The organism is Streptosporangium amethystogenes subsp. fukuiense (assembly GCF_042665875.1).
In the GTDB taxonomy this organism is placed as follows: Bacteria; Actinomycetota; Actinomycetes; order Streptosporangiales; family Streptosporangiaceae; genus Streptosporangium; species Streptosporangium fukuiense.
In genome coordinates this window covers 1,376,109-1,433,779 of the sequence record NZ_JBHTEE010000001.1, presented here as the reverse complement: position 1 = coordinate 1,433,779, position 57,671 = coordinate 1,376,109, and the positions used below count along the sequence as shown (strand labels likewise).

Sequence of the window (57,671 nt, the reverse complement as noted above, 5' to 3'; positions counted from 1 at the left end):
ACGGTCTTGGGGCTCAGTCCCGTACGTTCCGCGATGGCACGATCCGACCAGCGCGGGTGGGAGCCGATGATGCGCTGGGCGGCGGCCTTGCGCTCATCCAACGTCAGCGGCAGGCCGTGCCTGACATTGAGCTGTACGGAAAGAACGAACGCATCCGCCTCGCTTCCGTCAAAGAAATGAACTGTGATTTCCGTCACACCTCTCATTGCGGCGACGCGCAACCGGTGCGCGCCATCGATCACGCGCATGGTCGGGCGGTGCACAAAGATCGGGTCCGTACTGTTTTCGGTCTCCGCGAGACGGCGAATATGCGCAGGGTCTTCCGCTTGTTTGCGGGGCAAAAGCGAGGGCATGAGATCGCCTATGGAGACGACCCCTTTCGGCAGATCCCGGAGCAGATCCGATACCTCGGGAAGATGCTTCTTGTCATTCCGATCGGTGTCGGCTGCGACGTGAAGTGTCACGGTGATACCTTCCTTCATGAAGGAGTGACGGTAAGGTGAATTCTTCGCAAGAAGCACACCTAGGCACCAACCTGGTTGTCAACACCTTAATTTCAGAGAAAAGCGGTCCTTTTGGGACAGGAACAAACGAACGAAAGCGGGCCCACGCAACGGCGCACCCGGCCGGACGGCAGGCCTCTCCATTGAGGCTCAGCGGATCGGTGACAGGTGTGGCGACCAGCGCTTTCGCGGATCTATGAAGTTGACGATGAACATCGGGACGGGTCGGGCAAGGTGCTATACGAGTTGGTGGCCGGTGTCACGTCCTGGCCGGCCGGTGGCGGTCGAGCGACCGGGTCCTGCCGGCGGGAGCTCTGCGGGACGCCCCTCCACCGCGGCCTCGAACAGCTTGACGCGGTCGTGAACCCACCGGACCTCGATGGCGACGGCGCCGGTGGCGATCCGCTCGTCGCGACGCCGTCCCAGCGGCGTGTCCGACCTCATGTCGCCGCACAACCACTCGGCCTCTTCCCACGAACACCCCGTCGCAGGGCTCACGACCATCACCTCGAAGCCTCTCGGTCCGGACAACGAGACCCCCTGACGGCCGACGGATGTTCATCCAGGACCGGTAAAGTGAGCGGTGCGAGGGTGAGCGATCCAATCGATCTCGCGCCGTCCGTCTCGTCACTTTCATATGACGAAATGCGACGACGAAAGGTGACCGATGAACGATCAGGCCGTTTTGGTGGAGCACTTCAGCCGGTCTCGCGACCATCTGCGATCCGTGGCGTACCGCATGCTCGGATCGGTGGACGAGGCGGAGGACGCCGTACAGGAGGCCTGGCTGCGAGCACATCGCGTCGGGGCGGACGCCGTCGTCAACGTGACCGGATGGCTGACCACGATCGTCGGCCGCGTCTGTCTCGACATGTTGCGCTCACGCCGGCGCCGGAACGAGGAGTTCACCGAAACAACCGAGCTGGAGCTGCTGGGCGGCCACAATGAGGCCACCGATCCGGAGAGGGAGGCGGTGCTGGCCGACTCCGTCGGGCTCGCCCTGCTCGTGGTCCTCGACAGGCTCGGGCCGGCCGAGCGCATCGCCTTCGTGCTGCACGACCTGTTCGCCGTGCCGTTCGACGAGATCGCCGAGATCGTCGAGCGGTCGCCGTCGACCACGAAGAAGCTGGCGAGCCGAGCCCGCCACCGGGTGCACGGCGCCGCCTCCGTTCCGGCCGCCGACCTCGGCCTGCAGTGGAAGGTCGTGGACGCCTTCCTCGCCGCATCACGCGCCGGCGACCTGGACGCCCTCCTCGGCGTGCTGGCTCCCGACGTCATCAGGCGAGCGGACCTCACCGCGCTACGTGGAGACGGGCAGACCGAGGTACGCGGCGCCCGCGCCGTCGCCACGGAGACGCTCACCAACTCCGGCCTGGCGCGCTTCGCCCGGCCCGCTCTCGTCAACGGCGTCATCGGAGCCGTCGTCGCACCACGCGGGCAGCTGACGCTCGTCCTCGAAGTGGTGATCGACGGCGGCCAGATCACCGCGATCAACGTCGTCGGCGACCCGGCCCGGCTGCGCCGCCTCCACCTCGCCGTCGCCGAACCCACCTCCGTTCTTCTCGCACACGATTGAATTCCCGCCACCGGTTCACGCACTATCCTCCCTGCGGCTTCGACGACCGCTGAGAGGGAGACCAATGATCATCAATCCCCGGCTCACCGTGCTGTACGTCAGCGACCAGAGCAGGACCCTGGAGTTCCTCACCGAGACGCTCGGCTTCGAACTGGCGGCCGACGTTCCCTACGGTGACGATCGGCGCTGGGTCGAGGTCCGCCCACCGGGCGCGCAGACCTGCGTGGCGCTCGCCGCCGTCGAACCGGCCGTCCTGGAGACGCTCCGCGCGCAGGCCGGACGGATGACGCACGGCTGGTTCGACTGCGACGATCTCGACGCCACCTGCGCGGACCTGCGTACCCGGGGTGTCGAGATCGTCGTGGAGCCGCAGGCCGCCTCCTGGCGGGAGGGCGGCCGATGGGCACAGATCGCCGGTCACGACGGCAACCTCTACGGGCTGACCGAACACGGCCGCTGACAGCCGGACGGCGTCGGGCACCCTCGACCGCCCGGCGCGCAACTGAGCGCTTTCTTCAGTTGCACACCCGCGCGATCGGGCTCGGACGGACACCGTCCGAGCCCGTGGACTAGTGCCTCAGCGGACTGTCGTCCCCGGACTCGACGGCGGCGTGGCCATTGTGTCCCTCGTCGAGAGGCACCTTCTCTCCTCCGTACGTCGTGGACATGCGGACTCGCAGCCTGCCCAGGGGGCCGCGCATGCCCTTGGGCGGGATGCCCGCACCGTCGTGGGCCGACAGCGTCGGCACCGCCTCCTTGCCACGCAGGTGCGCCTCGGCCTCCTCCGACGGCGGCGCGTGGACCTCGATGAACCTGCCGTCCGGCAGACGCTTGATCACACCGGACGCCACGCCGTGCCCGATGATGGCCGCGTCGGAACGCTGCAGTCCCAGACAGACACGGTAGGTGATGATGTACGCGAGTACCGGCCCGACGACCACCAGGACGCGGCCGGCGTAGGTGGTGGTGTTCAGGCTGATATGGAAGGTGGAGGCGATCTCGTCGTTGGACGCCAGCAGCCACAGCACGCCGTAGAACACCACGACCGACATGCCGATCGAGGTGCGGTGGGGATTGTTACGAGGGCGGTCCACGATGTGGTGCTCGCGGTTGTCGCCGGTGATCCACCGTTCGGCGAACGGGTAGAGGATCATCCCGGTGATGATGAGGCCCAGCGGCACCAGCGCCGGGATGATCACACTCAGCGGCAGCGTGCCCGCCTGGTCGGTGCCGAAGAGGTTGACCTCCCACGCGGGCATCAGCCGCAGCGCGCCTTCCAGGAAGGCCATGTAGAAGTCGGGCTGAGAGCCGGCGGAGATGTCCGCCGGGCTGTACGGGCCGAAGAGCCAGATCGGGTTGATCTGGGCGAAGGTCCCCAGCCCGGCCAGCACCGCGAAGGTGAACAGGAAGTACGACCCGGCCTTGAGCATGAAGGCCGGGTAGAACGGCGCACCCATCACGTTCTGGTTGGTGCGCCCCCTTCCCGGCATCTGGGTGTGCTTCTGCACCCACATCAGCACCATGTGCGCCGAGACCAGCGCCAGGATGATGCCCGGAAGCAGCAGGATGTGGATGGAGTAGAAGCGCGAGATGACATCATCGCCCGGATACTCCCCGCCGAACAGGAAGAACCTCAGATACGTCCCGATCACCGGCAGCGAGATGATCGCCCCCTCGGTGACCCGCATGCCCGCGCCGGACAGCAGGTCGTCGGGGAGCGAGTAGCCGGTCAGCCCTTCGAAGAGCGCCACCGTGAGCAGCAGCACTCCGATGATCCAGTTGAGCTCGCGCGGCTTGCGGTAGGCGCCGGTGAAGAACACGCGCAACGCGTGGATCATCATGCCGGCTATGAACAGCAGGGCCGCCCAGTGGTGGACCTGCCTGATGAGCAGGCCGCCGCGTACCTCGAAGCTGATCTCCAGTGCCGAGGCGTAGGCCTCGGACATCCCCACACCCCGCAGCGGGGCGTAGACACCGTCGTAGATCACATGGCTCATGCTCGGTTTGAAGAAGAACGTCAGGAACGTTCCGGTGAGCAGCAGGATGACGAACGAGTAGAGCGCGATCTCGCCGAGCAGGAACGACCAGTGGTCGGGGAATATCTTCCGCATGTTGCGTTTGATGAAGTCGCCCGCCCCGATACGGTCGTCGAGAAAACTCGACGGGCCGGCGACGGCCTTGGGAACCGTCTTCGGTTCGGTGCTCATGCCGTACCTCCCTTCTGCCTGACCTCGGCCTCGGCGTCACCGCGCTCCCAGTAACCGGGGCCGACGGGCACCGAGAAGTCGCCCCTGGCGATGAGACAGCCCTCGGCGTCGACGGTGATCGGCAACTGCGGAAGCGGCCTGGCGGCCGGGCCGAAGACGACCTTGGCTCCGTCGGCGCCGCTCGCCTTCGCGCCCCACAAGAAGGTGTCGGCGACCTCCTTGCTGTCGGCGAAGCCGTCCCGCGAGGGGAGGTCGTCGCCCCAACCGGTCGCGAGCGCCATGTCAGCAGGCCTGCCCACCTGGGAAAACCTGCCGTGGACCGTCCCGGCCAACTTGCCTTGCAAAGACATCCGTGCCTTCACCAGCTCTCAGAAGGGGGCATCTCTCTCTAAGGAAGACGTTCGCCGCCACCGGAACGTGACATGCGCCCCCTCGCACTGCGAGCGATGTCACGTCGCCGCTCCGCGGTGCGTCTTACTTGGTAACCGAGCTTGAATCCGAGCACCGCGTCCGTATCGCATAACGGGGTGAATCCTCTTGGTCTCCGTTCCAGACGACTCCTACATCGACCCCAGTGCCTGGCGGGTTCCCATGGACGCCATCGGGGGGACACTGTCGATGAACACGTCGAAAGGTCCGCGGCTCCTTTACGAGCTGCCCTGTTTCCACGGCTCCTTCTACCTGCGACCGAGCGGAGTGCTGGCGGGATTCGCGCTGCAGCTACCGCTGCCGTCCTGCCCGGCGTGGCTGCGCGACGACGAGGCGCCGGTGCTGTTCTGGGAATCGGTGGACCTCGCGGCCGACGGGTCCTCGAACGGGGTCGACGGGCAGGCCCGGCTGCGGCTCGGCCGGCAGGAGGCCTTCACGACCGTGTCCGGTCTGTGCACCGAGATCCCCGTCGGCCGCTCGGGCCGCTCCTACCTGAAGATCATATTGGAGACGGTGTTCTCCTCCCTGCTTCTGCGCTGGCCGGCCGAGGCGCAGAAGCGGCTGCGCCCGGCGACGCTCAAGCTGTTCGGCGAGATCCGCCCCGCCCGGGTCGCGCCGGGCTCGGTTCCGGACCAGCCGCGCTGAGAAGGCGAAGCTCCGGAAGGTGTCCTCCGGTGGGTCCGCGGCGCTGCCCGCGTCCCGCACCGCGCAGCGGGCCACGGTGCCGAGCGGTACGCCCCCGTGCGGGCCCGTGCGGATTCGCCACCGGGTCCGGTCACCGCTCCCCTTCGATGCCCCCCAGCTTGTCCTGGTTGGCGATGATCCAGATCTGCGTGATGCGGTCGGTGACCGGATCCAGATCGACCACGACGACGGCGACCGTCTCACCGGCGGCGACGATGAGCGCGGCGGGACCTCCGTTGACGTCCACCACGGACCCGCCGCCGCGTTCGCCCGGCGACGCCCCGGCCGACGGCCGCAGCACCTTCTGGATGCCATGGATCAGCAGGCGGCTGACCTTCTGCGCCCCCCGTACCGAGGTCCGGGGCACACCCCGCAGGCCGTTCCCGTCGCTCCACAGCGTGACCTCGGGGGCGAGCAGGTCGAGCAGCCTGTCGATGTCGCCGCCCAGGCACGCGGCCAGGAAGCGCTCGGTGACCTGCATGCGGACCTTGCGGTCGTAGCGGAACCGGGGCTGTCGCTCACGCACGTGCGCGCGAGCGCGGCGGGCGATCTGCCGGACCGTGGGCTCGGAACGACCGAGCACGGCGCCGATGTCGGCGAAGGAGAACTCGAAAGCCTCGCGCAGCACGAAGACGACTCGCTCCAGCGGGGAGAGGGTCTCCAGCACCACCAGCATGGCCATGGAAACCGAGTCGGCCGTCTCGGCCCCCTCTCCGATCTCCGGCCCGGTCGGCAGCGGTTCGGGCAGCCACGGCCCCACGTAGGCCTCCCGGCTGGCCTTGGCCCGCCGCAACCGATCGAGAGCGAGCCGGGTCGAGACCTGGATGAGGAAGGACTGCGGATCGGTGACCCGGGAATGGTCGACGCGGTTCCAGCGCAGCCATGACTCCTGAACGACGTCCTCGGCGTCGGCCACGCTGCCCAGCACCCGGTATGCCACTTTGAACAACAGCTTCCGGTTCTTCTCGAAGTCTGCGACCGACCTGGCGTCCGCATCAGTCACTGCGGCTTTACCCTCCTCGTTGTCGGGTTCCCCTACTCATGTAGACGCCCCGGACGTTCGAGAAGTGACATCCTCCGCCGACTCCACCACCCGCTCCCGGTGGCGGCCGCCTCTGCCGCCGCACGCCAGGCGTCCGCCGTCGAACGCGCCGACCGGAATTCCGGTCAGGCCGGTACTGGGGTTTCCTCACCAAATCACGAGCGGCGGACCGCCGTACCTCGATCCGGCTACACGGTGATGACGATCTTCCCTTGGGCCCTGCCCCCGGTCAGACGGCGGATGGCCTCGGGGACCTCGCCCAGCGGGTACGTCCGGTCGATGACCGGCGTGAGCTTCCCTGTCTCCAGGAGCTCCCTCAGAACGGCCATCGAGTCCTGTCTGCTCGGCGTCGACGAACTCGGCGTCGGCAGTTGACTCCGGAACACCGAGAGCGCCATCAGCTTGAAGAAGTGCGGCAGGCTTCCCAGCCAGCGGCCACCCACATCCCCGAAGCGATCGTGCCCGATGAGCACGTAGGTCCCCTCGGGCGTGAGGGCGTGCCGGCAGTCCGAAAACGAATGGTTTCCCGGAACGTCGAATATCAGGTCGTAGCGCTCACCACTCCGGGTGAAGTCCTCCCGGGTGTGGTCGATGACACGGTCCGCGCCGAGCGAACGCACCATGTCCAGTTTCGCCTTGTCGTCGACACCGGTCACCGTCGCTCCGTACGCTTTGGCGAGCTGTACGGCGAAGGATCCCACGCCGCCGCCGGCACCGTTGACCAGCACACTTTGTCCTGGCCGCAGCCGTCCCTCCGGAAGGTTCTGCAGGGCGATGAGCCCGGAGGTGGGTACGGCCGCGGCCTGCTCGAAGGTGACGTTGCCGGGCTTCGATGCCAGGGCGTCCTGTGAGACGGACACGTACTCGGCGAAGGCGCCGCCGTTCTTCCACTGGTTGCCACGGATGGTCTCGCCGAACACCTCGTCACCCGGTCGGAACCGCGTCACGTTCTTGCCCACCGATTCCACCTGGCCGGCCACATCCGTTCCCGGAACGCGGTTCTTCGGTCTGAGCAGCCCGGCTCCCATAAGACGGAGGACGTACGGCCGGCCACTCACGACGTGCCAGACATCCGGATGGACGGAGGCCGCGCGAACGCGTACCAGCACCTCGTCTTCCTTGACCACCGGCTTGTCGATCTCTCGAAGTTCGAGAACCTCGGGTGAGCCGTACGCGTCCTGGACAACCGCCTTCATGAGGTCTCCTGCGTCGTCGCGGCACTGCGGCAATTCACGACATCATAGGCGCGGCCTCATCGAGCGGAGAGGCCGATTTCCCGGCCGATCGGGGAGGCGTGACACCCGGGATCCCGGCGGACGCGCGGTTCAGCGACCGGCTCCCGGGACGACGTGCCCCGACTCGTAGGCGAAGACGACGAGTTGCGCGCGATCACGGGCGCCAAGCTTGGTCATCGTCCTGCTGACGTGCGTCTTGACCGTGGCATGGCTGATGACCAGGTGGCCGGCGATCTCCTCGTTGGACATGCCGGCCGCCACCAGCGCCAGGACCTCGCGCTCCCGCTCGGTCAGTCGCTCCAGCCCCGGACCGGCCACCGGGCGCGGCGGTGTGGCGACGTACTCCTCGATCAGCCGCCGGGTGACGGACGGCGACAGCAGCGCGTCGCCTCGGGCGGCCACCCGCACCGACTGCAGCAGTTCGGCGGGCTCGATGTCCTTGAGCAGGAATCCACTGGCGCCCGCGCGCAGGGCGGCGAAGACGTACTCGTCGAGGGCGTAGTTGGTGAGGATCACCACCCGGACCCCGTCGAGCTCGGGATCCGCGCCGATCCTGCGGGTCGCCTGGATCCCGTCGAGCAGCGGCATCCGCACATCCAGCAGCGTGACGTCCGGCAGCAGCCGCCGGGTCAGCTCGACGGCCTCCACCCCGTTGCCCGCCTCGCCGACCACGACGATGTCGTCGGCGAGTTCGAGCAGGGCACGGAAACCGGCGCGCATCAGCGCCTGGTCGTCGGCCAGCAGCACCCTGATCACGGCTGCCCGGCCAGCGGCAGCTCGGCGCGGACGGCGAACCCTTGCCGGTCGCGCGGCCCGGCGGTGAGCGAGCCGCCGACGGCCACCGCGCGCTCGCGCATCCCGATCAGGCCCATCCCGTGCTCCACGACGCCCGTGCCGGACTCACCGTCGTCCTCGACCCGTACCACGATCATGGCGGGATGGTATTCCAGCGTCAGCGCGATCGACGCGTGCCCGGCGTGGCGCAGCACGTTGGTGAACGCCTCCTGTGTGATGCGGTAGGCCGCCCGGTCGATGTCCGGGGGAAGCCCGCGTGGCACTCCCACGGTGGTGGACCTCACCGGTAGCCCCGCCGCCTCGGCCCTGGCCACCAGCCTCGGCAGGCGTTCCAGCCCCGTCTCCGGACCGTCCGGCTCCGCCTGCCGCAGCACCCCCAGTGTGGCGCGCAGTTCCCGCATCGCCTCGTGTCCCGAATCCTTGATCGCGACGAGCGCCTCGCGGGCCCGCTCGGGCTTTCGGTCCAGCAACTCCAGGGCGACCGACGCCTGAAGGTTGATGACCGAGATGCTGTGGGTGAGCGTGTCGTGCAGTTCCTGGGCGATCCACAGCCTTTCCTCTCCCGCCCGGCGCAGCGCGGCCTCCTCTCGGGTGCGCTCGGCCTCGATCGCACGCCGCTCGACCTCCCGCACGGAGGCACGGCGGTTCCTGACGACCTCGCCGATGACCACCATCGCCACCAGCCATCCGCTGAGCAGACTGAACCCGTCGCCGGGCGCGGGGTCGGAGTCGGACAGCGCGATGAGGCCGTAGACACCCACGGCCAGCGCCACGGCGAGCGCGACGGCCAGCCTGCGACGGCCGAGGGTCGCCGCAGTGTAGATCGCCGTCAGCGCGGGCGCGGCGACGAAGACGCCCGGATACCGCCCCGCGTAGTAGGCGACGCCGCACGCGACGGCGACCACCCCGACGACCATCGGCGCCCTTCGGCGGAAGGCCAGTGCCAGCGACGACACCGTGATCAACGCCAGACCCGTGGTGTCCAGCGGCCGCTCGAACGGCCCCGACCAGGACAGTCCGCCGTAGGTGCCCGCGACGATCCCGGTAAGCGCGGCCAGCGCGATCAGCGTGTCCGTCCTGTGGTTCCTCACCTCTGCCACGGTAGGCCACCGGATCCGGCCGGTCCTCCCGCCGGCCGGGGAGGTCCGGCGTACCTCCCCGGTGGCATCCCGGGGCCTCGGATACATCCTGGGGTGTAGCGCGAAACGCCGTCTTCGGGGCGACGATCGTCAAGCCCCGAATCGGAAGCATGGCACGCATGGACTCCCCACCCTTCCCTGGCTGGGTCATCCGGTCACTGCGCCTGTTCGCCACCGCGCACCTGCTCGGAGTGCTCGGGCAGGCCGCGCTGGCCGGGCTGTTCGTCACCGGTGATGTGGACATGCTCACCTGGCACCGGAACAACGCCGGCGTGACGCACGTCCTGCTCTACCTCCAGCTCGGGGCCGCGATCGGACTGTGGCGGCCCGGCCGTGGCCCGCTCTGGCCGGCCGGGGCGAGCGCCGGGCTCGTGACCCTGGAGACGGCGCAGGTCGCCCTGGGCCAGGACCGGGTCGTCGCCCTGCACTTCCCGCTCGGCATGGCGATCTTCGGCCTCTCCGCCGTACTGTGCGCATGGACGTGGCGGGGCCTGCGGACGGCCGCGGCATGACCTCCCGCAGAGCTTTCCTCGGCCTGCTGGGCGGCGCGGGCCTCGCCGTCGCCGGATGCGGGGGTCTGACCGGCGAGACCGCCGGCGAGACCCTTGCCAGCGCGTTGCCGCTGCCCAGGCCGTTCACCGTCCCGCTGCCCGTCCCCGCACTCGCCCGGCCGACGCGGCCGGGCCACTACGAGGTGGTCCAGCGCGCGGCCCGGATGGAGATCATCCCCGGCACCACGACCGAGGTGTGGGGGTTCGACGGAACCTTCCCCGGGCCGACCTTCGACCTGCGCCGAGGCGGCCGTACCACCGTCAGGGTGCGCAACGAGTTGCCGGTGCCCACCTCCACCCACCTGCACGGCGGCGTCACCCCGCCCGACTCCGACGGTTACCCGACCGATCTCGTGGTGCCCGCGGGCCAGGGGTTCGGGCCGCCGCCGGGGGGCCACACCCGGCATGGGACGGGCGCGGACCTGTCGTCGTGGACGTTCCACTCCGGGGCCAGGGACTACCTCTACCCGCTGGACCAGCGGGCCGCCACGCTCTGGTACCACGACCACCGGATGGACTTCACCGCGCCGCAGGTGTGGCGGGGGCTGGCCGGGTTCCTGATCGTCCGCGACGACGAGGACGACGCTCTGCCGCTGCCGAAGGGCGAGCGTGACATCCCGCTGATGATCTGTGACCGGTCCTTCGAGGAGGACGGCTCGTTCCGCTACCCGTCGCTCGACCCGAGCCTGCGGGTCACACCGGGAGTCGAGGACGCCTACATGGAGGGTGTCGAAGGCGACGTGATCCTGGTCAACGGCGCCCCGTGGCCGTTCCTGGAGGTGTCGGCCACCCGCCACCGGCTGCGCCTGCTCAACGCCTCCAACGCCCGGCGATACCGGCTGGAGCTGTCCCCCGGCGGCCGCTTCACACAGGTCGGCAGCGACGCCGGGCTGCTGACCGCGCCGGTGACGCACTCCGCGGTCGTCATCGCCCCCGCCGAACGGTTCGACCTGGTCGTGGACTTCTCCGACTACCCGGTGGGCAGTGAGGTGACCCTGCTCAACACCCTGGGAAGCGGCCCCACCAGGAACGTGATGCGCTTTCTGGTCACCAGGCGGGCCGTCGACGGCAGCGCGATCCCGAAACGGCTCTCGCGGCCGGAGCCCGCCGACCGCTCCTCGGCGGTGACCACCAGGACGTTCGACTTCCGCGCCACCAGGCGGGGACCGGGTGCTCTTTGGACGATCAACGGGCAGCCGTTCCGGCCGGGCAGGCCGCTGGCCCGGCCGCGTCTCGGCACGGCCGAGATCTGGCGGTTCACCAGCGACTTCCACCACCCCGTACACGTGCACCTGGCCCACTTCCAGGTGCTCTCCCGCAACGGCAGGCCGCCCGCCGCCACCGACGCGGGCTGGAAGGACACCGTGGACGTGCGACCGTACGAGGTCGTGGAGGTGCTCGTCCGCTTCGAAGGTCACCGAGGCCGCTACATGACGCACTGCCACAACCTCGAACACGAGGACATGGCGATGATGGCCGACTTCGAAGTGGTGTGACCGCTCCCGGCCACCACCCCGGAGGGGACGACCGGCCACAGGTCGTCGTCCTCGCTCACGGAGCGGCGTGCTCGCGCCCGCGGACGATCTCCTCCGTGGTGGTCGTGGTGTCCGGCGAATCCGGTTCCTACGATCGCCCCCTGGAATCAGGTCATCGCCTTCAGCCTTCCACCGGAAAGTTGGATCGGAAGAAGCGGTGGCCTGATCCTGGAGTCGGGTTCTGCGCGGACCCCCACCGCGACCCCGCGCCTCAACATTTCACCCGCTCTCCCCTGGAAGATCACCTGATCAGCAGGTTCACCCTGGGCGAGGGAAAACGTGTGCGTTGGGTGTCCTTCCCTGTTCGAGGAGTGATGGCGGTGGCCAGGGACGGCGAGCTTTCCGGGTGGGTGGTGCGGGTGCGCGCCGAGCGCAGGACGCGGGGATGGGACGTGCCGATGATGGCACGGCGACTGCGCGCCGCCCTCGGAGACGGCGACGGCCCTTCGGCCACTTGATCGTTTCGGTGGTGGCTCGCTAGGGTTGGGCGCCTTTGCTCGGAATCCTGTCCGCTCGTGCCCGAGGGGGTTCCCGTGCGCCGCTACCGTTTCGGCAGAATCGCCACGCTGTTCGCCGCCGTCTACGTGACCGTGGTCGTCGTGGCCGGTGTCCACGCGCTGGCCACCGGCGATCCCGCGCTGCTGCGCGAGATCGTCACCGGCGGTTGGGACTCGGACTTCGTGCCCTACACCTGGTGGGTGGAGCTCCTCATGGTCGCGGGCGGAGTCCTGCAGGGATGGGCCTACTGGCAGGTGCTGCGCGGGCGTCCGGCCGGGGCGGCGGCCGTCAACGCCAGGCCGGTCCGGCTGCTGCGGGCCGCCCTGTACCTCAGCCTCGCCTGCACGCTGCTGTACCGGCTTCCGATCCCCTACCAGTGGTGGTCCGGCCTGCCTTTCGACCTGCTCCAGGTAGCCGTCGTCGGGCTGTTCTTCGTGGTCCTCGCCGGGGTCCTGCCTCGATGGCTGCGGCTGCTCGGGCTCGTGGCGGGGCTGGTGAACGCCGCCATGGGCATGGCCTACACCGTCGCCTACGGCCTCGGCCACTACTCCGTTCTGCAGTTCGTCTCTCCGTACCAGCTCGGCAACGCCGTCTACCTGCTGTGGCTGGTGCCGATCCTGGTCGGCCAGGCCAGGGACGCGCGGTGGAGCCGAGGCACCGTGCGGCTGGGCAGGGCCTCGGCCGTGCTGTCGCTGCTGTCGTCGGGAGGTGGTTCGTTCATCTCGTTCGGCGGTTCGGGCATCGACTACGACCTGCTGCTGCTCATGCTCCTGGGCGTTCTGGGCGTCTTCGGGACGGTGTGGCAGGCACGCTCCGCCCACGAGTTGGGCGCCCTGACACCCGCACCGTCTCCGGCGCCTGCGGTCCGGGGAGCACCCGCGCGGGCGTGGCCCCTGGCCGCCGTGGCCGTGCTGCTCCCGCTGATCCCCGCGGCCGTCAACCTCGCGGACGGCATGCCCGCGTGGATCGGCCCCCGGGGCGCGGTCGACGACCTCTTCCACGGGCACGTGAGCTATCCGGCGACGGTGCTCTGGGTCGCCCTGGACCTGCTCATCGGGGTCGGCGCCCCGGCCGTACTGGTCCTGGTCGCGGTCGTACGCAGGACCAGGCGGCTGCTGCGTGCCACGATGCTGACCCTGACCCTCGCCGCGGCGGCAGGCGTCGCCACCGCCCTCACGACGACGTCCGAGGCGGATTGGCGATTCGTCCCCGAGATGACCGAGCAGCGGCTGGCCCTGTACCCGGACGGGCTGTTCGACCAGAACGAGAAGGGTGAGATCCTTTTCGGGCTCTCCCCGCTGTGGTACAGCGCCGCGCTCACCGCCTCCGCTCTCGTCCTGTTCCTCCTGTACCACGTCCCGTCTGCCGCCCGCCCGCGCCACCACGTGCTCGTGGCGGTGCTGGCCACCTTCATGGCCCTGTGCCTCCTGCCGGTGGCCGACCAGGCGCGCGGTCCGGTCACCACGGCCGAGGACTGCTCGCCTCCCGAGCCTTGGGAGATGGACGGCGAGCCCGTGCAACCCCCGCCGCCGACCGGCCCGCGCGCCTTCATCTGCGCCGTACGCCAACAGCAGGTGCTCGCGTTCGCCGCCACCGCGCCCGACCAGGTGCTGCTCGACCGTGGCCGTTACCTGTGCGCCGCCTACACCCGCAACGATCCGCGCGAGCTGGCCCGCCTGAGGGAGGTGGAAGGGGTGAACGTCCGCGACCTGAGCGGGGTACTCGCCGGGATCTGCCCGGCCGCGAACGCGAAGGTCACAGCGGAAGCGGCCGCCGAGGATCGCGAGTTCAACGAGTTCATGGCCGAGGAGCAGCGCAAATGCGACGCCACCCCGCGTCACCGCCCCCTCGTCACGCCCGCCAAGGCGATCCGCCTCAAGGAGCCGGAGTGGCCCGAGGCAAGGCTGGAGCTGTACGGCCAATACACCGGTGAGGGCAAGAGCACGAGCGCCGGTCCGGTCACCGCCGGACCCGGCTACGTGACGGTGAGCACACATTCCGACTTCCACGTCTGCGTCACGCTGGAGACCTACACGCGCCGCCCACCGGTCGAGACCAAGGGCTGGGACAACGTCGTCGAGGTCGGCTACACCAACCAGGACGGCGAGATGATCTTCATGGACGGCCTGAGCGGCACCGAACTGCCGGACCTGTCGCTCAACGGCCGTAAGGGGCACTACCGCATCCGCCTGCACTTCGCCTGGTTTCCCTGGAAGGGCGAGAAGTACGGCACCCAGCGGCTGCTGATCATGGCGTACCCCGGACCGGGTGACAAGGTCGTCACCTATCGCAGACCGCCGAAGCGACGTTGACGAAGTCCTCATCACTCGTGCCGATGTCGGTCGCGGTCACGGCTCGAAGATCAGCCCTGTCGTTGACGAAGCTGACGAAAGGCACTTGAGGATCGTTATCCGTGGTCAGCGCGCTTCAGCGTTATCTAGCGAGGAACCCCGGGCGTTCACGCCCGGGAGGAATCGCTTCCCGGTCCTGGGGTTGTGAACGTCCGGTCGTTGGTCCGGGCGCTCCTGGTTTTCGATGTATTTCTTGACAAGGCGCAAAAGGGCGCCGCCGCGGGAGGCGGCGACGTAGGACGGAGACCGCAAGCGGCCGCCCCGCAGATACCTGCGGACAGCGGGATACTCCTTGCGCAGCAGGCGGGCCGAGACGCCCTTGAGGGAATCGACCAGGGCCGCAAGGACGACCCTTGGGCGGGCAGCCGACGAGCAGGCGGACATGGTCGTACTCGCCGTTGAACTCAACAAGCCGCACACCTCGATCATGATTTCTTCGCAGCGGCGCGGCGGTGCGCCGGTGAAGACCCCGCACCGATACCCGGGTGTGAAGACCGAATACGCGCAGCGTGCGGACAACGGTTCGGCCCCGGCCCCGGCACAGGTCGGATTCCTATCACGGTGACATGGGCCAAAGGATAGTTTGGGCGTTGTGAAGCTGGTGGTGCAGGTGAGACTCCTGCCGACGCCCGAGCAGGCGGCGGCGCTGGAGGCGACCTTGCGCACGGTCAACGCCGCGGCCACCTGGGTCTCAGCGCTCGCCCACCACCGGCGGGTGTTTCGCAACTACGACCTGCGCCGGCACGCCTACGGGCAGATCAAGGACGACTACCGGCTGGCGGCCCAAGCCGCGCAGCATGTCATCAAGAAGGTCACCGACGCCTACGCCACGCTGCACGCCAATATCCGCAACGGCAACCTGGGCAAACCTGGCTCCGTCCGGCGCGAGCGGGCCCTGGCCACGCCGATCGTCTTTCGCCCCGGCGCGGCCCACCCGTTCGACGACCGCTGCCTGTCCTGGCAGATGGACACGCGCACAGTGAGCATCTGGACCACGCGCGGACGAATGAAGAACGTGGCGTTCACCGCCTCTGCCGAGCAACTCCAGACGTTGGCCGCCCACCGCAAGGGCGAATCAGACCTGCTGTATCGCGACGGTATGTGGTTCCTCATCGCCACCTGCGACATTCCCGACCGGCCGGTCGCCGCCCCGGACGGATTCCTGGGGGTGGACCTGGGGATCGCCAACATCGCGACCACAAGTGGCGGAGTTCGCCACAGCGGCAAGGCCCTGAACGCGGTCCGCCACCGCCACCGCGAGCTGCGCCGCCGCCTGCAGGCCAAGCAGACCACATCCGCCAAACGGCTGCTGAAGCGGCGTCGCCGGGCCGAGGCCCGGTTCGCCGCGAACACCAACCACATCATCGCCAAACGCATCGTGACCGAGGCTGCACGCACCGGGCAAGGCATCGCCCTGGAAGACCTCCAGGGCATCCGTGACCGGGTACGGCTCCGCAAGCCCCAGCGGGTCACGCTGCACTCGTGGAGCTTCCACCAGCTCGGCTCCTTCATCGCCTACAAGGCCGCCCGCCAGGACGTCGCCGTTGTTCACGTCGATCCGGCCTACACCTCGCAGGCCTGCTCGTCCTGCGGGCACGTGGACAAGAGGAACCGGCCCGATCAGGCGACCTTCTCCTGCACGTCGTGCGGCTTCGCTGAGCACGCCGACGTCAACGCGGCCCGCAACATCGCCTCACGCGGAGTGGCGGGCTGGGCAGTGAGTCACGCTGCCGACGACGCGGCCTGAACCGTCGAACCCATCGACGGCGAGGAGCTGCAAGCTCGGTCGTTTACGGCCGAGAAGCTGACGAAAGAACCGGCATGCGGTGAGGACGTCGGGTGCGGTTGTCCGGCGGGGTCTGCACCTGGCGAAGTCGCCGGGTGGACGCGCCAGACCCACCGTGAACGGTGTCGGCCATCTTACTCGAAGAGGGACGGGTCTCCGGTGCCCCGGCGGAGGATCTCCGGCTCGCCCTGCGAGAGGTCGACGACCGTCGTCGGGGTGGCGCCGCACTCACCGGAGTCGATGACGGCGTCCACCACATGATCGAGCCTCTCCTTGATCTCCCAGCCCTGCGTCAGAGGCTCGGTCTCATCGGGCAGCAGCAGGGTGCTCGACAGCAGTGGTTCACCGAGTTCGGCCAGCAGCGCCTGCGTGACGACGTGGCCGGGGATCCGGACGCCGACCGTCTTCTTCCGCGGGTGCAGCAACCGCCGCGGCACCTCCTTGGTCGCGGGCAGGATGAACGTGTATCCGCCGGGGGTCGCCGCCTTGACCGAGCGGAACAGCGCATTGCTCACATGCACGAACTGGCCGAACTGCGCGAAGTCTCTGCAGACCAGGGTGAAGTGATGGTCGCTGCCCAGGTGGCGGATCTCTCTGATCCGGTCGACGCCCTCCTTGTTACCGAGGCGGCACCCCAGCGCGTAGCACGAGTCCGTCGGATATGCGATCAGCCCGTCCGCACGCAGAAGTTCGACCACCTGGCCGATCAGCCGAGGCTGCGGATCCTCCGGATGCACATCAAGGTATTTCGTCACACCTTGAAGCTTAGAAGCGGATATTCCATCACATGACATGCGGGCTGCCCGCAGGTGCCGATGGCCACCGGCGCCCGGTCGTACGGCGGTGGCCGTATCCGTCTCCGTGCCGGCCCCCGCCGGCTAGATCTTGATCCAGTAGCGCCGTGCGGGACCGTACCCGGTGTCCCGTACGCCTTCGAGGACGCCGCCGTTGTGCTCGATCGTCTTCACCGAGGCGAGGTTGTCGGCTTCGCAGACGATCAGCACCCGGTCCAGACCGAGCTCCCGCGCCTCGCCGAGCATCCGGCCCAGTGCCCAGGTGGCCAGCCCACGCCGACGTGAGGACGGTCGGACACCGTACCCGATGTGGCCGAACCGCAGCACATAGTCGTTGAGCCCGTGCCGCAGCGCGATCCCGCCGTGCACCCGGTCGCCCTCGACGATCCACCGATACACGCAACCCATTCGGCCGGCCTCCACCGGCTTCGCCGGATCCGACCCCTCGGCCAGTCGCGCCACCCAGGCCGCGAATCCGTCCGGCGAGTCGACCTCGTCGGACGGCCCCAGCCCGAATCCGTCCTCGTGGAGGCCGGGACCCCACTCGTGATGCGCCTCACGCCAGGCGGAGTGCAAACGCGTGGTGGGCGCGATCAGTTCAGGCATACGACGACGATACTCACCCGGACCATCACGATCTACGGCTGGAACGTCGGGAACAGGCCGATCACGGCAGGCAGCCGGAGGGTGAACGCCTGGTTCGGACGGCCGCGGCGAGGCGGGCCGCGACGGGCTGCCCAAGGAGGATTCCGAGGAAGGTCAGCACCAGCCCGCAGAACTGCTGGACGGTGAGCACCTCTCCGGCGATCGTCGTGCCGAGCAGTACCCCGGTCACCGGGTTCAGCAACCCGACGAGTCCCACCGTTCCCGCCGGCAGGTGCCGCAGTCCCGCGAACCAGGCGGCGAAGGCGAGAGCCGTCGCGACGACGCTGACATAACCGAACCCAAGGATCGCGGATCCCCCCAGGTCCGGCGGCGGACCCTCCACCGCGACGGCGAAAGGCACCAGGACGACTCCTCCGGCGATGAGCTGCCACGAGGTCGACGACAGCACGTCGACGTCCGTGCCCCATCGCTTGGCCAGTACGTAGCCGACCGACGACATCACCATGGCCGTGACGGACGCGAGTACGCCGAGAGCGTCGACGGCGGCCGCGCCGGCGAACAGCATGAGACACACGCCCGCGACGCCGATGCCGGCTCCGGCCAGGTGCGCGATCCGCGGACGTTCCGAGAGCAGCGACCAGGCGGTGAGCATCATCGCGACGGGTGACGTCGCCATGATCATCGAGGCGATGCCCGTCGGGAGCAGCTGAGCCGCCAGGTAGATCAGCGCGAAGAACGCGCCCATGTTGAGCGTCCCGAGAACCAGGGATTTCCACCACCACGACCCGTGGGGGCGCTTCCCGCCGGCGAGGAGGAGCAGCAGCCCCGCGGGCAGCGCCCTGATGACCGCCCCGTACAGCGGGTAGCCGGGCGGGAGGAACCGGTGGGTGACGAAGTAGGTCGTCCCCCAGGCGATCGGGGCCACCGCCGTGACCAGCACCCAGCGAAAATTAGCTTCCATGGAAGACAATATAACTTCCCTGGAAGCTATATTGTCCTCCATGAGCGAATCCCTGGATCACGTCGCCCGCATCCAGCAGGAATGGGCCCGCGAGCGCCCGGACCTGGACGTGAGCCCGCAGGGGGTGATCGGACGGCTCCACCGCCTCGCCGGGCACCTCACCGAACAGCTCTGTGTCGTCTACCGGCGATACGGGCTCGGGGAGGGGGAGTTCGACGTCCTCGCCACCCTCCGGCGCGCCGGCGCGCCGTTCGAGCGCGCGCCCGGGGAACTCGCCGCCTTCACCATGGTCACCACCGGCGCGATGACCAAGCGCATCGACCGGCTCGAACGCAACGGGCTTGTCGCCCGCCGCCCGAGCGAGAGCGACGGCCGCGGCCGGGTGGTCGCGCTCACCCCCGCCGGCAAGGAACTGATCGACCGGGCGTTCGCCGAGCACATGCGCAACGAACGCCGCCTCCTCGACGAGCTGACCCCCGAAGAGGCCGCGCACCTCGAATCGCTCCTCACCACCTGGCTGGCCTGCTTCGAGACACCGCTCACCGGCTCTCAGGATTCGTCGTGAGGTCGACCTCCCAGCCGAGTGCCTCGGCCCACCGGTCGGCGAGCACGTGGGGTTCTCACGCGTCGACACAGACCTGGAAGTCGTATGCCATGCCCCGGATCCCACGGATCTTCGATGGTGCTCACGCCTGGGCTCCCGGGCGGACGATCATGAGGACCACGACGGTCGCCCACAGCAGGTTGTAGATTCCGGCGAGCATGCTCAGGGTGCGCAACCGCTTGCCGTCGCCGGGGGCGGCGAGGGCCTCGCGTTGCTCCGGACAGATTCGCAGGGCGAGCAGAGCACCCGCGGCGGCGGTGAGGACCATGGAGATATTGATCCAGATCTCGCCCATCCGGCCCTGGGTGACGGCCAGAGCGATCCCCACGACGGGCACGACGATGCCGAAGACGCCGTAGCCGCGGGTGATGCGGTGCAGCGCGACAGCCACGGCCCGGTCGCGGTCTCCCGAGGTTTCCGGTTGTGGGGCGACGGGCGCGCCCGCGGCCGGGCTCGCCGCGACACTCGTGGCGACCGGGGCATAGCGGGAGAACAGGCTTGTCGCGACGGCCGAGCCTCCGATGAACACAATGCCGGCGAGTACATGGACCGACAGCAGCAAGCCTTCCACGAGTTCCCCTCTCCACATCCTTCAGGCAGCCTGAAGCTTAGCAGATGCTTCAGGCTGCCTGAAGGTAATGGCGAAGGCATGGCGCTCCCGCCGCCCGAAGCGGCTCGCGCCTCGGATCAGGACCTGAAACGCCCTTCGAACGCGGCGCGTACCGCGTCGGCGATCTGACGCTGGATCGGGTCGGCGTCCGAACCGAACAGCCGCTCGTCCACCCCGTTCACGGCCTTCATCGCCTCCCGCATGAGGCTCGCCCCCTCGGGTGTGATCTCGATGGCCGAAGCGGACCCGGCGCGAGCGGTGTTGTCACGAACGAGCCCGGCCCCAGACAGCGCCTTAACCGCCGCATGAACGCTCTGGACGGTGATTCCGGACATTCGCGCCAAGTCACTGAACGACGCGCCGGGCACGCCGGAGATGTGTCCGAGCAGGCCGAACCTGCTCACCGTCAGCCCGAGCGGCGCGAGGGCGGCGCCGAGCTCGGACTCGATCCGATGCGCCAGCGTGAGCAGCACGATGGAGGGGCTGGTCTCCGGCGGACCTGGGCGGGCGTTCTCGATTGTCACCTTCCAAGTCTCCCGCACCGCCCCTCGGCTGCGGCAATGCCGGGACGCCCCGGATCGAGCCCGAACCCGACGCCGCCTCCCAGGGGTCCAGGCCACCAAAAGAGGCACCGGCCATGCTCGCCCCGGTCTTCCTGTCCGTCACCCGCGCCCAGCCGAGGAGCGAACACGCGGACAGCGACGGGACCTCGCAGGTGACGCTCCACGGCGGGAATCTCACAAGTCGGCCCCAACGACACCCCAAGTGCCCACAAGAGCATCCCAACTTCCCCCGAAAGCATTGATCACAAGCCAAGCGGGGCGTTCTGAATTACCGCAGTATCGGGGGGAAGACGACGTGGCGACAGTCGCCAACGGTGTGATCGGGGCACTGTCCGTTACGGCCTCGAAGGATGACAAGTCGACCCAGGGCGCCGGGGGGCGTGTCCTGATGATCGTCAACCGGGGTGCCGGGAGCGAGCGCCTGGAGGACGAGTTCACCGGCCGGGGCTGGCAGGTGCGGATGACCGGTGTACCGGCTGGTGACCTTGACGCGTGCATCGGGGGGATCACGGATTTCCTGGCGGCGCCGGACAGCCCGGATCGCGCTGTGCTACTTGGCTACGGTGCGGCCGGATCTGCGGCGATGGAGGTCGCGGATCGTCATCCGGAGCGTGTGGCCGCGGTGGTGGTCGTGGGCTCACCGAGTGATGGGAGTCCGGCATCCGGAGACTCCGCCCCGGATCTGCTCTGCCCGGTCCTGGTGCTCTCCACCGCCGCCCCGGAGACGGTGATCCCGGCGCTCGTTCCCTTCCTTACCGATCTGGACCGGCAGGCGGGCGAGGCGGGCGCTCACCTGAAGGCCCCGGCAAGGCTCCCGGTACTCACCCCGGCGATCTTCAACGATCCCGACGCGCTCCGGCAGTGGCGGGAGCTGGGGCCGATCCATCGGGTCAACGCGTCCGGCATGGCGACGTCCTGGCTGCTGACCGGGCACGAGGCGACCACCACGACCCTCGCCGGCCCGGGACTGACCGGGGACGCGGAGATCACGGCGGGGTTCCGGCTCCAGTCGGCCGATCCGGCTCTCGCGCATCAAGGCGAACTGGATCTGATCACGATCGAGGGGCAGGAGCACGCCCGGCTGCGTCGGCTGATCGAGCGGCACCTCACACCGCGACGGGTGGAGGCGCTGCGTCCGCGCATACAACGTGAGACCGACGCGCTGCTGGACGCGATCCCCGCCCACGAGGTGATCGACCTCCTCCCGACGTTCGCCTACCCCCTGCCGGTCGCCGTCCTGTGCGAGCTGTTCGGCGTGCCGGAGCAGGACCGGGGCTACATACACGAGTGGATCCTGGAAAGGCTTGTCTCCCCGCCTCCCAAGGCGCACAGCGACATCGACGACTACCTGCGCGCCCTGATCGCGGCCCGGAAGAACCGCCCCTCGGATGACCTGCTCGGCTGGGTCGTCGAAGCCGAGAGAGACGGACTGTCCGAAGAGGACCTCATCTCGGCGGCCAGGTTTCTGATGGTGAACGGGCATCGGGCGCCGACGACCGTGCTGGCGAGCGGTGTCGCCGCCCTGCTACGGCGCGGGCAGTGGAAGCGGCTCGTGGACGACCCCACGCTGATCGTCACCGCGGTCGAGGAACTGCTGCGACTCATCACACCGTTCCCCGTGGGCATCGCCCGTCACGTGACGGTCCCGATCGATGTGGAGGGCACGCCGATCCCGAAGGGCGACCTCCTCAGCGCGTCACTGGTGGCGGCCAACCGGGACCCGTCGTTCTTCACCGATCCGGACCTGCTGGACATCGAGCGGGCGAGCAACCCCCATCTCTCCTTCGGGCACGGCCACCATCACTGCCTGGGAGCGGAACTGGCCAGGGCCCAGACGCAGATCGCCATCGGCACGCTCGCACGGCGCTTCCCGGACATGGAGCTCGCCCGTGACTCCCAGAGTCTGCACTACCGGCAGAGCAGCGTGCGCTACCTCCTCGGACTGCCGGTCGTTCTCGAACCGGACCGTCCCCGGCGGCCGGCGACCGGCGTGTGATGTCAGAAAACACGATCTCGTGCGAATAGTTCCCCTCGCGCCTTCAGCATCCTGGAGTTCGACCAGATGAAAGAGACACTTCCCCAGCTTGTGACCTACTGCCAGGCCGATCCGGTGTTCTTCGAACCGGTCTGGCGTATACCGGACGACGACAACCGGTTCCCCACGGCGCGCCGACCCCTCCCCAGTGGGTGGCGCATCGGCGAGAGCGACCTGTGGGTCGTGCTGCTCCCGCCCGAGATCGCGCTTCCGGAGCAGGGATGGAAGATCCACGTCTCGGGAACCGACGCCGACGCCGGCACCGTCTGCGATCTCGTGGTGGACTTCTGCGTCAGCCGGAACATCGCCGTCAAGTTCCTCAGAAGCAAGATGGCGATGCGGCTGCTCAACAACAAGTACGCCGAGCGAGGCGGCAGCGGCAAGCTCATCACGCTGTACCCGGTCGACGAGGATCAGTTGAGCGAGGTGCTGCCGGCGCTGGCCGAGCTCCTGCGGGACTTCACCGGCCCGTACATCCTCAGCGACCTGCGGTATGAGGACTCACCGGTCTACGTGCGGTATGGCGCGTTCCAGCCGATGACCTACACGAAGTCGGACGGCAGCCCGGGGTACGCGATCCGCACACCCGACGGGCAACTGGTCCCGGACAAACGGGATCCGGCGTTCACCGTGCCGGAGTGGGTCTCCATCCCCGAGGTACTGCGCGAGTCGGTCGCGAAGCACGGTTCGGGAACCGAGGAGGAGTTCCCCTGGCAGATCGAAAAGGCACTGCACTTCTCCAACGGCGGCGGGGTGTACCTCGCCCGTGACGAAGCGTCCGGAGGGTACGTGGTGCTGGTGGAGGCCCGCCCGCACGCGGGCCTGGATGCGGGCGGTGTCGACGCGGTCACCAGGCTGGCACACGAGCGCGACATCCTGGAGCGGCTGAGCGGTCTCGACTGCGTACCCCGGCTGCTCGGTTACCGCACGATCTGGGAACACCACTTCCTGGTCGAGGAGTACATCGAGGGCAAGACCCTGCTGGACGAGATGTTCGAGCGCTATCCGCTGGCCAGTCCCGACCCGAGCGCCGAGACGCTGGCGGCGTACACCCGGTGGGCGACCGACATCCTGGCCAAGGTCGACCACGCGCTCATGTCCGTCCACGCGAGGGGGGTGCGATTCGCCGACCTGCACCCGGAGAACATCATCGTCCGCCCGGACGGGCGCGTCGCGCTGATCGACTTCGAGATCGCGTCCGACCTGACGGACCCGCAGATCCCGGGCCTCGCCGCGGCGGGATTCGCCGCGCCGAAGGAGCTCTCCGGCCGCGCCGCCGACGACTATGTCATGAACTGCCTGCGGCAGTGGATCTTCCTCCCCATCGCTCCCCTGCAGGACCGGGACCCGGTCAAGCTCATCAGCCTCACCGACGTCATCACCGAGCACTTCCCGGTGCCGCCGGCGTTCGGGACGCGTCTGGTCCGGCAGTTCAGCAAGGCCAAGGGGCCTCTCGGCGAGGACAGACCGGCCCAGATGTTCAGTGTCGAGAACCCCGACTGGCCGGCCATCCGCGACTCGCTCGTGGCGGGAATCACCGCGAGCGCGACGCCCGACCGCAAGGACCGGCTTTTCCCCGGAGATCCGCAGCAGTTCGCGACCGGCGGGTTCACCGTGGCCAACGGCGCCGCCGGCGTGCTCTGGGCGCTGCGACAGGTCGGCGCCGAGGTGCCGTCCGACTATGTGGACTGGCTCGTCACGGCCACCCGCCGGGCCTCCGACCCGCTCCCCGGCCTCCTGAACGGGTTGCACGGTGTGGCGGCGACGCTGGAGTCGCTCGGACGCCGCCGAGAGGCGGCACCTGAGCGGGGGGAATCGCCTCGGCCTGGGGATCGACTGTGTCGTGGTCAGCAGCAACTTCCACCAGCTCGAAGACTTCTGCACCGTCATCGCGCCCAGGTTCCCCCAGTTGGAGTCCATCGCGTTCGGGGTGGCGATACCGGAAGGGCTCGCCAGCCGTGAGGGGTTCGCACAGCACGAACTGCTCTCCGACTCCCAGGTCGAGCTGCTGGGAGGTCACGAGTACGGAGAACATCTGCGGTCCTTGGCGCCGTCGTCCGTGCACGTGGCCACGACCGACAACCTGGCCTTGCAGATGCACCCCGACCGTGTCCGCGGCGGAACGTTCTTCCCCGTCCTGCAGATCGAGCCGGACGGAGCCGCGCGGGCGATGGCCGCCTACGAGGGAACGGTCGGCAACGTGCTCACTGACCCCCCGGAGGAGCTGTGGCGACGAGCCGTCGAACGCTGGCACGACCCGTTCGTGGTCGAGACGCTCACCCCCGTGCGCACGATGAAGCAGTGGGCGGAGGCGACCCGGAAGATCGACTATCACTTCGGGTCCGAGGCCGACCGCACGCGCATCGACCGCCGACCGGAATTCGTGCCCACCGACTCCGGGGCGTCCCCTGCCCGGCGGTGAGACACGCCCGCCATGGCGATCTGAACGGGAGTTACGGTATGGCGCGTGACCGTTACCGTGTCGGCCCTCACATCCACGGCGCCGGTGCTGCTCTCGCTCGTCGTCACCTTCGCGCTTCTCCCGGCGTGGCGCCCAGTGCCGCCGGCGATTCCCGACACCGTCGCCGGCATGGCATTTCCGATCGCGGCCACGTTCCTCATCGCACACCGGCTGCGCCTGGTCACGGCGTGGCTCCCGCTCTGCTGGTTCGGCTCGTCAGGGCGGCGTAGTACGCCCTGAGCACGATGTCGCGGTTCGGCTCGCGGTACCGGCAGGTGACCACGGCGGTGCTGTGGGCCTTCGGCAAGCTCGCTGCAATCGAGGCCAAGCGACCCACAAGCGCGACCGGTCATGATCGGCGACCGACATCCCCCAGCCGTGCCCGGAAGGCACGACCATAGTCACGGAGTCACTCCTGTGCACTGGTTATTCAGTCGTGCCTCCGCTCAGCGGATCCGCACTTCCCCTGATCGCCGCGCTGGTCGGCTCCCTCACCACACCCTTACCCGGGCCGGCCGCGGCCGGCCCGGCGTCATCTCGGGACGCAAACCCAAGCCGGCGGCAAGGGGGTCCACAAGTCGGCGGCAAGTGACGACCGCCATCGTTCGATGCGCTGGAACAGCAGGCTGCGAAGACGCGCGGCCTCTTCTCCGGCCGCAGTGACTCCGCGCTGCTCGCTCAGGCAGGGGCGCGGAGTTCCCGGCCTTCCGCCCAAAAGCAGTGACAGGAACACCGCAATGAGCTTGAACCACGAAACCACGTCCTCGCCAGAGCCGATCGCCGTCGTGGGGATGGCTTGCCGGCTGCCCGGCGCCAACTCCCCGGAAGAACTGTGGGAGCTGCTGTGCCGCAGTGAGAACACGATCTCCGAGATCCCATCCGGCCGGTTCCCGGTCGAGGAGGTCTATCACCCCGTGTCCGGCGTACCGGGCAAGATCGCCTCCAAGTACGGCGGTTTCGTCTCCGGTATCGACGAGTTCGACGCCGAGTTCTTCGGAATCTCCCCCCGTGAGGCCGCGGCGATGGACCCCCAGCACCGCATGGTGATGGAGGTGGCCTGGGAGGCCTTCGAGGACGCCGGTCTCGTGCTGGAACGGATGCCGGAGCTGACCGGCGCGGTCTTCATGGGAGTGATCACCAGTGACTACTGGGACCGGCAGTCGGGGGTACTCGAAGAGCTCGACGTGCACACGGTCGCGGGAAGCACCCGGGGGGGGCAACGCCGGCCGCATCTCCCACGCCCTGAACCTCAAGGGGATGAGCGTGGCGCTCGACGCCGCCTGCTCCTCCTCACTGGTCGCCATCCAGCTCGCCGTCCAGTCACTCCGCACGGGGACGTGCGACCTCGCCTTCGCCGGCGGCGTCAACGCCATCCTCACCCCCGACCACGGTATTGGATTCTCCCAGGGCGCGATGATGGCCCTGGACGGCCAGTGCAAGGCGTTCGACGCCCGCGCCAACGGCTACGTCCGCAGCGAAGGTGCGGGCATCGTCGTGCTCAAGACCCTCTCTCGAGCGCTGGCCGACGGGGACAGGATCCACGCCCTGATCCGCGGGGCCGCCGCCAGCAACGACGGGCACTCGGACAGTTTCATGACCCCCCAGGTCCCTGGACAGCAGGCGGCCCTGAAAGCGGCCTACCGGGACGCCGGGGTGGACCCGGCGAGCGTCGCGTACGTGGAGGCCCACGGTACCGGCACCAGCGCCGGCGACCCGGTGGAGATCGCCGCACTGGACGGGGTACTCGGGCAGGGGCGGCCCGAGGACCGGCCGCTTCTCGTGGGCTCGGTGAAGACCAACCTCGGCCACACCGAGGGCGCCGCCGGTATCACCGGACTGATCAAAACCGTGCTGTGCGTGCGGCACGGGTGGCTCCCGGCCAGCCTCAACTTCACCTCGCCCAACCCCTCCATTCCCTGGAACGAGATCCGGGTGCGGGTGTGCGACCAGGGACAGCCCTGGCCACAGGTGGGCGGCCCCCGCAGGGCCGGGGTCAGCAGCTTCGGCATCACCGGCACGAATGTGCACATCGTCGTCGAGGAGCCGCCCTCCGCCTCGCGGCCGGACGAGTGGAACCGGCCGGAGGAGCGGCACGAGGACGGCGACCGCGCGGTGCTGCTGCCGATCTCGGCGCGTACCCCCTCCGCGCTCAGCGCGCTCGCCGCGCGCTACCGGGACCTGCTCCCCTTCTCGCTGCACCAGATCGCCGGCGCGGCGGGAGCACGGCGCAGCCACCACGACCAGCGGCTGGCGGTCGTCGCCGGCACGAGCGAGGAGGCCGCCGCCAGACTGGACGCTTTCGCCGCGAACGGCCACGCGGAGGGCGTGTACGTCGGCGAGGCCGATGACGTCCGCGATCCCGGCACCCCGCACCGGACGGCATGGGTGTTCCCGGGCCAGGGGGCGCAGTGGGCCGGCATGGGTCGCGACCTGCTCGACGAGGAGCCGGTCTTCGCCGCGGCGATCGCCGATTGTGAGAACGCCATGCGCCCCTACGTCGACTGGTCGTTGACCGCCGAGCTTAACGCCGCCCCGGATACCTCCCGCCTTGCCGAGATCGATGTGGCCCAGCCGACGATCTTCGCGGTGCAGGTCGCGCTCGCCCGCCTGTGGCGGTCGTGGGGGTTCGAACCGGACGCCGTGGTCGGGCACTCGATGGGAGAGGTGGCGGCCGCACACGTGGCCGGAATCCTCGATCTCGACGACGCCGCGCGGATCATCTGCGGCCGCAGCCGGCTCATCCGGGCCACCAGCGGACGGGGGGCGATGGCCGCGGTCGAGCTGTCGTCCGAACGCGCCCAGGAGCTGATCATGAAGCGGCGCGGAACCACGGTCCTGGCGGTGAGCAACTCCCCGGTCTCCTGCGTGCTCGCCGGCGAGCCCGAGGAGATCGACGCCATCCTCCGCGACCTTGACGCCGAAGGCGTCTTCGGGCGCCGTGTACAGGTGGACATCGCCTCGCACAGCCCGCAGATGGACCCCCTCCGCGAACCGCTCCTCGAACTGCTCGCCCCTCTGCGTCCCCGGTGGGGCGACGTCCCGCTGTGTTCCACGGTCACCGGCCGCCTCCTGGACGGGCCCGAGATGAACGCGGCGTACTGGGCGGACAACCTTCGCGAGCCGGTGCTGTTCGCGGACGCCGTCCAGCATCTGGTGGAGGCGGGGTTCGACACCTTCACGGAGTTCAGCCCCAACCCGCTGCTCGCCCGGGCCATCCAGCAGAACCTGCGCCACGCCGGCGAGGACGGGGTGGTCGTCACCGTGCTCGCCCGCGACACGCCCGGTCGCACCGCCCTTCTGGAAGCCGCGGCCGAGCTGTACGTCAAGGGGCGGACGATCGACTTCCCCCGGATGCAGCCCGACCGTGGACCCCACATCCCCCTGCCCTCCTACCCCTGGCAGCGCGAGCGTTACTGGAGGGAACCGGTCAGGCGGACCGGGGCCGTCGGGGACGGCGGCGGGCACCCGATCATCGGCACCGGCCTCACGCTGGCCCCCGCCGGCACCCTGGTGTGGGACTTCGACCTCGACGAGGAGCGGCTGCCCTACCTCAGCCACCACCGCGTCCATGAGATGCCCATGCTGTCCGGCACCGCCTACCACGAGCTCGCCCTGGCCGCCGGTGCGGAAGTGTACGGCGACCGCTCCTTCGCCCTGGAGGAGCTTCACCTGGAACGCGCCGTGTTCTTGACCTCCGGAACGCCCCAGCGCCTCCAGGCCCGCCTCGAGCCGGATGAGGACGACCAGGGCCGCCGCTGGACGTGTTACCTCGCCGAGATTACCGGCAGCGGGACGACCGAATGGACCCCGATCGCAACAGCCGTTCTACGTCCCGACAGTTCCGCTGGTGAGGCCCCCTGGAGGAGCAGTCCCGACCTGACCTGTTATCCGCAGACAGTCAACGTGGCGGAGCACTACGCCGCGCTGCGCCGTCGCGGCATCGAGCAGACCGGCCCCTTCCAGTCGATCGTCGCGCTCCACCGCACGCACACGGCGGTGGCCGCCGAACTGCGAGTCGATGTCGGCATCGCCGCCGACCTGCACCGCTACCTGTTTCATCCGGCGCTGCTCGACTCGGCCCTTCAACCGGTGATGGCCCTGCTCGACAGCACTCGGGCCGTACAGGACACTTACCTGCCGGTGCGCACCGGTCGTTGCCGCGTGCACGCACGCACACAAGCAGGCACTCGCCTGTGGTCGACCGCCGTGCGGACATCAGCCGTACAAGAGCCCGACCTGGTCGAATTCGACGTGCTGATCAGCGACGACGAGGGGCGCCTGCTCGCCTCCATCGACGGGTTCCAGATCAAGCGGCTGCGCGAGGAGCCTTCCGAGGTCGTCGAGCGAAAGGCCGGCCGTCTGCTGTACGGCGTCGAGTGGACGGAACTGGAGCCTCTCACCGACCCCGCACCCGAGCGGTCTCCCTGGCTGGTGGTGAGCGACTCCCCCCTCGGCGCCGAACTGTGCGCCTCGCTGGCGGCCGCCGGCGGCGAGGCGCTGCTGGTCCAGCCGGGTGCCGGCTACCAGAGGCTCGACCCTCAACGGTGCGTGCTCGACCTCGCCTCCACCGAGGACTGGACGATGCTCATCAAGGAGCAGGCGGAGAGCGGGGCGTGGCCCCCGAGAGCCGTCGTGCGCCTGTCCACCGCGCGCCCTGTCGAGGAGGTGACCGGACCGGACGCGCTGGAGCGCTCCTACGAGGTACTCGCGTTGGTCAAGGCGCTCACGAGTGATCAGCAGGTTGCTCCCCGGCTCTGGCTGGTCACCACCACCGCCCAGACTCCGGACGGTACCGGTGACGTCAACCCCGCGGAGACCGCCGTGTGGGGCATCGGCCGGGTGATCCCCTATGAGCATCCCGAACTGCGCTGCTCAATGATCGACCTTCCCGAGGACCCGGACTCCGGCATTCTCCGTGCCCTCTCAGCCGAGATCAGGAACGACGGGACCGAGACGGAGATCGCCCTGCGGGACGGTCGCAGATACACCACGCGGCTCCGCCGCCGACCGCTTGCCTCCGCGAGCCCGGTCCCCGTACGGCCGGATGGGACCTACCTGATCGCCGGCGGCTGCGGCGGGGTCGGGCTGCTCACCGCGGAGTGGCTCGTCAAGAACGGCGCGCGCCATCTCGTCCTGGTCAGCCGCAGCGGCGCTTCGGAGAGCGTGACGGACCGGATCGCCGCGATGCGGTCCGCCGGCGCGCAGGTGCGCATCACCACGGCGAACATAGCGTCCCGGGCAGCGGTGGCAGATCTCCTCGACGACATCGCCCGGCGCATGCCTCCCCTGCGAGGAGTCGTCAACTCCACCGTCGTCCTCGACGACGGGACGTTGGCACAGCTGGACCGTACCCGGTTCCTCGCTCCCATGCCTCCCAAGGTCCACGGGTCCTGGCACCTGCACGAACTCACCCGCCACCTGCCCCTCGACTTCTTTCTCCTCTACTCGTCCGCGGCTTCGGTGATCGGCTCGCCCGGGCAGGGCAACTATGCCGCGGCCAACGGCTACCAGGACGGGCTGGCCTGGCACCGGCGGGCCAACGGGCTCCCGGCCCTGACCGTCAACTGGGGACAGTGGTCCGCCACCGGACAGGTCGCCAAGGCGAGCAAGGACCTCCGGCTGAACGAGCGCGGCTTCGCCGGCTTCGCTCCCGCCGAGGGCCTGACCGTCCTCGGCCGCCTGCTCCCCTCCCCGCATGCCCAGGCGTCCGTCATGTCGTTCGACCCCACCGCCTGGACCCACTACTTCCCCACCCTGCGCACCTCGTCCCTCCTGCGGCACCTTCTGGAAGACGGTCCGGGGGGCGCCGCCCCCATGGCGGAGCTCGCACCGGCCACCCTTGCCGGTCTCGGCGACGAGCAGGCCGAACAGCTCATCACGGCGTACCTGTGCACGCAGGTCGCGGCCATCGTCCAGCTCCCCCGGGAGAAGGTCGACCCGGCGCAGCGCCCGCACCGCCTGGGCCTCGACTCCCTCATGACAGTTCAGCTGCGCAACCGGATCGCGGCCGACCTCGGCGTCACCCTGCCGGTGGCGGTCTTCCTGCAACGCCGCACGATCAGCGATCTCGCCACCGTCGCCCTCACCCACCTGAAGGAATCCGAAGCCGTTCCAAGCGACTCCGATCGCTTGACGGCAGGAGGCCCCGCGGTCACGAACTCCGGCGGACAGTAGAAATGACTCCGGGAGGAGACGGCGGTTGATCTGACATCACGTACCCCACCACATGACGGACTCCGCCTTGCCTGATGGATCTGGCGGAGTCCTCGTCCTGCTCGCCCGCCTGCTCAGGGCGGGCGAGCAGTCACCACTACTTGCCGTTACCTGCGAGTGTGCTTTGGGGAGCGCGCCCCCTGGGCAGCCCACACCTTACGACATGAGCGTTCTTCCTGGCGGAAGTCGTCACTTCACCGCCAATCGCCCCGCCTTACGGCCGGATCACACATCGGCTGCACGAGCGTTTGGCGTCTCCCCGCGACTCCGGGCGGTGTGATCGTGAGCACGATCGACTCTCCAGGAGAGTGACCCCCTGCCGGCTACGGCAAGGCATGACCGAGCCGTGCCGTCGTGACAGCACATGACGTCTTTTTCACTTCCGGTCGGGCGGGCACGAAGGCGTTGCCGAGAATGCCCGAGATCAACATTCCGCGATCTTTCCGTTACGCGCGGCGGTGATCGCGGTGAGAGGTGCCGTCGTGCCGCCCTGGGTGTGCGGTCGGCTTCCCCCTGCCACCGTCCGGCGCGTTGCGCGTTCCCCATCGACGATCCGCATGTGCACCGGCTCCGCACGGATGGCTTCTCATGGCCGCCGTCACCTGGGCGTACTCTCCGTGAGACCGGCGGTCACCATTGACGTCGCACCGATCAGTTCCGGCTCCGAAAATCGGCTTCGTGATCCACGACACATACCCCCTAAGATGCAGGTATCGGATTTCGGTGGATTCGGCATCACGCTACGAGGGGCGAGCTACGGCAGAGCAGGCAGTCACTATGCATCGGATGTCACAGAGCTTTCTTCCCCAGAAGGCACTCGATGTGAAACAAGGAAGCAGAGTCCCCAGCAAGGCGCAGGGGCCGCCGTTCATCGGGTTTCACGAACCCATGGACATCCTCGTGGCGACATGCCCACTGAGATCGTAGGTGGTAATGGTGGAGTTTCGGGTTCTCGGCCTGGTGGGGGCCTACAACGATGACGGGGTCCAGGTCGATCTCGGCGGCCCGCGCCCGCGTGCGGTGCTGGCCCGGCTACTGCTCGCGCAGGGAGTGGTCGTATCCGCGGACACGTTGATCGATGACCTGTACGGCGGGGCGCCTCCGCCCAGTGCCCTGTCCAGCTTGCACTCGTATGTATCGAATCTCCGCCGGGCCATTGAGCCCGGCCGCAACCCCCGCACCCCTCCCCTGCTGCTCATCGGACGGCCTCCCGGATACCTGCTCGCCACCACGAACGTCGACGCGATCCGGTTCACCGAACTGGTCACCCGCTCGGAGTCATGTCCTCCCGGCGAGGTGCTCGTCTCCCTGGACAAGGCGTTGCGGCTCTGGCGCGGCCAGCCGTACGGCGAATTCGCCGATGAGACCTGGGCCATCGCGGATGTCAGCCGCCTTCGCGAGTTGCGCCTGGTCGCGATCGAGCGGCGCGCCCAGGCCCTGCTGGACCTCGGCCGCCCACAGGCAGTGATCACCCATCTGGAGACCGAGGCGCTCGCGCACCCGCTACGCGAGCGGCTGTGGTGTCTGCTGGCCGTAGCCTTGTACCGCACCGGGCGGCAAGCCGACGCGCTCGCCGTACTCCGCCGTGCCAGGGACCTGCTCACCGAACAGCTCGGCCTCGACCCCGGCCCGGAACTAAGGGCGTTGGAGGAGGACATCCTCCGGCACTCCGACTCCCTGACAATCCCGCCCTTGACCGCCACCGCGGTGTCGGTACCCATACCGCCGCAGTCGCCACCGCGACTCCTTGTCGGCCGGGAGCGGCAGCTTTCGGAGTTGAAGATGCTGCCAATACGTGCGGGCCGGGACGGCGTAACCATCGCAGCGGTGAGCGGTGAGCCCGGCATCGGCAAGACCCGGCTGTTGGAGGCGTTTCGCGACCAGTGCGCCAGCCTCGGTTATGTGGTGCTGTGGGGCAACTGCCACAGTGTGGAGGGAACCCCGGCCCTGTGGCCGTGGCTGCAGGTGCTGCGCGCGCTGGATGAGATCTGGCCGCCACCGGACCGTCAGGCGCTGGCCGGACTCCTCGATGAAAAGATGCCCAGCGGCTCCACTGAGACGGCGCTGCTCCACCGCAACCAAACCATCGCCCGTTGGCTCGCCGCGACCGCACAGACCCAGCCATTGGTGATCGTTCTTGACGACCTGCACTGGGCCGACCCGGCCTCACTCGAACTGCTCAGAGATGTCGCCATGCTGGTGGGCAGCGAGACGGCGAACGTCCCGCTGACGCTGGTCGCCGCATTCCGCGAGACGGCTTTCCATGAGACGGCGATCCATGGCACAGCACTTCCCGGTGGCTCGTTCCGTCTCTCATTAGATGGTTTGCTGGGCCATCTCGCCCGGTATGACTTGCTTCGCATCCGGCTGACCGGCCTGGGGGTGGAGGACGTGCGGGCGGTCGCTTCGGCTATGGGCGTTGAGCTGAACGAGTCCTCCGCCGAGCGCCTGTCCGAGCGGACCGGCGGCAACCCCTTCTTCGTGCGGGAAAGCGCTCGGCTGCTGGCCCAGGGACGAGATCTGGGCGCAGTTCCCGAGGCGGTGGCCGACCTGATCCGCTGGTGGCTGAGCAGACTGGGTGCGCGGGCCGGTGAGGTTCTGGGTGTCGCCGCACTGATCGGCCGGAACTTCGACCCGGGCGTGGTCGCCGAGGTGTGCGAGGCATCTGAGATCGGGTGGGTGGAGGTCTACGACGCGCTGGATCGGGCCGCCCAGGCCGGGTTGATCGTTCCAGGTGAGGGTTCCATGGCGTTCGCGCACGACCTGGTCTGGGAGACCCTCGTCCACGAGATCCCGCCGCTGCGCAAGGCGGTCACCCACCAGGCGGTCATGACCGCCCTGTCCTCCCGGCCAGGCGTGGACATCACTGTCATCGCTCATCACGCGGTGGAGGCCGGCCCGGCCGCGTACGCCGATGCCACACGCTGGGCGACCGCCGCCGCCGAACAGGTGAGCCTGCGCCTGGCCTACGAGGAAGCGGCTGTCTGGTGGGGCCGGGCGGTCGCCGCGCACGGCGCCTGCGCGGGTGACCCGGTAGAGCACGTGGAGCTGCTGCTACGGCATGTCCGTGCGCTGTTGGAGGCAGGGGACGCGATCGGTGCGCGACAGGCCCGCTCGGAGGCCGTGCGTGCCGCCGACCGAGCCGGAGCGAGCTCGGAGCTGACCGCCCGCGCCCTCACCGCACTGGACGCCCCGGCGATCTGGACACTGCGTGACCCGTACAGCGCGACGGAGTTGCGGCTGGTGGATCGGTTCGAGGCCGCGCTGCGAGCGCTGCCCGAGGCCGACGGCCACGAGCGAGCCCTGCTCCTGGGCGGACTGGCACAGGAGCTGTACGGGACCGATGACCCACGCGGTTACACCTTTTCCGCTGAGGCCGTGGCGATCGCTCGTCGGCTGGGCGAGCCGTACCTGCTGATGCGGATGCTCAACGCCCGGCACCTATCGTTGCCTCAGCCGTTGCATATCCCAGAGTTGCTGGAGCTCACCGAGGAATTGCACGAGCTCGCACTGCGCACCCGGATGCCGGAATTCGAACTACTCGCCCAGATGATGTTCACCCACCACCGGTTGGAGCTGTTCGACCTGGCCGGTGCGGACGCGGCCGCCGCCCGCTGCGACGCCATGCTGGAACGGCTGTCATTGCCATGGCCGCGCTTTCAGCACACCATATGGCGGATCAACCGGCTCGTTCTGGCTGGCCGGTTCGACGACGCCGAAATCCTGTACGACGAGGCAGAACGCCAGGCCACCCGAATCGGCTACTGGTATGCGAGCGGCGCGGTGGCGATCGGGCGTCTCATGCTTCACTATCACCGGGGCACCATGACGGAGGCAGGGCCGCCGATCGACGCGATCACCGGTGCTCATCCCAGTGTGGATCACGATGCCCGGGTGCTGCAATTGTGCGCACAGGGCCGCCCGGAGGAGGCCCAGGCCTTGGCCGCGAACGGCTGGCCGGCACCTCCTCTGGACTGGTCATGGCTCTCCGCGACCTGCCTGCAAGGCGCGGCCCAGGCCGCCGTTGGTGACCTGCCGGCCTGCCAGGTGACCTACTCGGCGCTGCTGCCGTATTCCGAGCGGATTTCAACGGTTTCGGCGGTGCTCTGCATGGGGCCTGTCGACTGGTACCTGGCCCTGCTCGCCTCCGCCATGGGTGACAACGACACCGCGTCTCAGCATCTTGAGAAGGTGGCCCGGCTGGCAGGCCGGAACGGGCTCACGTGGTGGCGGGACCGGGCAAGGTCGGCAAGTTTCGTGAAACCTTTCCCCACGCACCTTGATACTCCAGCTGAGACCCGCTGACCTCATTATTGATCTCCTCATCGGCTCGATGACGCGACACGGCGGCGACAGATTCCGTCCGTGCACTGAACGGACGGGATCAGCGCACCGTTTCGGTGGCTGTTGGTCCGCTTCGCGGGTGGGTGGGGTTTGAGCTGGTCTGTTCGCGGGCCTCGGGCGGGGGTCCGAGGCCCGCGAACGTGTCGGGTTCAGCCGCTGACGCGGATGACGCCGCTCACCGGTGAGAGCGAGGCGCTGTCGTCGTGGATGAGTTCTCCGTTCTTCTTCCAGACCCTGACCAGCAGCCGGTCGGTGCCAGGCCGGCTTGCCGGAATCGACCGTGGTGATCTCCAGCTTCCGCGCCCCGGCCTGCGGCGACGCGGCGAACACCGAAGACCCACCACCCGCATCCGCATCCGCAGCCGTCACGGTCGCCCCAGCACCCGCGGCATTCGCGGCCGAGTTCTTGCCGACCCCCTCGGCCAGCCCCGGCAGACCCGGGCCAGAGGCCTTCTCCGGCACCGGCGCCAGCCAGAGAGCCCATCGCCATGACGAGCAGGGGAAGTGTGATCCGCTGAGCGGAGGCACGGCTGAATAACCAGTGCACAGGAGTGACTCCATGACTATGGTCGCGCCTTCCGGGCACGGCTGGGGGACGTCGGTCGCCGATCATCACCGGTCGCGCTTGTGGGTCGCTTGGCCTCGATTGCAGCGAGCTTGCCGAAGGCCCACAGGCCCGTGACGGCAAGATGACGTGTCGTAACCGCCCGCTGCTCACGGACGGCCCGGTGAAGGCCGCCGCACCGCCATCAACGATTCGAACGACGCAAGGAGGGCGGAAGTGGCGGCTGGTGCTGTGCGCCCCAGTCCCATGTGCTCGGAGACCGGCTGACCGCCGATGAGCGTGACGGCCACCTGATCCGCACCGGGGCGCCCTAACCACCCACCCGTCCCAGGGACGCGACCGTCTCACCGACCGGAGAGCTTCGACCCTGCAGTACCGGCTGACGCCGTTGAACGGCTTCAGCGCCGGAACCGGCCTGATCCTCGACGCGTCGTGACCCTGACCACTCAAGGTCGGCATCCGAGACCAAAAGTCCCGGTTCATGTACCACAGAAGTTGTAGACGGCCTACCGCCAGGGGTGCAGAAAGGATCAGATTCAGGCGGTATGTTGATCCGTCAATTTGGTAGATACACTAAGAATTCAACTCGTTGACCGAACGGTTTTTTCCATTCTAATTACGGAGACATCTGCACGGGCACCCGGAAAGCGAAGACGGCAGGAAAAAGTTTCAACAAAAAGAAGATGATCCTGGCGTCCATCGACACAGGACCAGGTTCACCCCTACTGCACGGCGTGCCCGCACCGGACAACGAACATATTGAGATCCTGGCACGCGCCCCGGATCATACCATGGGATGGGTGAACAACGACACAACCCCCTGAACCACATACACGCAGAATCAATGTGGTCACGCGATGCGCCCGAAAATCATCTAGACGTGCAGCGCAGACGGAACATGTTTCCGGGTAGAGCATCAAGGGACCATATCAAGCCCAGGACCCCGGCAAGTTAGGGATTCCTCCCGGTTCGCACTGAGGTCCACATCGCGGCACCGGTCGCCGACCAGGCACGACAGGCCGATGTGGTCATGCTCGCCATGGGAGCAGAACAGGTTAAATCGAGAACTTGCCGGGGCCCTGCCGCCGGAGATCAACCATTTTCGTTCACGGCCACGCGTTTCCAACGGCAACCCGTATTCGGGGACCGGGGTAGCCGACCCCTCACCAAGACCGCTCGGCTGTGCTGTGAATCCATCAGCGAGCCACTTGTCCATCCAGACGATCAGAACGTTCTGCATCGATTTGATCTCGCCCTTTGGCTCGGCTCGGCCGATTCCCGCATGATTGCCCAGCCCGCAGGGATATCCCACATCTCACAGTCATCCTAATTGATCACCCGTAACAGAATATTGATCTTGCGGATTTCCGGTTTCCCCAATATCTATTTAGAGAATTTTTATTCCTTGACCGTTTCGAGGTATGGAATGACGCAAAACGCGCGCGGGAACCCACCCGTGAGACGCCCGTCTCGCCGACCTGGGTTCCGGTTCATCGTTCAGGCCACCGCGTTATCCGTCGGCCTGTCACTACTGTCAGGAGTGCCCCAGGCACCCCCTGCCGCTGCGGATCCGAAGCCGAAGGCTGATCAGCTGACGGCCGAACGGCCGGATCGAGTGTCGGCGGTACTGACGGCACGTCAGCAGAAGTCCCGGGTGGAGATCACCGGTGAGCGGACCGAGACGTCCAGCACATGGGCGAACCCGGATGGGACGCTGACCACGGAGGTGTTCTCCGGCCCGGTCCGGGTCCGCAACGACATGGGTGATCTGGTCCCGATCGATCTGAGCCTGGTGGCCGACGGCAAGGTGCTGCGGCCCAAGGCCGGCCCGGCAGAAGTCGGGATCTCCGCCACCGGCGGGAAGGACCCCTTCGCCACACTGGAGCAGGACGACAAGTCTCTGTCGGTCTCCTGGCCCTCCGAACTCGGCGAACCCGAAGTCTCGGGGAACACCGCCACGTTCAAGGATGCCGTGCCCGGCGGTGACCTGGTCGTACAGGCGCTCAAGAGTGGTCTGCGCTACGACCTGGTCCTGCGTGAGCGCCCGACGGGGCCACTGGAGCTGCGATTACCGATCAAGACCAAGGGCCTGAAGCTGGCTCAGGCCAAGCACGGCGGCCTCACCGTGACCGACGGCAAGGACCGCAAGGTCGCCTCCGGACCGACGCCTCGCATGTGGGAGGCCGGCGCGGGCAAGGCGGCGCTGAGCCCCGCGGCGGAAGGCCGCAGCGCCAAGATGTCCACCAAGGTGGAGACCGGCCAGGACGGCCAGGTCCTGGTGCTGAAGCCGGACGCGGGGTTCCTGGCCGACCCGGCCACGCAGTACCCGGTGACGGTCGACCCGACCCTCAACCTGGCTCCCGTCGCCGACGCCGCCGTCTACTCCTTGGAACCCAACACCAACTACGGCTCGGCTGCGACGATGGACGTCGGGTCGTGGACCAACATGCCGTGGCGCGGGCTCGTCAAGTTCGACGCCTCCGCGCTGACGGGTAAGAAGATCCTGTCGGCGAAGCTGAACATGCGCAACCTCTACGCCAAGCAGTGTGCCGACACCGGAGCCGGCGTGCAGATCCGCCGGGCCACCTCCAGCTGGTCGGCCTCGACCGTCACCTGGAACACCCAGCCGACCACCACCGCCGACGGCGCCGCCGTCTCCACCGACTCCCACGGCTTCGACTCCTCCTGCCCCTCCGGGGTGATGCCGTTCGACGCCACCGCCATCGCCCAGGCATGGGCCGACGGCCAGCCCAACCACGGCCTCGCGCTCCAGGCCACACCGGAGACCGACCCGACCGGGTTCCGGGTGTTCACCTCCTCGGAGAACACCAACCCACCCGCGCTGCAGGTCACCTACAACACCGCACCGGCCACGCCGACGGGCCTGGCTCTGACCCCGTACAAGGTTTGGAACAACACGAACTACAGCGGCACCAATCCCGAACTGCTGGCCGTCGCCACCGATCCCGAGAGCGGGGCCGTCCGCCTGGACTTCGAGGCGGTCAAGGCGGACGGGACGCCGCTGTGGTCGCGGTCAAGCTCCTTCGTCCCCTCCGGTCAAGAGGCCGCTGTCACCCTTCCCCCCGGCCTGCTGTCCAACGCCATGCTGTGGAAGTGGCGGGTTCGTGCCTTCGACGGCCACACCTACAGCGCCTGGACCTCCTACTCCGACCACCGTGTCGACGGGTTCGTTCCCCACACCCCCACCATCTGGTGCGAATACGAGTACGGGGTGTGGAACGCAGCGAGAACCGACGAGGTCAGATGCACCGTTGACACCATCAGCGATGACGGTGAGGGCTACCAGTGGTCCATCGACAACTCCAACCCGACCGAGGCCGTCACCAACAACGGCGGCGGCTCGCCCGGTGAGTTCTGGATCACACCAAAGGACGGCTGGCATGCCATCTACGCTCAGGCCCACGACGGGCTGGGCAACCTGTCGGCAACCGCCTGGTACCACTTCGGCGTCGGCATCGGCGGTCTGGTCACCCCCGTCGATGACGACCGCACCCAGCGATTCGCGCCGCTGACCGCTTCGGCCGTCCCTGCCAAGACCGGGGTCACCTACAAGTACCGGCCCGCCCACCATGACCAGACCACCTGGGGTGAAATCCCGGTGGCGGACATCACCGTCCCCGGCACCGGACAGAACCTGTCTGCCTGGCCGTTCACCCGCAGTGACACCGGCAAGGACTTCACCCAACTCGATTGGGACGTCACCAAATCCCTTGCCCGCTGGGGCAAGGGTGACGGACCCGTTGAAGTCAAAGCCTGCTACTCGGGGAACTCAAGTGGCATGGAATGTACCGCCCCCAACACGATCATTGTCGAACGGACGTCCTTCGGCGCTTCTCAGGCCGTAGGGAACATCGGGCCGGGCCAGTTGTCCCTCCATACCGGAGACTTCTCCATAGACCAGACCGACGTGAATGTCAATGGCCTGGCCGTTGATCGTGGTCACACCACGCTTAACCCGGGGATCGTGGCATCGGGCCCGTTCGGCCCGGGATGGTCCCCCTCTTTCCCCGACCCGGTCGGTGGGGTCGGCGGTCTGAAATTCGAGGATCACAGTGCCGAAGGGTACGTGAATCTCGTTGAGACCAATGGTTCGATTTCGACGTATGTCATAGATGCCAATGGAAAATTCACTGGCATCGCGGAGGCCGCGGACACCGGCGAGCTTGTCAAGAACTCAGCCACCCAGTTCACGTTCACCAGCCCCGACGACGTCAAGACCGTCTTCATTGCGGTCAATGGAATCTGGTCCGCCGCTAGCGTCGATGCTCCGGGTGATGAGGTCGAGCAGACCTACCATCGGGATACAGCCGGTCGTGTGGTGAAGATCCTGGGCGCGGCGCCGCAGGGAGTCACCTGCACCACGAGCACTCTTAATCCGGGCTGCGTCGCGCTGACACTGACTTACGCCACGTCCACCACCGCGACGGGCCTGGGTTCCGGCTGGGGCGCCGTCAACGGCCAAGTATCCAAGATCGATTACACGGCCTACGACCTCGAGACCGGTTCCATGAGAACCGTTACGGTCGCTTCTTATCTTTATGACTCAAGCGGTCGACTGCGTCAGACTTGGGATCCGAGGATCTCACCGAACCTGTTCACGACCTACTACTACAACGGTCATGGGCGTCTGTCCCAGGTCACACCGCCGGGGCAGTCCCCCTGGACACTGGAGTACGACTCGACCAAGAACCGGGTCGCGCATATCTCACGCGTCGACGATCAGAATCGTGAGATCAGGCAAGCCATTGTGTACGACGTGCCCATCGCAGGTCAGACGGCACCCATCAACCTGTCTGCGACACAGACCGGGACCTGGGCACAGACCAGTGACCTTCCAGTCGAAGGTAGCGCTCTGTTCCCCCCGTCCCATGTCCCCCCGCGCAACGGTGACGGAAGTTATCGGGCGGAGGCCGGTGACTGGAAATACGCCAGAATCGCCTACCAGGATGTCAACGGACGTACGGTCAACGCCGCGAAGTTCGGCGCCGGCGCGTGGCAGATCTCGGCTCGTCGCCACAATTCAACGGGCGAGGTGGTCTGGTCGTTGTCCGCTGAAAACCGAGCTCAGGCACTTGTGCCGACCGATTCGACCGACGTCTACGTGCGGGGTCGCAACACGAGCGCGGAGCGCGCAGACCTGCTCGCATCAGTAACCGAGTACGGCAGCCGCGGCGAACCACTTTCCGAGACCGGTCCGGCACATCGTGCGGTCCTTGACTCGGGTGCCACGGTCTCGGCGCGCAATACGACCACCTATACGTACGACGAAGGCCGTCCGAAGCCCGGGCCGGCTCCAATCGTCACGACGATGAAGGTGTTCCCGACCGTGATCGACGGGACCGCTGTCTCGGTCGCCGCCGATACCAAGACCACCGTGACCGGATACGCCCCGATCGTGGGCACTGACCCGTCCGGGTGGGACCTCGCCATGCCGACGACCATCACCACCGTCGTGCCCGGCGCCACCGATATCGTCAAACGCACCCGGTACGACTCTGACGGCCGGACGATCGAGATGCGTATGCCTGCCTCTGGCGGGACCGACGCCGGCACCACGCTGACCTACTACTACACCGCAGGCACCCATCCACAGGTCCAGTCATGTGGTCTGAAGCCGAACTGGGCAGGGAAAGTCTGCAGGACCGTACCGGCGGCCCAACCCACTGGGAATCCTCTGCCCACGACCACCTTCACCTACGGTTACTACGGCCAGCCGGTCAAGGTGACTTCTACAGCCGGTGGGACCACTCGTACGTCCGTGAGCTCCTTCGACGCGGCAGGCCGACCGACCCGCAGCAGTCTGCAGGTCACACCCGCCCAGGACGGCGGGACTGCGATTCCGGACACTGTGGCCGGCTATGACCAGCAGAACGGCCTGGTTTCAACCACATCCGCAGGCGACAAGACTCTGTCCACCACTCATGACAGCTTCGGCCGGGTCATCTCCTACACCGATGCCGGAGGTAACACCGCCACCACCACGTACAACGTGGACGGTCAGGTCGCCACCCTCAACGACGGAAAAGGCACCTACACCTACACCTATGACGGCGCCGACAACCGCGGCCGGGAAGAACGCCGTGGATTGGTCACCGCAGTTGACATGGGAATTCCCAACAACAGCGGCGTCGTCACCTTTGCATACAATGGCGACGGCCAAAGCATCGGCGAGTGGTACGGATTCGCGCAGATATGGGCGGGCCACACTTATGACGCCACCGGAAAAGAAACTCAGCGCGCGTACGGAAAAGACAGCACCTCATGGCTTTCGTTCGGCGCGGGGACCTTCTTCAACGGCCAGAAGGCATGGTCCAGCGGCCCCGCGGGACGCGTGGACTACCGCTACGACAAGGTCGGACGGCTGAGCGAGGTCTACGACACCTACCAGGGTGAGTGCACCACGCGTCTCTACGCCTTCAGCGTCAACACCAACCGGACGGCGAAGACCACCCACGGTCCCGCCGCCAACGGTGAGTGCACCACGAGCACCACTCCGATCAGCGAGAACGACACCTACGACGCCGCGGATCGTCTTAACTCCGCCGGCTACACCTACGACAACCTGGGCCGGACCCTTACGGTTCCGGGCACCGATGTCAGCGGCGGAGCCGACCTGCAGATCGGCTACCACTCCAACGACATGGTGTCCACGCTTACGCAGGGCACCCAGACCCGGACGTTCAGCATCGATCCTGCCAACCGTATTCACTCCATGCAGAGCGGCCCCGGCACCGAGGTCGTCAACCACTACTTCGGGAGCAGCGACAGCCCGGCCTGGATCGCTGAAGCGGGTGGCGCTTGGACCCGGAACCTCACCGGATCCTCGGGGCTTTCCGCGATTCAGAAGAGCGATGGCACCGTGACGCTCCAGCTCTCCAACCTGCACGGGGATGTCGTCGCGACCACGGCGAACTCCCCGACCGCCTCCCTCGGCGGTTATTGGGAGCAAACCGAGTACGGGGTCCCCCGGGCCGAGAACACCACGAATCCCACCCGCTACGGCTGGCTCGGCAGCCACCAGCGCAGCAGCGACGCGCTCGGTGGCCTGATCCTCATGGGAGTCCGGCTCTACAACCCGACCACCGGACGGTTCCTGTCTGTGGACTCCGTCCAAGGGGGCAACGCAAATGCCTACGAGTACGGATTCGGAGATCCGCAGAACAACCTCGACCTAGACGGCAGATTCAGCTACACCTATGAGTTCCCGGCCGGTTACCGCCCAGAGCTCAGGCCGGCCAACGCCATGAGGTGGATCCTTACCCACTTCAATCGAGCCTTCCCCTTCAAAAACGACTGCGGCCAGAATCTTCACCTTAATGAAGTATGCAGGCTGGACATTAAAAGGGGTCCCGACGCGACTGTCAAGACTCACGGGATCGGCCAAACATATTTCAGGTTCGTCGCACTGGGCAGGCATTTCGAGCCGAAGGGCTCCAAGATCAGCTTTAAAATCTTCAGGAAGGCTGGAGACAAGAAGAACCTCTATCTCAGAATTCACGCCTACGGCCCGAACGCAGAAATACACGGGAACGGCTTCACCTCCCCCATAGCCAAGGGGTTCGCCTTCTCCGCATGGGGAAGATTCGCCGAGAACCTTCGGCGCTACCTACCGAGAAGGGCGACGGCGTACGGATGGGAGTAGCCGTATAGGCATCCCTTGATGGGTCCGCTCCGAGCTCGCCGACCAAGCAGAGAGCTCGGGGCGGACCCTGGACGATAAGCGGTAAAGATCGCAGCGACGCCTCGCCGAAGAACCACGGCCGGAACGGTGAAGTCCGAGGGCCGTATCGAGGACCTGGTTCAGGCGTTCCCCCGGTCGGCCATGCCCCCGAGGGGGACGTCACGCAGGCTGAGCAGCATGAGCAGGGCGCAGCTTCCCACGAGAGCGATGTCGGCGACGTTGCCGACGAACAGGCCGCCGTAGTCGATGAAGTCGACGACATGCCCCCGGCCGAACCCGGGGGAACGCAGGAGGCGGTCAAGCAGGTGGGAGAAGGCGCCGCCCAGAAGCCCGCCCAGCGCGACGGTCCAGGCGGGCGAGCGTAGCCGCCGCCCGGTGTACAGGATGCCGACCACCGCGACGGCCGCCGCCAGGGCGAACACCCACGTCGCCCCTGCCCCGATCGAGAACGCGGCACCGGGGTTGTACAGCAGTCGTAGCTGGATCAGCTGTGAGATCACCGGGATGCGTTCGCCGTCCGAGAGCGCCGAGATCGCCCAGACCTTCGAGGTCTGGTCCGCGAGAAGAACCACCGCGGCCAGCACGATCATCCAACCGTACAGCCGTGGCTCTCCCCTCGCCGTCTGCGGATTCCGTCCGGCCGACACACTTACCCCGCAATCTGCGACTTTCTCGCATCGAATTCATGGGGAGCGTCCCTGCCCCAGAGCGTCGCGGCCGGGAAGCACCATCTTGAGTGACGTCAGCCTCGCACCCGAGATGGGGGCTGCGTCCGGCCCGTGAAACACCGGCCGACACGGTTCACCGGGTGCCGGCCGATGACAGGGTGGCCGTCGCGCTCGCCATGTACACAGCGACCCGACCGCTCGGTTCAGGCGGGGGGCGGGTAGAGGTCGAAGCCGTACAGGCCCTGGTCTCCTCCGGCGACCAGGCCGAAGCCGCTGGGGAACCAGGCCAGGCAGTTGAGGCCCGCCTCGACCCTGGCTCCGGCCCCCGCCGACTCTCCGTACCTGTCCCACAGCCGGATGGTTCCGTCGTCCGAGCAGGTGGCGAGCAGGTTGCTGTCCGGGGAGACGGCCACACCGCGGATCCTGCCCGACTTCGCGGACAGCGTCGCCCGATCCCTGCCGCCGGCCGACCAGACGCGCGCGGTGCCGTCCTCGAAGCAGGCGGCCAGCCAGGTGCCGTCGGGGGCGATCACCACCTGCCGGGCCGCTCCCGGACATCCCTTGAGCGAGGCCCGCGCCTTTCCGTCGGCTCCCCACAGGCCCGCCGTCCCGTTGACCGAGACGATGGCGAACCACCTGCCGTTGGGTGCGACGGTGATCTCTCCTATGGCCTCCACCCTGCTTTTCAGAGTGGCGTACCTGCTGCCGTCCGGTTTCCAGAGCTGGATTTTTCCGTAGATGGACAGGGTCGCGAGCCAGGCACCGTCCGGGGAGATGAGGATGTGCGCGGTCGCCCGGATGTTCGCGACCAGTACTGCCCGCTCGGTGCCGTCGGCCCACCAGATACGCGCGGTGCCGTCCTCCGAGCAGGTGGCCAGCCAGCTGCTGTCGGGGGCGATCACCACCTCGCGCACCGGCCCGGTGTGACCGGCCAGCACCGCCCTCCTGCTGCCGCCCGCACCCCAGAGCCGTACGGTCCGGTCCGCCGACCAGGTGGCCAGCCAGCTGCTGTCGGGGGCGATCGCCACTCCCCGCACACGTCCGGTGTGCCCTGTCGGAATGGCCCTCCTGCGGCCACCGGCTCCGCGTATCCGGATCACGTGATCGCCGGACCAGAGGGCCAGCCACGTCTTGTCCGGCGAGACCGCGCCGTAGTGGCTGGTCTCGATGGGAACGGTGAGGGTCGCCCCTTCTATCCTGTCCTCGTTCCAGAGCTTCACCGAGCCGTCGCCGGAGTGGGTGGCGATCCAGTTCCCCTCGGGGGAGATGGTCACCTTGCGCACCATCCCGGTCCGGCCCCTGCGACTCTGCCGTCCGGAGCGCTCCGACTGCCACATCCGGACCTCCCCGTCCTGCGAGCAGACGGCCAGCCAACTGCTGTCAGGGGCGATCACCACCTGACGCACCACCCCGGCATGCCCGGACAGGGCTGCCCGTTCGCCGCCGTCGGACTCCCACAACCGCACGCTCCGCTCTCCGGAGAGGGTCGCCAGCCAGCTGCTGTCGGGGGCGATCACCACCTGACGTACCACCCCGGCATGCCCGGTCAGAACGGCCCGCTGCCTGCCGTCGGACTCCCACAGCCGCACGTTTCGATCCTCGGAGAGGGTCGCCAGCCAGCTGCCGTCAGGGGCGATCACCACCTGACGTACCACCCCGGCATGCCCGGTCAGAACGGCCCGCTGCCTGCCGTCGGACTCCCACAGCCGGACCGAGCCGGTGGACGTCCAGGTGACCAGCCAGCTGCCGTCAGGGGCGATGCGGATCCCGGGTGCCGCTCCGACGTGTCCCGTCAGGACGGCTCTCTCGTCGCCGTCGACTCCCCACAGGCGCACGCTCCCGTCTCCGGAGAGGGTCGCCAGCCAGCCGCCGTCCGGCGAGACGGCCATCTTGGAGACCTCGCGTATCGGCCTGTTCCGGCCGGAGACCTTCTCGTTCTCCTGGTTCCAGCCGCGCATCAGCAGGGTGTTCCTCAGGGTTCTCGGCTTGGTCCTCACCCTGACCGGGCTCCTGAGGGTCAGGCGCTTCCTTCCTTCGGGGTTCCACAGAACGACCCTTCCCCGCGCGGAGAAGGTGGCCAGCCACGAGGCGTCCGGCGCGGCCACCATCCCGGCGAGCCTGCCGACCCCGCTCTTCAGAACGGCGCGCCTGCTTCCTTCGGGGTTCCACAGAACGACCCTTCCCCGCGCGGAGAGGGTCGCCAGCCACGAGGCGTCCGGCGCGGCCACCATCCCGGCGAGCCTGCCGACGCCGTTCTCCAGGATCGCCCTCTGGGTGCCGTCGATCCCCCAGACCTGCACTCTCCGGCGTCCGGAACGGGTCACCAGCCACGAACCGTCCGGCGCGGCGGCGACCTCGTGAACCGGCTTCCGGTGAGTGGCCAGCGTTGTCCGGGTAGTGCCGTCGGTCTTCCATATCTGCACACCATCGCGGCCGTGGACGACGAATCTCGATCCGTCCGGTGTGATCGATACGTCCCTCAGCCGTTTCGTCGTCGAGGTCAGCACGCCCAGCAGACAGGTGGCGCCGATGTCGGGCAGCGGCCAGCGGGCTCTCAGGAAGGAGGTCTCGGTCTCCTGGCTGTAGCGCTCGATCGACGCCCGCATCGGCGGGAACGCGTACAGGCGGGCCAGCAGGTTCGCGGTGGAGACGGCATCCGATTCGAAGGGGGTGAGCAGGTGTGCGCTCCGGGCGATCAGCTGCCGGACCCCGGCGACGGAGCGGGAGGTCGACAGCATCAGATCCGACTCCGCCGCGGCCACCCCGAAGGCTCGTACCCGGGTGACGAACCATCGCACGTCGTGCAGGATCGACTCCAGTTCCCGATGCCTTCTCCCCTCGGCGAGGTGGAACAGCAGATGGTCCCAGAGGTAGGGCACCTCCCTGGGCAGCCTCCACCATTCGGCGTCCGCCGCGAGGTCGTCGTCGGGTATCAGGTTGCGGGCCTCGTCGAGGAAGTCGCGGTTGACCGCCTCGACGCGCTCTCTCCCCAGCCCGTACTCCGAGCGGAGGTGTGACCGGATGACGTCGTGGATCGTGACCGACGACACCGTTCCCTCCGTCCGGTGCCTGCTGATCAGTGACAGGTCGTGCAGCCTCGCGCAGAGGCGCTCGGTCTGCTCGGGGGTGAGTCCGGCGGTGGCGCGCCAGAGAAGCTCGACGATGCCGACCGGTATGTCGGCGTCCTGCGGAAAGACCCCCAGCTCGAGGAAGCGGGCGCGGTCGAACACGCCGAGAGCCTCAAGGCTGTGCTCGACCGTCACGCGCACCGCGGTCTCCCGCTGGCGGGGAACGGTGACGTCCAGGGTGGCGGGTCCGGCCCGGCCGAGCCGCTCGACCGCCCGGCGGGCGGCGACGTCGGGGTTCACCCCGCCGCCGTACTCGTCACGCAGGCGCGCGTTGACGAGGTCCAGTAGCAGCGGCCATCTTCCCGTCAGGCCCATCAGGCTGTTGACGGCCCCGGGGTTCATCGGCGGCAGCCCACGGCTCAGCAACTGGACGGCCACTCGCGGTGCCATCTCGTCGACGATCATCGCGATCGCGTTCGGGGGAAGGGCTCTGGGCAGGCGGGTCGTCACCAGCACCCGGGACCGCACCGCCGCGGCCAGGAAGGGGCTCAGCTGTGACAGGCTCCACACGTCGTCGACCACCAGCAGCGTCCGGCCCCGCTCCGCCAGGATCTCGGCCATCCGGTGGCCGGCCTGCTCCGGGCTGGAGAACTCCGGCCGGGTGCCCGTCACGGCCTCCGTGACGTCGTTGGCCAGCGCCGCGAGGTCGACACCGGCGCGGTCGCGGCCCACGGTGACCCAGATGACGCCGCCCTTGAACCGCTTCCGCACCTCATCGCTGTGGCACGCCTCCACGGCCAGGGACGTCTTACCGAAACCGCCCGCCCCGGCGATGCCGGTGGTCAGGCCGACCGTTCCCGAGCCTCTCATCGTCAGGGTGGAGACCACGTCGTCCAGCTCGGTTCTGCGGACCCATCCCGCCCTTCTGTCGGGCACCTGGAAGAGCCCGCCGCGAGCGCGCGACTTCATCAGTTCCGGTGTCAGCCGGGTCAGCAGGACCGTGAGGAAGGCGGTCAACCCGAAAATCGCGACCCATGTGATCCGGTTCTCGGCCACCGTTCCCGGAAAATATTCTCCGACCATTCCGATCGGCAGTCCGACCAGGATTCCAACAATTACCAGAAGCGCCGTGGCCATATCGGCGAATTTTTTTGTGCGACGAGCCAACGATCACCTCGACAGTGCCGACCCCTGCCCCGACGGGCGCCGGGACCCCTGGACGCACGATATCCGTTCCCCATTGCCGTGGCGTTGAATCACCGAGGTTCGGGCAATTAAAGCGTACCCAGAAAGTCGGGTTGCACGCTTTGGGACGCTATGCCCACAAAGTCTACGCAAGCCATTCCGATTCATATTCAATGACGATCTTTTTCGCGATGACATGACCACTCCGAGTCACCCTTCTGGGATCACCCAGCGAGTCCACCGGGCCTGGAATGATCATCTACCCCGCCGCGATCGCCGGCAACCAGGGACTCCAGGTCACGAACAACGGTTCGCCACGCCCGTTCCTCCCGGCGCCGAATAAGACCACGGGGAGCACAGAAAGCTACCTGCCCGAATCGATGTTTAGTGTCGATAAAAAAGGGGGCGAAATCAAGGCGTCCGTCGCACTCGACGGCCGAGCGGTTTAGGATCTTAGCCGATCCGGACCTCTCCGGATCGGCTCGGACCGACAAACCCCCTCAACTCACCCCACAGCAACATCCTCGAGACGTCGCCTCTCTAGACCGCACTCCGCAACGTTCCTTCACTTACCGGTACCTATTTGCGGCACAGCTGTTTGAAAGCCCGTCATTCACATCGTCGAACAGGCAGTGATGTCCATGTCCGGTTCCTCCCCTTCCCCGTCCACCGACGGCTCGCGGGAACCGGATGCCGACCCGCCCGGCGGCCTCTCGACGAAACTTAAGGAGACCGCCGCGACCGCCCTGGTCGCCAGCGGCATCGCCGGCCTGGTCACGGTGCTGACGGACGGCGTGCGGGCACTCGGCGCCGGCCTGGCCCTGCTCGTCTGCGCGGTGATCGGCCTGGCCGTGGCCGTCCTGCTGACGCTGGGCAGGTTCGCCCGTTTCCTGCGGCGGCGGCTCGAACCGGCCAGGCGTCGCCGCGCGGCGAGGAGGCCCGCATCCGCCGCGCCGGGGAAGAGGCTCCTGCGGCTGAGACGATTCATGTCCAAGCTGTCGGCCGGCTACATCAGTGTCCTCCTTGGTGTCTCGATCGTCACGATCCCCTGGGGGGTCGTCCAGGGCGGAACGTGGCTGAGCCACCGGATCTGGCCTCCCGACTGCGACCGGCCGCTGGAGTTGCGCGTCGTCACCGCGCCGGAGAACATGACCGTCCTGCAAGAGAGCATCGCTCACTTCACCCGGGAGCAACTGCTGAACGGCTGCGCCCCGTACGCGATCTCGGTGGGAGTGGCGCCCTCGATCGGCGAGTTGACCTACGCCTTCGGCGACAACTGGTACCGCGACGACGCTCGGCAGGAGGGCGACGAGCCGTTTCGCCGGCTGTACGGTCCCCGGCCCGACGCCTGGATCGCCACCAGCACCGGCGAGGCCGAACTCGTCACCAACTATGTGGGGCCGGGCGGCGCCACCCTCGACATCGGCTCATCGGTCGCGTCCGACCGGCTGGTGGTCGGCATGATCAGCGGGCGAGCCGAAAGGGTGAGGAAAGAGCTCCCTCCGGGGCCGCCCGACAGCCACAGTCTCCCCGACCTCTGGGAGGTGATCCGCTCGAAGTTCGCCATGCCGGTGAACTACCCACAGCCCGAACTCTCCACCGCCGGGCTCGTCGCGGTCTCCGACCTGATGCCCCTGGGAAACGTCCTGGGGGCGGAGCAGCTCGGCCTCGTCGCCGAGAGTGTCAGCTCGCTGCTCTGCCGGGTCAGGATCGCGACCCGCGGGGCCGACGCGGAGCTCGACCAGAGTCCCGCCCTGGTGATCCCGCTGCACAGCCTGAGGGAGTACAACAACGGGCGGTTCGACGACCCCCGCTGCCCGGAGGGGGCGCCGAGTGGGATGACCAAGCTCAAGGAGTTCCTCTCCCCCGGACTTTCCGGGCTGGACTACCCGTTCGTCAGGATCGACTGGCCGAACGAGCGGAACAAGGAGCGCACGGCCGCGCTCGACCTGTTCCGCGCCTGGCTGGTCGCCAACCCGCTCTTCGGCGCGGGCCCCGGGAAAAGGCAGCCCGTGCGCACTTTCCAGGAACTGGAAAAGGCCCAGGGCCAATTCTTCGGCCGGCTGCCCCGCGTCGACGCCGAGATCGCCCTTGACGTGTCCGGTTCGATGGCCGAACCGCCCCGGTCCCTGCTCATACGACTGCGTGAGACCTTTCCCGACATCAAGCCGCTGATCACCCCACGGGATGATTTCACGCTGAGCTCCTTCTCCACTGTCAAAGACAGGACCCGGTTCAGGCAGCTTCATCAGGCGGTGGGCCGCGCGGAGTTCGACAGTCTGACCAGGATGGTCACCGGCGCGACACCTGACGGCTCCGACGCCCCCATATCGGACATGATCATGAACCTGAACGGGCGTGCCAGAGCCCCGGGACGTGCCCTCGTCGTCGTGACCGACGGGGGTGTCTTCAACGACGAGCCATCGGGGAGGAGCATCGGCGCGACCCTCGCCCGCGCGTCCAACGTCAGCGCCCTCTACGTCCTGGCTCTCGGTGACAACGGCTGCGACCGCTCTCCCCCGCGCCAGGGGAAGTACCGCGAGTGCGTGGAGGCAGGAGCCGACATACGGCAGGCACTGAGACATCTGATCTCCAGCCTGCGGGGAAGGGATCTTCGATGAGCCTGATGCGCCGCCCTGTCGCCCTGGTCAGCGGATTGACCCCCGCCCAGCGCCGCTGGGGTGGCGCCGGAGTGCTGGCGGGAATGGTGCTGGCCTCGCTGCTCATCTCCCTCACCACCAAGGTCCCCTCGTTCCCCGTCGGGGAATCCAGCGACTGCGGGAGGTCGGACCGGCTCACCGTGGCGACCGGTTCCGACATCACCGCGGGCAGCTTCCGCCGCGACCTGATCGAGGAGTGGAACCGTACACACACCACCCAGGTCATGCTGGTCGAGGTGGCCGACCCCACCGACGAGCAGCGGGTCGAGATGGCCGGCCGATCCCAGTTCGGGAGCTGCGCCTACGACGTGCTCTCGGTGGACGTCGCCTGGATCACCGAATTCGCCCGAAGTGGCTACATCCTGCCGTACCCACTCGACCCCCAGAAGGCGAACCTGTTCGTGGACACCGTCCTGGAGACCGGCCAGGTGGACGGGGTCCAGTACGCGGTGCCCTTCGTCACCGACGTGCCCCTGCTGTTCCACCGCCGAGGCCTGCCGGTGCCCACCACGATGGAACAGCTCTGGAAGTACGCCGCCGGGAGCGGCGGGTACGCCGTGCAACTCGGCGACTACGAGGGCGGCACGGTCAACCTGATGGAGGCGATCCTCTCCGAGGGCGGGAGGGTCACCGACGGTGACCGGATCGTGGTGGACGAGGAGGCCAACGGCGAGCGGGTACGCGAGGCGCTCGCCCACTGGCAGGCGCTGCTGGGGGAGGGCACCCTGGCACGTGGTGCGGAGGAGTTCTCCAAGCAGGACACCTTCGACGCCTTCAAGGACGGACTCCTGGTGCGAGGCCCGAAGCACTCCGCAGAGGAGAACAGCCTGCACGCGTTCCGCGACGAGGGCGCGGGCTACATGCGCAACTGGCCGTTCGCGTTCCACCGCCTGGCCACGGACAGTTCGATGTACGACGACCAGCGGCGCCTGCGCTTCGGCCTGGCCGCGCTGCCCAGTACCGGCATCCTCGGTGGTTTCAATCTGGCGATCTCCGCGCGTTCGAAGAATCCGGACCAGGCACGGATGCTCATCGACTTCCTGACCGGCCACCAGGCACAGGCCCGGCTGTTCGCCTGCAGCGGCTATCCGCCCGTGCTCGAATCCGTCTACGAGGAGTACCGGCGCGCCCCGCGCAGCTGTGACCAACTCTCGGTCTCCCCCGGGACGGAAACGGGCTTCTCCGGGAGAACGGACTGCACGCCGGGGGCGGGAGCGAATCCCTCGACGGGGGCGGCCATCGCCGCCGGCCCTCCCGGCGAGGACCCTGAGATCACCGCTTCCATGCTCCAGGAGCTGGCCGGGAAGATCCACCAGGCCCTGTGCAAGGCCGAGTCACGCCCGCAGTACTCCTACTACTCCGCTTTCAGCGAGGTGTTCCGCGGGTGCGCCCGCGCGGTGGTCAACGGCGACCTGCCCGCCGGGGAACTGGACCTCGCCCGGTTCGCCGACGCCCTGCGCGCCGCCCGGCAGGGCAGGGCGCCGGAGGACGCCGGGTCGCTCGCTCACTGCGGGAAACCCGAGCTGCGATCAGGATGACGGGAACCGCTCCCGCCCCACCGGGGCGCGGAGGGAGCGGGAGCGGGCCGGACGGGTCAGCGCTGCAGGTCGACGCAGGAGTAGAAGGCGTTGGCGGTGTCGGCGATGTTCCAGACCGCGAGAACCTTCAGACGGCCGGTCCTGCCGCCCAGGCTCACGTTGTGCGAGACCGTGGCGCCGGGCTGCCTGCCGCCGTCGTTGAAGACCGCGATCCGGGTGTTGCCGATGTAGTACTCCCAGGTGCTGGTGGCGTGGCGGGCGGTCAGCACCCAGTTGAAGGTGACCGAGTTGCCGACACTCGTGGCCGGCCAGCCCTTGCTCTCGTCGCTGAGCTGGGAGAACCGACCGACGTTTCCGTGGCAGTTTCGCAGGCCCTTGGGGCCCTCCACGCTCTGCGGTTCGTAGATGATGTCACCGCAGTTGGAGACGCGGCCCTGGGCGCACATGGCCTGACGGCTCGGCGGCGACGAGATGTAGCCGTGCGCGCTGGCCGGTGAGGCGACGAACACGGTGGCGGCGATGGCGATGATCGCCGTCGCGAGGAAGGTGACCGTTCTGCGCATGTACTGCTCCTTGGCTGGGGGGGGTGACTCGAATATAAAAGAAACTTTCCTAACGGTAAATATTCGAGTCAGTGGATTTCCGAAGGCATTGTCAGACTTTCCGCCGGCCGACGGCCCGAACAGAAGGCGAGCGGCCACCCGGGCCCCGACAGAACGCCGCACGTCAGCCGGCGGCGCGGGTAGCACGTCCGGAACGCGAAGCGATGGCCGAACCCGGCGCGAACGAGCACTGAGAGCGCTCTCTTGCTTTTTCCGACTCGGGTGTTGACCCTGGCTTAACCTTCGCGTAACAGTGGTATTAATCGGTCTTTATGCTGCAGCGATGGTCGACCGTCCGCTTTATTCGCCTTGTGAGAGGTTCCGAATGAGCCACCCCTCAGAAAGAAAGCGCTCTCTCGGATGGATCTCGGTCATCGTCGCCGCGCTGGTGCCGATGATGATCGCCATCACCGCCCACGCCTCCGTCCCGGCAACCCCCTCCGGCTGGTCCCTGGTCTGGAGCGACGACTTCACCGGCGGCGCCGGGTCGCTTCCCTCCTCCGCCAACTGGATCGTCGACACCGGCCACGCCTACCCGGGCGGTCCCGCCAACTGGGGCACCGGTGAGATCCAGCGCTACACCGACTCCTCCGCCAACCTGAGCCTCGACGGTGGCGGGAACCTGCGCATCACCCCGATAAAGAGCGGCAGCGAGTGGACGTCCGCCCGCATCGAGACCCGCCGCTCGGACTTCAAGCCCGCCGACGGCCGCATCCTGCGCATCGAGGGCCGTATCCAGATGCCCAACGTCACCGGTGACGCCGCACTGGGCTACTGGCCCGCCTTCTGGGCACTGGGCGCGCCGTATCGCGGCAGCTACTGGAACTGGCCCGGCATCGGCGAGTTCGACATCATGGAGAACGTCAACGGCATCAACTCCGTCTGGGGCGTGCTCCACTGCGGGGTGAACCCCGGCGGGCCCTGCAACGAGACCACCGGCATCGGCGCCAGCCGGACGTGCCCCGGTTCCTCCTGCCAGTCGGCGTTCCACACCTACCGCTTCGAGTGGGACCGCAGCATCACCCCGAACCAGTTGCGCTGGTACGTCGACGGACAGCAGTTCCACAGTGTCAGCCAGTCCCAGTTCGACGCCGGGACCTGGAGCAACATGACCGGCCACCAGGGCTACTTCATCCTGCTCAACGTGGCCATGGGCGGGGCGTTCCCCAACGCGCTGGCCGGGCAGACCCCGACCGCGGCGACGGTCTCCGGCCGTCCGATGCTCGTTGACTACGTGGCCGTCTGGCAGAGCGGCTCCGGTTCCACTCCCACCCCGACGATCACTCCCCCTCCGGGCGGGGTGGACGCCCGCTCGACCATCCAGGCCGAGCGCTACCAGGCGCAGGCGGGCACGTCGCTGGAGACCACCACGGACACCGGTGGCGGGCAGAACGTCGCACAGATCGGCAACGGCGACTGGCTGCGCTTCGACGGAGTCAACTTCGGCGGCGCGGCGGCCACCCAGTTCAAGGCCCGCGTCGCGTCCGGGGCGGCCGGCGGGGTCAGCGGGCTGGTCCAGGTGCGCCTCGACAGCCTGACCGCGGCTCCGATCGGCGACTTCGCCGTCGGCAACACGGGCGGCTGGCAGAGCTGGCGTACGATCCCGGCCAACATCGCCTCGGTGACCGGAACCCACACGGTCTACATCACCTTCACCAGCGGGCAACCCGCCGACTTCGTCAACCTCAACTGGTTCTCGTTCGGCAACTGAACCCGGGGGTCCGCGTGTCCCGGCGGACGCGCGGGCCCCATCACCCGGGATCGTCCCGCCGCGGCACGCGTCATCGGGCGAACGTCAGGAAACGCCGTCCGACCTGCCCGATCCGGACACCCGTCGGCATACTCAAGGAGCGGCCCGCAGGACTTCGCCGACGTACCGGAGCACGAGGACCTTCAGACACGCATCCGCCCCGCGATGTCGCGCACCGCCGCGGCCAGCAGGTCGACGTCGTCACAGCCGGTGAAGAGCGCCGGTGTCACCCGCACGCAGTCGCCCCTGGCCGGGCCGCCGCGGTTGACGGTGAAGATCCGGTGTCGCTTCATCAGGTCGGCGGCGATCGCGACGTTCTCGGCTTCCGAGGTACGTCCGGTGATCCGGAACGCGGTGATCGTGCCGTACATGGCGGGCTCCTCGGGAGTGAGGATCTCCAGGTTGTCGATGTCGAGCACCTGGCTCACCCAGCGGTCGCGCAGGAAGCGCAGCCGCGCCTGCTTGGCGGCGGCGCCCAGGGCGTCGTGGAAGTCCAGTGCGACGTCGGCGGTCAGGACGGGGGCGACGTTCAGAGTGCCGGTGTGCACTCGCGAACGGATGTCGTCGCGGGGGAAGGTCACATCATCGAAGGCGACGTCGATGTCGGCCAGGCGATCCTTGCGGATGTAGAGGAAGCCCGCCCCCAGCGGCATGCCCATCCACTTGTGCAGGGAGAATCCGGCGAAATCCGCCTCCAGGTCGCCCATGGTGAAATCCAGGTGCCCCCAGGAGTGGGCGGCGTCGACGATCACGTCGATGCCCCGCTCGCGGGCCATCGCGACGATCTCGCGCACGGGCACCACCAGCCCGGTGCGATTGTTCATGTGGCTGAGCAGCAGCAGCCTGACCCGAGGGTGCTCCCGGAACGCCTGGGCGTAGGCGTCGAGCACCGCCTGGCGGGTCGCCGGCTCGGGAATGACCAGCCGCTCCACCTGGACGCCACGCCGGTCGCGCAGCCAGTTCATGGAGTACTGCATGCTGTGGTAGTCCAGGTCGGCGTACATCACCGAATCGCCGGGGCGCAGCCGCAGATAGCCGGCGATCAGCAGTTGCAGGGCCTCGGTACCGCCACGGGTGAGGGCGATCTCCTCCATGGAGACCCCGAGCATGGTCGCGATGCGTTTCCTGACCTGGTCCGCCTGCCCTTTGTAGGTGTTGCGCAGCAGGTAGGAGCTCACCTCGTTGAGGTGGTCGGTGTTGCGCTGGTAGGCACGGCGCACCGGCTCGGGCATGATCCCGTAGTAGCCGTTCTCCAGGTTGACGAAGTCCCGGCTGACCCGATACTGCCGCGCCACGGTGCTCCAGAAGCCCTCGTCCCGGGCGAGCCGCCCGGGATCGGCACCGGCGGGAACGACCGGCAGCGCGGCCGTCGACCGGGACTCCGGTGAGGGCGAGGCCGTCGGCCGCGGGGCGAGGGGAACGGCCAGCACACCCAGCCCTGCGACCATCTCACGCCTGGACAAGCTCATCGAACCACTCCACACCGATCAGCGAGAGGCCGGCGGGCCCGGCCTGTTCCAACGGATCAGTCACAGTGTGCGCGAAACGGACTCCCCAGGCGGGCATCCGCGCTGCTCAGGCGTGGCGTGGCGGCACCGGCCCCCACGCGGGAGATCCGGGAACGGCCCGGTGGCCCGGCTCGAAATCGCCATCCGCGTGGCGTCCGGTCCCCGTGGCCGTGACCGGCGACGGCTGAATTAGAGTTGTATCACCCGTGTCGCGTCACCAGTCGCAGATGCGGGGTCCCCTCAGGTCCGGAGAAGCCGGAGTCGAGGAGAGGCTCATGTCCCGTAGGCACATCGTCACCGCAGGGTGCGTCCTGACGCTCACCGTGCTTACCTCGTCGGTCGTCCCGGCAGCCGTCCCGGTTCGGGAGGCGAGCGCCTTTGCCGCCTCGTCCACCGGGAAACGGAAGCCACCGCCCGATCCCATCAAACAGCTACCGCCGGGCGTGATCGAAGCGCTCCAACGCGACTTCGGCCTCACCAGGGCACAGGCCGAGACCCGGCTGCGCAACGAGGCCCGGTTGACGGTGGTCGAGGCGAGGCTCCGTGACATGCTCGGCGGCTGCTTCGGCGGATCCTGGCTGATGGGAACCCTCTCCGAGACCCTGGTGGTGGCCACCACCCGCGCGGCCGACGTCCCCCGCATCGTCGCGGCGGGCGCCCAGCCCAAGGTCGTCGCCGCGTCGCTCGCGAAGCTCAGGGCGATCAAGCAGAAGCTCGACGAGTCCCTGCCGAACCACCCGACCGGCGGAAGCGTCCGCTATGTCGATGTGAAGAGCAACAAGGTGGTCATCCTGTCCAGGCACGCCGAGGCGACCCGGCTCCTGGTCGCCTCCATCCCGGTGGACAGGTCCCTGGTGGTCGTACAGCCCTCCACGGAGACCCCTCGGCCCTTCTGACGCCCGT

38 protein-coding genes and 2 pseudogenes (1 of these 40 only partly in view) are annotated in these 57,671 nt (G+C 68.0%); 22 read left to right on the top strand and 18 right to left on the bottom strand.

The annotated features are described in order from the left end of the window. Positions 1–521, bottom strand: the 5' end (the start) of a protein-coding gene (locus tag ACFQVD_RS06120; protein WP_343963690.1) for a chromosome partitioning protein ParB. It extends 568 nt beyond the left edge of the window; the window shows 521 of its 1,089 coding nt (coding positions 1–521); its start codon is at positions 519–521; the stop codon falls past the left edge of the window. A gap of 219 nt (positions 522–740) precedes the next feature. Then, positions 741–1,001, bottom strand: a complete 261-nt coding sequence (locus ACFQVD_RS06115; RefSeq protein WP_343963692.1) for a hypothetical protein — start codon at positions 999–1,001, stop codon at positions 741–743. Between the two features lie 169 nt (positions 1,002–1,170). Between ACFQVD_RS06115 and ACFQVD_RS06110 the strand changes: the two genes are divergently transcribed. Both ACFQVD_RS06110 and ACFQVD_RS06105 read left to right on the top strand, forming a co-directional pair. Further along, positions 1,171–2,079, top strand: a complete 909-nt coding sequence (locus ACFQVD_RS06110; protein WP_343963694.1) for a sigma-70 family RNA polymerase sigma factor — start codon at positions 1,171–1,173, stop codon at positions 2,077–2,079. A 64-nt stretch (positions 2,080–2,143) separates the two neighbouring features. Continuing rightward, a complete protein-coding gene (locus ACFQVD_RS06105; RefSeq protein WP_343963696.1) occupies positions 2,144–2,539 on the top strand; it encodes a VOC family protein in 396 nt (131 codons plus the stop codon). 109 nt (positions 2,540–2,648) lie between these two features. Here the strand turns inward: ACFQVD_RS06105 and qcrB are convergent, their stop codons facing one another. Together qcrB and ACFQVD_RS06095 are read right to left on the bottom strand one after the other, a co-directional pair. Beyond that, positions 2,649–4,286 (bottom strand): cytochrome bc1 complex cytochrome b subunit, encoded by a 1,638-nt coding sequence (gene qcrB / locus ACFQVD_RS06100; RefSeq protein ID WP_343963698.1) that lies wholly within the window; start codon positions 4,284–4,286, stop codon positions 2,649–2,651. After that, positions 4,283–4,462: pseudogene (locus ACFQVD_RS06095) on the bottom strand (ubiquinol-cytochrome c reductase iron-sulfur subunit); the annotation flags it as partial. The gene qcrB and the pseudogene ACFQVD_RS06095, both read right to left, overlap by 4 nt. 361 nt (positions 4,463–4,823) lie before the next feature. On the opposite strand from ACFQVD_RS06095, the gene ACFQVD_RS06090 reads away from it, so the two are divergent. Next, complete coding sequence (locus ACFQVD_RS06090; RefSeq protein WP_343963700.1) at positions 4,824–5,360, top strand: hypothetical protein; 537 nt, start codon at positions 4,824–4,826, stop codon at positions 5,358–5,360. 130 nt (positions 5,361–5,490) lie between these two features. On the opposite strand, the gene sigJ is transcribed toward ACFQVD_RS06090, so the two are convergent. The 4 genes from sigJ to ACFQVD_RS06070 form a co-directional block, all read right to left on the bottom strand. Continuing rightward, complete coding sequence (gene sigJ, locus ACFQVD_RS06085; RefSeq protein WP_343963702.1) at positions 5,491–6,402, bottom strand: RNA polymerase sigma factor SigJ; 912 nt, start codon at positions 6,400–6,402, stop codon at positions 5,491–5,493. Between the two features lie 227 nt (positions 6,403–6,629). Then, positions 6,630–7,637 (bottom strand): NAD(P)-dependent alcohol dehydrogenase, encoded by a 1,008-nt coding sequence (locus ACFQVD_RS06080; RefSeq protein WP_343963704.1) that lies wholly within the window; start codon positions 7,635–7,637, stop codon positions 6,630–6,632. 129 nt (positions 7,638–7,766) lie between these two features. Continuing rightward, positions 7,767–8,432 carry a response regulator transcription factor gene (locus ACFQVD_RS06075; protein WP_364154395.1) on the bottom strand — a complete coding sequence of 222 codons (666 nt, stop codon included), beginning with the start codon at positions 8,430–8,432 and terminating at the stop codon, positions 7,767–7,769. After that, complete coding sequence (locus tag ACFQVD_RS06070) at positions 8,429–9,562, bottom strand: sensor histidine kinase (RefSeq protein WP_343963708.1); 1,134 nt, start codon at positions 9,560–9,562, stop codon at positions 8,429–8,431. Before ACFQVD_RS06070 ends, ACFQVD_RS06075 begins: the two co-directional genes overlap by 4 nt. A gap of 167 nt (positions 9,563–9,729) precedes the next feature. On the opposite strand from ACFQVD_RS06070, the gene ACFQVD_RS06065 reads away from it, so the two are divergent. From ACFQVD_RS06065 to ACFQVD_RS06050, 4 genes are all read left to right on the top strand, one after another. Continuing rightward, the gene (locus ACFQVD_RS06065) at positions 9,730–10,122 is read left to right on the top strand and encodes a hypothetical protein (RefSeq protein WP_343963710.1); all 393 of its coding nucleotides are present in this window, start codon (positions 9,730–9,732) and stop codon (positions 10,120–10,122) included. Further along, the gene (locus ACFQVD_RS06060; RefSeq protein WP_343963712.1) at positions 10,119–11,657 is read left to right on the top strand and encodes a multicopper oxidase family protein; all 1,539 of its coding nucleotides are present in this window, start codon (positions 10,119–10,121) and stop codon (positions 11,655–11,657) included. Before ACFQVD_RS06065 ends, ACFQVD_RS06060 begins: the two co-directional genes overlap by 4 nt. Positions 11,658–11,986: 329 nt before the next feature. Continuing rightward, positions 11,987–12,154 carry a hypothetical protein gene (locus ACFQVD_RS06055; protein WP_364154388.1) on the top strand — a complete coding sequence of 56 codons (168 nt, stop codon included), beginning with the start codon at positions 11,987–11,989 and terminating at the stop codon, positions 12,152–12,154. Positions 12,155–12,229: 75 nt separating this feature from the next. Next, positions 12,230–14,506: a DMT family transporter gene (locus tag ACFQVD_RS06050; protein WP_343963716.1), complete on the top strand. Its 2,277-nt coding sequence runs from the start codon at positions 12,230–12,232 to the stop codon at positions 14,504–14,506. Positions 14,507–14,611: 105 nt separating this feature from the next. Here the strand turns inward: ACFQVD_RS06050 and ACFQVD_RS06045 are convergent, their stop codons facing one another. Then, positions 14,612–15,211: a transposase gene (locus ACFQVD_RS06045; protein ID WP_386274269.1), complete on the bottom strand. Its 600-nt coding sequence runs from the start codon at positions 15,209–15,211 to the stop codon at positions 14,612–14,614. On the opposite strand from ACFQVD_RS06045, the gene ACFQVD_RS06040 reads away from it, so the two are divergent. After that, entirely contained in the window at positions 15,129–16,292 is a 1,164-nt protein-coding gene (locus ACFQVD_RS06040; protein WP_386270566.1) for an RNA-guided endonuclease InsQ/TnpB family protein, read from the top strand. The two genes, ACFQVD_RS06045 and ACFQVD_RS06040, sit on opposite strands and share 83 nt — an antisense overlap. Before the next feature lie 173 nt (positions 16,293–16,465). Here ACFQVD_RS06040 and ACFQVD_RS06035 read toward each other — a convergent pair whose 3' ends face one another. The 3 genes from ACFQVD_RS06035 to ACFQVD_RS06025 form a co-directional block, all read right to left on the bottom strand. Beyond that, positions 16,466–17,086, bottom strand: a complete 621-nt coding sequence (locus ACFQVD_RS06035) for an L-threonylcarbamoyladenylate synthase (protein WP_343977905.1) — start codon at positions 17,084–17,086, stop codon at positions 16,466–16,468. Between the two features lie 123 nt (positions 17,087–17,209). Continuing rightward, positions 17,210–17,731 carry a GNAT family N-acetyltransferase gene (locus ACFQVD_RS06030; protein WP_343977908.1) on the bottom strand — a complete coding sequence of 174 codons (522 nt, stop codon included), beginning with the start codon at positions 17,729–17,731 and terminating at the stop codon, positions 17,210–17,212. A 61-nt stretch (positions 17,732–17,792) separates the two neighbouring features. Then, on the bottom strand, positions 17,793–18,692 hold the full coding sequence (locus ACFQVD_RS06025) for an EamA family transporter (protein ID WP_343977910.1): 900 nt from the start codon (positions 18,690–18,692) through the stop codon (positions 17,793–17,795). A gap of 40 nt (positions 18,693–18,732) precedes the next feature. On the opposite strand from ACFQVD_RS06025, the gene ACFQVD_RS06020 reads away from it, so the two are divergent. Further along, on the top strand, positions 18,733–19,257 hold the full coding sequence (locus ACFQVD_RS06020) for a MarR family winged helix-turn-helix transcriptional regulator (protein WP_343977913.1): 525 nt from the start codon (positions 18,733–18,735) through the stop codon (positions 19,255–19,257). A 121-nt stretch (positions 19,258–19,378) separates the two neighbouring features. Here the strand turns inward: ACFQVD_RS06020 and ACFQVD_RS06015 are convergent, their stop codons facing one another. Both ACFQVD_RS06015 and ACFQVD_RS06010 read right to left on the bottom strand, forming a co-directional pair. Then, positions 19,379–19,867, bottom strand: coding sequence for a hypothetical protein (locus ACFQVD_RS06015; protein ID WP_343977916.1), 489 nt, complete (start codon positions 19,865–19,867; stop codon positions 19,379–19,381). 116 nt (positions 19,868–19,983) lie between these two features. Continuing rightward, on the bottom strand, positions 19,984–20,430 hold the full coding sequence (locus ACFQVD_RS06010) for a MarR family winged helix-turn-helix transcriptional regulator (RefSeq protein ID WP_343977918.1): 447 nt from the start codon (positions 20,428–20,430) through the stop codon (positions 19,984–19,986). A 334-nt stretch (positions 20,431–20,764) separates the two neighbouring features. On the opposite strand from ACFQVD_RS06010, the gene ACFQVD_RS06005 reads away from it, so the two are divergent. From ACFQVD_RS06005 to ACFQVD_RS05970, 8 genes and pseudogenes are all read left to right on the top strand, one after another. Continuing rightward, complete coding sequence (locus ACFQVD_RS06005) at positions 20,765–22,465, top strand: cytochrome P450 (protein WP_343977921.1); 1,701 nt, start codon at positions 20,765–20,767, stop codon at positions 22,463–22,465. Between the two features lie 66 nt (positions 22,466–22,531). Then, a complete protein-coding gene (gene lanKC, locus ACFQVD_RS06000) occupies positions 22,532–24,466 on the top strand; it encodes a class III lanthionine synthetase LanKC (RefSeq protein ID WP_343977925.1) in 1,935 nt (644 codons plus the stop codon). Continuing rightward, positions 24,414–24,926 (top strand): hypothetical protein, encoded by a 513-nt coding sequence (locus ACFQVD_RS05995; protein ID WP_343977928.1) that lies wholly within the window; start codon positions 24,414–24,416, stop codon positions 24,924–24,926. Before lanKC ends, ACFQVD_RS05995 begins: the two co-directional genes overlap by 53 nt. Positions 24,927–24,971: 45 nt before the next feature. Further along, on the top strand, positions 24,972–25,205 hold the full coding sequence (locus tag ACFQVD_RS05990; RefSeq protein ID WP_343977931.1) for a hypothetical protein: 234 nt from the start codon (positions 24,972–24,974) through the stop codon (positions 25,203–25,205). Positions 25,206–25,573: 368 nt separating this feature from the next. After that, positions 25,574–26,071: pseudogene (locus ACFQVD_RS05985) on the top strand (beta-ketoacyl synthase N-terminal-like domain-containing protein); the annotation flags it as partial. A 151-nt stretch (positions 26,072–26,222) separates the two neighbouring features. Next, positions 26,223–31,139 (top strand): type I polyketide synthase, encoded by a 4,917-nt coding sequence (locus ACFQVD_RS05980; RefSeq protein WP_386368414.1) that lies wholly within the window; start codon positions 26,223–26,225, stop codon positions 31,137–31,139. A gap of 972 nt (positions 31,140–32,111) precedes the next feature. Beyond that, positions 32,112–35,483: a BTAD domain-containing putative transcriptional regulator gene (locus ACFQVD_RS05975; RefSeq protein ID WP_343977937.1), complete on the top strand. Its 3,372-nt coding sequence runs from the start codon at positions 32,112–32,114 to the stop codon at positions 35,481–35,483. 2,144 nt (positions 35,484–37,627) lie between these two features. Beyond that, entirely contained in the window at positions 37,628–43,750 is a 6,123-nt protein-coding gene (locus tag ACFQVD_RS05970) for a DNRLRE domain-containing protein (protein ID WP_343977940.1), read from the top strand. Positions 43,751–43,908: 158 nt separating this feature from the next. Here the strand turns inward: ACFQVD_RS05970 and ACFQVD_RS05965 are convergent, their stop codons facing one another. Both ACFQVD_RS05965 and ACFQVD_RS05960 read right to left on the bottom strand, forming a co-directional pair. Further along, positions 43,909–44,379, bottom strand: coding sequence for a signal peptidase II (locus ACFQVD_RS05965; RefSeq protein ID WP_343977943.1), 471 nt, complete (start codon positions 44,377–44,379; stop codon positions 43,909–43,911). Positions 44,380–44,660: 281 nt separating this feature from the next. Further along, a complete protein-coding gene (locus ACFQVD_RS05960) occupies positions 44,661–48,662 on the bottom strand; it encodes an NB-ARC domain-containing protein (RefSeq protein WP_343977946.1) in 4,002 nt (1,333 codons plus the stop codon). A 299-nt stretch (positions 48,663–48,961) separates the two neighbouring features. Between ACFQVD_RS05960 and ACFQVD_RS05955 the strand changes: the two genes are divergently transcribed. The 3 genes from ACFQVD_RS05955 to ACFQVD_RS05945 all read left to right on the top strand — a co-directional run bounded on the left by ACFQVD_RS05955 (position 48,962) and on the right by ACFQVD_RS05945 (position 52,908). Next, positions 48,962–49,159, top strand: coding sequence for a hypothetical protein (locus ACFQVD_RS05955; protein WP_343977949.1), 198 nt, complete (start codon positions 48,962–48,964; stop codon positions 49,157–49,159). Positions 49,160–49,351: 192 nt separating this feature from the next. Continuing rightward, on the top strand, positions 49,352–51,331 hold the full coding sequence (locus ACFQVD_RS05950) for a hypothetical protein (protein WP_343977952.1): 1,980 nt from the start codon (positions 49,352–49,354) through the stop codon (positions 51,329–51,331). After that, positions 51,328–52,908 carry an extracellular solute-binding protein gene (locus tag ACFQVD_RS05945; RefSeq protein ID WP_343977955.1) on the top strand — a complete coding sequence of 527 codons (1,581 nt, stop codon included), beginning with the start codon at positions 51,328–51,330 and terminating at the stop codon, positions 52,906–52,908. The genes ACFQVD_RS05950 and ACFQVD_RS05945 overlap by 4 nt, the downstream gene beginning before the upstream one ends. Positions 52,909–52,964: 56 nt before the next feature. Here ACFQVD_RS05945 and ACFQVD_RS05940 read toward each other — a convergent pair whose 3' ends face one another. Continuing rightward, complete coding sequence (locus tag ACFQVD_RS05940; protein ID WP_343977958.1) at positions 52,965–53,471, bottom strand: lytic polysaccharide monooxygenase auxiliary activity family 9 protein; 507 nt, start codon at positions 53,469–53,471, stop codon at positions 52,965–52,967. Positions 53,472–53,835: 364 nt separating this feature from the next. On the opposite strand from ACFQVD_RS05940, the gene ACFQVD_RS05935 reads away from it, so the two are divergent. After that, positions 53,836–55,221 carry a glycoside hydrolase family 16 protein gene (locus ACFQVD_RS05935; protein WP_343977961.1) on the top strand — a complete coding sequence of 462 codons (1,386 nt, stop codon included), beginning with the start codon at positions 53,836–53,838 and terminating at the stop codon, positions 55,219–55,221. Positions 55,222–55,403: 182 nt separating this feature from the next. Here ACFQVD_RS05935 and ACFQVD_RS05930 read toward each other — a convergent pair whose 3' ends face one another. Further along, a complete protein-coding gene (locus ACFQVD_RS05930) occupies positions 55,404–56,729 on the bottom strand; it encodes an aminotransferase class V-fold PLP-dependent enzyme (protein ID WP_343977965.1) in 1,326 nt (441 codons plus the stop codon). 314 nt (positions 56,730–57,043) lie between these two features. Between ACFQVD_RS05930 and ACFQVD_RS05925 the strand changes: the two genes are divergently transcribed. Continuing rightward, positions 57,044–57,664: a S1 family peptidase gene (locus tag ACFQVD_RS05925; RefSeq protein ID WP_343977968.1), complete on the top strand. Its 621-nt coding sequence runs from the start codon at positions 57,044–57,046 to the stop codon at positions 57,662–57,664. Positions 57,665–57,671: the final 7 nt, after the last annotated feature.

Excerpts from the sequence above, each read along its gene's own strand:
- ACFQVD_RS06110 (WP_343963694.1), top strand. The coding sequence starts at position 1,171 with ATGAACGATCAGGCCGTTTTGGTGGAGCACTTCAGCCGGTCTCGCGAC.
- ACFQVD_RS06105 (WP_343963696.1), top strand. The coding sequence starts at position 2,144 with ATGATCATCAATCCCCGGCTCACCGTGCTGTACGTCAGCGACCAGAGC.
- qcrB (WP_343963698.1), bottom strand. The coding sequence starts at position 4,286 with ATGAGCACCGAACCGAAGACGGTTCCCAAGGCCGTCGCCGGCCCGTCG.
- ACFQVD_RS06080 (WP_343963704.1), bottom strand. The coding sequence starts at position 7,637 with ATGAAGGCGGTTGTCCAGGACGCGTACGGCTCACCCGAGGTTCTCGAA.
- ACFQVD_RS06065 (WP_343963710.1), top strand. The coding sequence starts at position 9,730 with ATGGACTCCCCACCCTTCCCTGGCTGGGTCATCCGGTCACTGCGCCTG.
- ACFQVD_RS06060 (WP_343963712.1), top strand. The coding sequence starts at position 10,119 with ATGACCTCCCGCAGAGCTTTCCTCGGCCTGCTGGGCGGCGCGGGCCTC.
- ACFQVD_RS06030 (WP_343977908.1), bottom strand. The coding sequence starts at position 17,731 with ATGCCTGAACTGATCGCGCCCACCACGCGTTTGCACTCCGCCTGGCGT.
- ACFQVD_RS06025 (WP_343977910.1), bottom strand. The coding sequence starts at position 18,692 with ATGGAAGCTAATTTTCGCTGGGTGCTGGTCACGGCGGTGGCCCCGATC.
- ACFQVD_RS06020 (WP_343977913.1), top strand. The coding sequence starts at position 18,733 with ATGAGCGAATCCCTGGATCACGTCGCCCGCATCCAGCAGGAATGGGCC.
- lanKC (WP_343977925.1), top strand. The coding sequence starts at position 22,532 with ATGAAAGAGACACTTCCCCAGCTTGTGACCTACTGCCAGGCCGATCCG.
- ACFQVD_RS05980 (WP_386368414.1), top strand. The coding sequence starts at position 26,223 with ATGAGCGTGGCGCTCGACGCCGCCTGCTCCTCCTCACTGGTCGCCATC.
- ACFQVD_RS05975 (WP_343977937.1), top strand. The coding sequence starts at position 32,112 with ATGGTGGAGTTTCGGGTTCTCGGCCTGGTGGGGGCCTACAACGATGAC.
- ACFQVD_RS05965 (WP_343977943.1), bottom strand. The coding sequence starts at position 44,379 with ATGATCGTGCTGGCCGCGGTGGTTCTTCTCGCGGACCAGACCTCGAAG.
- ACFQVD_RS05960 (WP_343977946.1), bottom strand. The coding sequence starts at position 48,662 with ATGGCCACGGCGCTTCTGGTAATTGTTGGAATCCTGGTCGGACTGCCG.
- ACFQVD_RS05955 (WP_343977949.1), top strand. The coding sequence starts at position 48,962 with ATGATCATCTACCCCGCCGCGATCGCCGGCAACCAGGGACTCCAGGTC.
- ACFQVD_RS05950 (WP_343977952.1), top strand. The coding sequence starts at position 49,352 with ATGTCCGGTTCCTCCCCTTCCCCGTCCACCGACGGCTCGCGGGAACCG.
- ACFQVD_RS05945 (WP_343977955.1), top strand. The coding sequence starts at position 51,328 with ATGAGCCTGATGCGCCGCCCTGTCGCCCTGGTCAGCGGATTGACCCCC.
- ACFQVD_RS05940 (WP_343977958.1), bottom strand. The coding sequence starts at position 53,471 with ATGCGCAGAACGGTCACCTTCCTCGCGACGGCGATCATCGCCATCGCC.
- ACFQVD_RS05935 (WP_343977961.1), top strand. The coding sequence starts at position 53,836 with ATGAGCCACCCCTCAGAAAGAAAGCGCTCTCTCGGATGGATCTCGGTC.
- ACFQVD_RS05930 (WP_343977965.1), bottom strand. The coding sequence starts at position 56,729 with ATGAGCTTGTCCAGGCGTGAGATGGTCGCAGGGCTGGGTGTGCTGGCC.
- ACFQVD_RS05925 (WP_343977968.1), top strand. The coding sequence starts at position 57,044 with ATGTCCCGTAGGCACATCGTCACCGCAGGGTGCGTCCTGACGCTCACC.